The organism is Mesorhizobium sp. M1227 (assembly GCF_040318315.1).
In the GTDB taxonomy this organism is placed as follows: Bacteria; Pseudomonadota; Alphaproteobacteria; order Rhizobiales; family Rhizobiaceae; genus Mesorhizobium.
Genome location: NZ_JAMYLZ010000039.1, coordinates 1 through 53,562, shown reverse-complemented (window position 1 = coordinate 53,562; position 53,562 = coordinate 1). Strand labels below are relative to the sequence as shown.

Sequence of the window (53,562 nt, the reverse complement as noted above, 5' to 3'; positions counted from 1 at the left end):
GCCGGCACGTAATGCGAGGCGCTGAAGATCTGCGCCTGCTGCAGGGGACCGCCTTGCGGCATCCGCTCCGCCGGGAAATCGCCGGCATGGACCAGGAAATCCCAGTCGGGCCGCACGCGCCAGGCGTTGTTGATGGCGACGATCTTGCCGAAGGCCTGCTTGGGCCAGGCGGCGCAACGCACGACATCGGGGGCGCTGCCGATCAGCAAGATCACGTTTGGCGTTCCGTCGATCACCACAACCCTCTCGACCGGCCGAAATGCATCTCGATGCCGCCCGGGTGAACGGCTTTATAGCCTCAACCGCCCATCGAAAACACCAGCCGGATTTAGGCTGCATCAACGAAAGGGAGCTTGCCAGCCGGTTGTAAAATGTGGCCTTAGGCACAGTCGTACAAGCAGCAGGCAGGTTTTCCCGCTAGCCCAAAAACGACGATATGAGTTGGGCGATATATATTAGTTGGCTAAACTAGCGGAACGTCCAACGCACATTCCCAGAACCGAACATGTCCTGTCTAGACCATGATATCTATATGGGACATTACTGCATAAGCTGAATGCGACCTCGACGGTTCGGCGGCACAGCCCTCAGACGCCGCGGCTTTGCCGCCGCGCCTTTCGCCCCGGATCCGTAGATCAACCGGACGACGAACAGGAAATATCCAACCTGCATGACGATCAAGGTCAAGATCGTCCAGGCCAGCGTCTTCCAGATTGAACCCGTCGCAAAGTAAGTCGAGATCGCCACGATGGACGATGTGGTGGTCAGCCCCACCAGGAACTGTGGAAAGTTCATGACTTTTCTGCGCCGCCCCGAAACTCGCAACAGCCGGGACGAACTCCCCTAACCCATTACCCCGGGCCAACGTTTTCACTATTTTAGCAATTGCGCAAGCACCAAATAGAACAGCAGTTAACGCATGCTTCCGTGATGAAGGGCTGCATGTCAGGTCACCAAGGTGGGCTGGCTTGGACAGCGGCTGCGCGTCCCCTACTCCCCAGCAACCTCCCTATACGCCCTCACCGCCCCATCAAGCCCACGTATTCGCCACGTCTCCCCTTCGCGCGCCTCGAGATAGGACGGGCCGAGCGGGACTTTCCCTCCGCCGTCCGGCAGGTCCAGCACGTAGACGGGATTGCAGATGCCCGACAGGCGCGCACGCAAGGCGCTGACCAGCGCCTGGCCCGCGGCGATCGTGGTGCGCCGGTGCGCCATGCCGCGCACGAGATCGCCGTGGTGCAGGTAATAGGGTTTGACGCCAAGGCGATACATCAGCTCGCGGCACAGCTCTTCCAGCACCTCGACCGTATCGTTCACGCCTTTCAGCAGAACGCTCTGGTTCAGCAGCACGAAGCCGCCCTGCCGCAACGTGCGGCAGGCCCGCTCGGTCGCCTCCGTGATTTCGCGTGGATGGTTGAAATGGGTGACGACAGTGACTATCAGCCGGCCCTGCAAGGCTTGAATCAACCCGCCGGTGACGCGCGACGGCAGCGCGACGGGTACGCGAGTGTGGATGCGCAACAGCCGCACATGCTGGATCGCCTCGACACGGGCGCGGATTTCCGCCAGCGCCCTGTCCGGCAGCGACAGCGGGTCGCCGCCGGTCAGGATCACCTCGCGGATTTCCGGATGGGCCGCGATATAGGCGAAGGCCGGCTCCAGCGCCTCGCGCGAAAAACCCCGGCCGATCGAGGTCAACTGCTCCTTGCGAAAGCAGAACCGGCAATAGACCGCGCATTGATAGGTCGGGAACAACAGAACCCGGTCGGCATGTCGATGCGTCAATCTAGGCACGGGACTGAAGGCGTGGTCGGCGATCGGATCGTCGAGTTCGCCCTCCTGCTCTGCCAGTTCGTCGGGCGACGGGATGACCTGAAGCCGTATCGGATCGGCGGGGTCGTTCCAGTCGATCAGGTCGAGATAGGCCTTGGGAATGCGAACCTTGTGGCGCGTGGCCGCGGCTTTGGCCGCCGCCCGCTCGGCTGGCGACAGCGGCAGCGAATCCAGATCGCCTACCTGCCGCACGCCCTCGCGAACATCGTCCCGCCATGCGGCATCCGCCTCGCGAGCGCGCCGGTCATCGGCTGCCACGCCGGCCGCATCGACCGCCATGCTGGCGTCGGGGATGTCGGGATGTGAGGTCATCGCAGGCTCCTTGAATTTCGGGCCGGGGTACAGCATTGAAGCCAGGACTTGAAGGCAATAAGCGGTGTTTGGCCGGATTGGAGGGCGCGGCAGGAAGCCACAACCGGCCATGATCAGAACAATCGTCCAACATCGCTGACGCAAAACATTAGCTTGCTCTTATATTAGCTTGAGCGTATACACATAAACGGCCGGTGATCTACCCCCCAACCGGTTAGGCTCGGCGCCAGTTCCCTCCCTACCCCTCAGGTCAACGACGCCGGGCCGCTCGGGCCCGCCCGGCCGCTCGGGCCCGCCCGGTCGCCCGCGGTCGAGACCGGATCGTCGGCCTCTTCGATGTCGATCATGCCCCCTGCTCAAGCAGCACCCAGCTGAACATGCCAGCTGAACACATCGGCGATGCCCGCGTCTCTCGGCCTTCCCGTCGCCGGCCGCGGTCGCTAATCTCGGATTGTGAAAAAGCTGGAGAACAGCGTATGGCGAACGACTTGTCGCCAAGGCTTTTGGAGATCGTCAATGCGCTGCCTTTGCGGCAGGGCATGCGAGTGCTGGAGATCGGCTGCGGACCGGGTGCTGCAGCGCGCGAGATCGCGCGCCGGATCGGCGGCGGGCACGTGCTGGCGATCGACCGCTCGGCCAAGGCCATCGCGCAGGCCGGGGCCGCCTCGCGCGCCGAGATTGCAGCAGGCCGGCTGAGCCTTCGCCAGATCGCCATCGAGGACTTCGAGTTGGAGGCCGATGAGAAGCACTTCGACATTGCCGTTGCCGTGCGCGTCGGCGCGCTGGACGGGCGTCATCCCGAAGCAGGAAAAATTGCCCTGCGACGGCTCAAGGCGGCGTTGACCGCGCAAGGCCGGCTGTTCATCGACGGCGGCGATCCGCTGCGCGAAATTGCGATACATGGCTGAGCACCTCGTGCTTGGCCCCCGGAATCGAGCGTCTACGTGACCGTGCGCGGCAGAGCCGGCCTCAGCTCCGCAACCCCGGCGCCTCCTGCCCGGTGCGCTCGACATATTCGGTATAGCCGCCGCCATAGGTGTGGATGCCCTCGGGCGTCAGTTCCAGCACCCGGTTCGACAGCGCCGCCAGGAAATGGCGGTCGTGCGAGACGAACAGCATGGTTCCCTCGTACTGCGACAGTGCCGTGATCAGCATCTCCTTGGTGGCGATGTCGAGGTGGTTGGTCGGCTCGTCCAGCACCAGCAAATTGGGCGGATCGAACAGCATCAGCGCCATCACCAGCCGCGCCTTCTCGCCGCCCGACAGCACGCGGCATTTCTTCTCGATCTCGTCGCCGGAAAAGCCGAAGCAGCCGGCCAGCGCCCTGAGCGGTGCTTGGCCGGCCTGCGGAAACGCATCTTCCAGCGTCTGGAACACGGTGCGCTCGCCCTCCAGCACTTCCATGGCGTGCTGGGCGAAATAGCCCATCTTGACGCTGGGCCCGCGCGCCACCGTGCCATTGTCCGGCTCGGAAGCGCCAGCGACCAGCTTCAGCAGCGTCGACTTGCCGGCGCCGTTGACGCCCATGATGCACCAGCGCTCGCGGCGGCGCACCTGAAAATCCAATCCCTCGTAGATCGAGCGGCTGCCATAGCCCTTGTGCACGTTCTTCAGCGTCACCACGTCCTCGCCGCAGCGCGGCGCCGGCTGGAAGTCGAACGATACCTTCTGGCGGCGCTTGGGCGGCTCGACCCGGTCGATCTTGTCCAGCTTCTTCACCCGGCTCTGTACCTGGGCGGCATGCGAGGCACGCGCCTTGAAGCGCTCGATGAAGGCGATCTCCTTGGCCAGCATCGCCTGCTGGCGCTCGAACTGCGCCTGCTGCTGCCTGTCGGCAATCGCCCGCTGCTGCTGGTAGAATTCGTAGTTGCCGGAGTAAGCGGTCAGCGAACCGCCGTCGATCTCGACCACCTTGTTGACGATGCGGTTCATGAACTCGCGGTCGTGCGAGGTCATCAGCAGCGCGCCGTCATAGTTCTTCAGGAACTGCTCCAGCCAGATCAGGCTTTCCAGGTCGAGATGGTTGCTCGGCTCGTCGAGCAGCATGGCGTCGGGCCGCATCAAAAGGATCCTGGCCAGTGCCACGCGCATTTTCCAGCCGCCGGACAGCTTGCCGACGTCGCCGTCCATCATCTCCTGGCTGAAGCCGAGGCCGTCCAGCACCTCGCGCGCCCGGCCATCCAGCGCGTAGCCGTCGAGCTCCTCGAAGCGGTGCTGCGCCTCGCCGTAGCGGGCGATGATCTCGTCCATCTGGTCGGCCTGGTCAGGGTCGCCCATGGCGTGCTCGAGCTCGCGCATCTCGGCCGCCACTTCGCTGACCGGTCCGGCGCCGTCCATCACTTCGGCCACCGCACTGCGGCCTTCCATGTCGCCGACATCCTGGCTGAAATAGCCGATGGTGACGCCGCGATCGACCGAGACCTGGCCTTCGTCGGGCTGCTCCTCGCCGTTGATCATGCGAAACAGCGTCGTCTTGCCGGCGCCGTTAGGCCCGACCAGCCCGACCTTCTCGCCCTTCTGCAACGCGGCGGAGGCTTCGATGAAGACGATCTGCCTGCCGTTCTGCTTGCTGATGCTTTCGAGACGAATCATGGTTTTCCGGGGAAGGCCAAAGGAGAGTTCCTGCGCCAATACGCGATAGACCGCGCCGGCGGAAGCCCGCAGTAGTGAGGCGCCCCGCGCCAAATTGTCTGAACCCGCCAGTTGCTTCCCGGCTGGATCAGGCTTTGACGGCGTAGGGATGAGCCGGCGGATCAGCTATCGGTCAGGGCTTTTGTCGTCGCCAGCTTGACCCCGGCGGCGGCAAATGCCGCATTGTGCCGGGCGATGATCTCCGCGGCGGTCTCGCTGGCCGCGTCGAGCGTGCTGTGGGCGTCGGAAACCACGGTGACGCCCAGGCCCGCTGCAAAGGCGCCCTTCACCGTGGCCGCCACGCAGAAATCGGTCTGCGCGCCGATCAGAACGACCTCGCCGGCGCCCTGCCCGGCCACCCATTCTGCAAGGGCGGCATTGCTGAACGCATCGCCGACACACTTGGCGAAAGTCGGCTCGTCCTCGGCCTGGCCGAGCGCCGGCCACACCGGCCAGCCCGGCTCACCCGGCGCCAGAGGATCGCCCTGCGGCCCGTCATGCCTGATGAAGGCGACTTTGCGCCCGCTGCGCCGCGCCCATTCGATCAGCGCGCGGGTGCGGGCAACGATGCCGTCGGCATCATGGATCGGCGGTTCGGCAACACCGTCGAACATGCCGGTCTGAAGATCGATCACGATGAGCGGCACGGTGGCCGCGGGGCTGGTCTCTGACATGGCCGCGAACATAGCGCTGGTGGTAGGCGGGTCAAGTATACGCGCCGAAGCCGACGCTGGAGCTGCCGATCTCCCCCCACCAGCGCAGGGCTATGGCAGATGGAAAGCCGAGACTTTCGCTCTACGATGGACCCCCACCCCTAACCCCTCCCCACAAGGGGGAGGGAGACTTCCGTTGGCGCTGACCTCGGCAAATTGCCTGCCTTTCGGCGCCAAAGGGGAAGTAAGGGCGCGCGGAAGCATTCCCTCCCCCTTGTGGGGAGGGTTAGGGTGGGGGTCCATCTTCGCAAGAATCCAAATGCGGTTGCCCAGCGCAACAGTGGGGGTGTCCAAGCCCCGGCGACGAAATTGGATATCCCGCAATCAATCCGGCGCCCCGGCGAAAAGCACCATCCTATCGGCGCCGCCAGCCGGCCAGTCCCTGATGCTGCGGTCGTAGCCGCCGGTCAGCACCGTGCCGCCCGCGGCAAAGGCAACCGCATAGATCGGGCCGGACTGGCTGTCGAACATGGCGAGCTGGTTGCCGGTCTGCCGGCGGTGAAACTGAGGCCGTTCGGCACCTCGCGAGCACGCCTCGCCCAGCGCCAGATACGCCTCGATGAAGCAAGCCGTGCCGATCACGATCATGAGGGCTGCAAGCAGCCTGTCAGCAAACCTGTTCATCTATCCGCTCTGCAATGATGGCGCTCGGCGCCTGGCTGTCGGTGATGGCTCAAGTCCACCCCAGCCCTTCGGCAGCAGCCGCAGGCATCGCCGCGTTTGCCGGGAGGCCGGTCGTGCGCTAGATCGCTGGCAGAGGCTAACGCGAGGCCAGCAATGGACGATTGGAAGCTACCTTGGGGCGGCGGTTGCCTGTGCGCCGGAATACGCTTTCGCATCAGCGCCCCGCCCTTGCTGACGATGGCGTGTCACTGCACCGGCTGCCAGAAGCTGAGCGCCAGCGCATATTCCCTGACCATCGCCGTGCCGAGCGACGGTTTTGCCATAACGCAAGGCGAGCCGGTGGTCGGCGGCCTGCACGGCCCGCACCGGCAGCTCTATTGCCCGCATTGCAAGAACTGGATGTTCACGCGCCCGCATGGCCTGGACTTTTTCGTCAACATTCGTGCGACCATGCTGGACGAGCACCAATGGTACGTGCCTTTCGTCGAAGTCTTCACGTCGGAAAAGCTGCCCTGGGCTTCGACCGCCGCTAGCCACAGTTTCGCTACGCAGCCCGACCTTGAGGGATACGCACCTCTGATCGAGGCGTTCGCCCGCGAAGCGGCGCGGCCAACTTGACTGGTTGCCGCCCGGAAAGGCGGCGCCAGCCTCCGTGCCTCACTTCAACTCCACCCAGACCGGCGCATGATCGCTGGCGCCGGTCTCGCCGCGCACGTCGCGGTCGATGCCCGCCGCTACCAGCCGGCGCGACAGCTTCTTGCTGAGCAAGATATGGTCGAGGCGCAGGCCGGCATCGCGCGGCCAGCGGTTGCGGCGATAGTCCCAGAATGTGTAGAGCGTCTCATTCGGGTGCTTCTTGCGCAGCGCGTCAAGCCAGCCCTGGTCGAGCAGCCGCTGGAACGATGCGCGGCTTTCCGGCTGGACCAGCGCGTTGTCGTCATAGGAGCGGGTCGGGTAGATGTCGCGCGGCTCGGGCACGATGTTGTAGTCGCCGGCCAGTACCACCGACAGGCCGGTGTCGAGCAACTGCGCCGCATGCGCCTCCAGCCTTTCGTGCCAGTTGAGCTTGTACTGGAATTTCGGGCCGGGCTGCGGATTGCCGTTCGGCGCGTAGAGGCAGGCGACGACGATGCCGTTGACCGCCGCTTCGATGTAGCGCGCCTGCTGGTCGCTATCGTCGCCGGGCAGCGCCTCGCGGGTCAGAACGGGTTCTGCGCCACGCGAAAGGATGGCGACGCCGTTCCAGGTCGGCTGCCCGACCCAAACCGCGCCGTAGCCGGCCGCCGCCAGCGCAGTGCGCGGAAACTGCGTCTGTCTCGCCTTGAGCTCCTGCAGGCAGGCGATGTCGGGTTTGGCGGCAGCCAGCCATGCGAGCAGGTTCGGCAGCCGGCTGTTGATGTTGTTGACGTTGAAGGTGGCGATCTTCATCGGCCTGCTTCAGCGCACGATGCGTTCGGTCCACGCCTTCACCGCATCAGCGAGCGTCTTCAGATGATCGGCGGTGGAGAAGCCGGAGATGTTTTTGCGCGGCTTCAGATCATGGTCGCCGTCTTCCAGCCAGAAGATCTCGATTGCATCGGACAAAGCATAGGTCGCGACCTCGTCTTTGGTCCCGAACTCGTCGCGCGTGCCCTGGAAGATCAATGTCGGCGTCTTGAGATCGGCCAGGTGTTTTGTCCGAAGCTGCGTCGGTTTGTCAGGCGGATGGAAGGGATAGCCGAGACAAAGCAGCCCTGAAATCTCGCCCTTCGAAAACATCTCGTCGGCGATCATCGAAGCGACGCGTCCGCCCATCGACTTGCCGCCGATGATCAGCGGACCCTTCACGCCCTTCGCCCGGAGGTCGGCGATCGCCTTGACGTATTCCGGGTTAACCGTCTCGGCGCGCGGCGGCGGCTTGCGGTGGCCGTAGCGGCGAGCCGCCATGTAGTGGAATTCAAAGCGCGCAACGCGGAAGCCGGCCTCGGCCAGCGCCTTTGCCGTGGCTGTCAGCGAAGGGGAGTCCATAGGAGCGCCTGCGCCATGGGCGAGCAGGATGGTGATTGGGGCGGTGTCGGGGCCATCGAAGAGGAAGGTGGTCATGGGGACTCCAACGCTGGTGACCCCTTCTCCCCTTGTGGGAGAAGGTGGCCGAGCGAAGCTCGGTCGGATGAGGGGTGTTCCAGGGAACGCCGACGCCTCATTTCTTCCAACACCCCTCAACCGTCTCGGCGCTGCGCGCCGAGCCACCTTCTCCCACAAGGGGAGAAGGAGGCGCTACTACCTCACCCTGCCGACATCCGCGCCAGCTGCAAATCGACAAACTGGATTCCCCGCGCGGCCGTGCGCGCCCATTCGGAATTGGCGTCGAGCTCGAGGTAGCGCACCCAGCGACGCCGCGCCTCGGCGAGATTGCCGGCGTCGAACTCCAGCCTGGCAAGGTTGAACACCGCGTCGGCATAATTGGGATCGAGTGCGATCGCCTTCAGCAAATGGCGGCGCGCCGAGGCTACCCGCCCCTCTTCGCTCATCAGCCCGGCGAGATTGAACCAGGCCTCGACGAAGCCGGGATCGAGCTTTATGGCGCGGGCATAGTCGTGCGCCGCCTCGGCCGCCTGGCCGGCGGCGCGCAGGCAGTTGGCGCGGTTGAAGGCGGCGATGGCATCGCTTGGGTCGATGGCCAGGCAGCGCTGGTAGAGCGCCGCCGCCTGCTCGTGCTCTTCAGCCCCTTCCGCCGCCTCGGCATCGGCGAACAGCTCTTCCAGCGTGTCGTCATCCTGCGTTCCCAGATCGAACAGCAGCTGGCCGTCGAGTTCGCTCTGGCCGCCTTCGAGATAGATCGCATCGGCCCGCCCGTGCTGCGAGCCGACGGCGAGCGACTTGGCGGTGAGCGAGGCGACCGGGCCCGAGCGGTGCACCGAGCGCGCAATCGCCCCCCACGAGGCGCCGCCGGCAACCAGCCCGGCATATTTGCGGGCGAGGATCAGGTCGCGAAAGGAATACGGTTCGCAATCATGCTCGAAGGCATCGAACAGCGACAAAAGGTCGAGATCCTCGCCGGTCAGCCGCGACTGGTCGATCAGCGACTGCCGCGACAGCGCCGAAGCCTCCGGCGCTTTCATCAGGCCGAGCAGGCGCAGGAAGCCGTTCTCGCTGACCAGCTTGCGCCCGGCCGCGCGCTCCGCAGCAGCGCGACGCTCGATCTCGCCATCGCCGGCTTTGGCGAGCAACTTGCGGCCCAACACGACATGTGTGGTGCGCCGAGTGACGCCGCGCCGCAACTGGCCGTGCTGGCGCTCGACCTCGCGCGCCGCCAGCCTGAGCGGAAAGGCCGCCAGCGCGCCGACGATGCCGAAGACCGTGCCGGCGAGAGCCGTCACGCCTTGCTCTTGCCGACGGCTTTGAGAAGGTTCGCCTTGAGCGGGTTTTCCTTGGCCGCGCCAGCGCCGGCCTTGGCGGATTTCGCCGCGGGCTTGGCCGTTTCATCGGCCTTGCTCTTCGACTTGGCCGGCGGCTTGGCCGATTGCGACAGGCTCGCCTTCAGCGCGTCCATGAGATTGATGACATTGCCGCGCTCCGGGGCCGCCGCGATGATCGGCTTATGGCCCTTCAGCTTCTCGCGGATCATCGCCATCAGCGCGATCTCGTAGCGGTCCTCGTAATTCTTCGGATCGAAGGTGGTTTCCTTCTGCTTGATCAGCGCCTCGGCCAATTGCAGCATTTCGGGATCGGGGTTTCCGGCCGGGATATTGCCGAAATACTCAGCCGTGCCACGCACTTCGTTCGGATTCCTCAAGGTGCAGACGAACATGCCGTTCTCGCGCGCGCCGATCGTCACCACGCGCTCGCGGCTGGACAGCACCAGGCGGGCGATCGCCAGCTTGCCGGATTTGCGCATCGCTTCGCGCAACACGGCAAAGGTCTCCTCGGCCATTGCGCCGTCCGGCGCCAGGTAATAGGGCGCGTCCTGATAGATGACGTCGACCGAATGCTCGTCGACAAAAGCCTCGATGTTCATCGTATGGCTGGATTCGATGCGCACCGCATCGAGATCGGAGTCCTCGATGATGATGTACTGCTTGTCCTCGTATTCGTAGCCCTTGACCAGGTCCGAACGCTCGACCAGCCCGAGCTCGGGGTCGACCGGCTTCATGTTGATGCGGTTGTGCGTCTTCTTGTGCAGCTGGTTGAAGCTGATGCGTTCACTCGCGCTCGTCGCCGGATAGAGCCGGACCGGACAGCTGACCAGACTGAGCTTGAGGTAACCTTTCCAACTTGCCCTGGGCGCCATGAAATACTCCTACGCGGCCTTGTGCTGTCGAACTGTTCGCAGCGTTCATTCGTCCCGAGGACGAATGCGGCTGCCGAAATCCTACATTGCCCTTACAATACCGGCAAATCCCTAGCGAAATCTTCCATCTCGGCTGAGGGGTCGGCGGTGGGACCCGGCGGGAAGATTAATTCAAATTTTCCGGAGCGTCGATGGAGTCTGGAGCCGCGCTCGCAGAACTTGGTTCCTCGCCCCACGAAAGTGGGGAGAGGTGGCTCGGCGAAGCCGAGACGGAGAGGGGAATGGCGCCCCTTCGCCCACAAGAGAATCTCTTCCTCCGCCGGCGAAGACCCCTCTCCGTCCGCTATGCGGCCACCTCTCCCGGCTTTCGCGGGGCGAGGAACCCTAGTTCTGCAAAGCCCGCTTACTTGACCACCGGCAAATCCCGGGCGAAATTTTCCATGTCGGCCCAAGGGTCGCCTGACGTCGCCAGCAGGCCCGGCAGTGACGAATAATTCAGATCCTGCGGGGCGTCGATGGTCGCCAGGTCGCTCCAGCTCACCGGTGTCGAGGCTGGCAAATTGGTGCGGGCGCGCAGCGAATAGGGAGCCGCCGAGGTGTGGCCGCGCGCATTGCGGTGATAATCGATGAAGATGCGCCGCTTGCGGTTATCCTTGCCCATGGTGGTGGTGAAAGTGTCGGGCGCGGTGGCGGCAAGATGCGTCGAGATGGCGCTGGTCGCCTGGTGCAATTTCTTCCAGTTCTGCTTTTGCGTCACCGGCACTGATATGTGGATGCCGTGGCCGCCGGACGTCTTGGCGAACGGCACCAGCCCTAGCTCTTCCAGCTCGCCCTTAATGTGCACCGCCGCCTCAACCACCTCGCGCCAGGCGATCCCCTCGCCTGGGTCGAGGTCGAAAACGATCAGGTCCGGCTTGTCGAGCCGCGTGCGATGGGTGCCCCAGGTGTGGAACTCGACGACACCGAACTGCGCCAGCGCCAGATAGCCCTTGGCGTCTTCCACCGAGAGATAGGATTTGGTCTCGCCCTCCGAATTGGTCGCTTCGAAAGTCGCCACAGAGGACGGCATGCCGGTGAAGGCGTGGCGCTGGAAGAAACAGTCCTGCGGCCTGCCGGTCGGGCAGCGCACCAGCGACACCGGCCGGCCGAGAATGTGCGGCAGCATGAAATCGCCGACCAGCGCGTAGTAGACGGCAATGTCGAGCTTGGTCGGGCCGGTCTTGCCGAACAGCCGTCGCGTCGGGTTGGTCACCCAGATGGTGGCGAGATCGGCCTCGGCGATCAGCCGCTTGCGCTTGGCCGAAACCGGCGTCGACAGGCCGACGTCGCGCAGGCCGCGGAACACCGCATGGCGCAGCGCATTGTCGGTGGTCCGGTTGGCGTAGTGGATGTGCGCCGAAAGCAGCGGCCGCACCCAGTTCATCTCGCGCATGATCTCGCGCGGAACGCCTTCCGGCGCGGACGCCCCGGCGCGCAAAGGCTCCAGCCGGGCCAGCAATTCGCCGGCGGTTCCCGCATCGAAGCCGGTGCCGACCTTGCCGCGATAGTGCAATTCGCCATCCTCGAATTCGCCGAGGCCGAGTGCGGCCAGCCCCTCGGCCGCGTCGGAGACAGTGTAACCGGCGATAACGAAATCGCCGGTCTGAAGCGCCTTGGTCTTGGTCCAGGTCTTGGTACGGCCGCTCTGGTAGATTGCCGTGGCGCGCTTGGAGACGACACCCTCGAGCCCCATCTCGGATGCCTGGTCATAAAGTGCCTGGCCGTCTCCTTCGACATGATCGCTGAGCTGGATGGCCGAATTGGCGCCGAGACCGGACAGCAATTGCGAAAGCAGCGCCTTGCGCCGGCGGAGCGGCGCTTGTCTCAGGTCCCAGCCGTCGAGATACAGAAGATCGAAGGCGTAGAAGTGGAGCCTGTTGCCGGCGCCTTCGGCCAGCGCATTCTGCAAAAGGGCAAAGCGGCTGATGCCCTTGGCGTCGAGCGCGACGACCTCGCCGTCGATGATCGCCTCGCGGCACGGCAGCCTGGCGAAGGCAAGCGGCAGGTCGCCATAGCGCTTCGTCCAGTCGAGGCCGGCGCGGGTGATCAGCCTGACTGCGCCGTTAGCGAGATGCGCCATGGTGCGGTAGCCATCGAATTTGATCTCGTGCAGCCAGACTTCGCCCGTTCGGGCCGCTGGGTCATCGCCGCCCGGCGGTTTCGAAACCTGCGTCGCCAGTTGCGGCTCGATGCGGGTGGGCAGCGGCGCCTTGACGGCGCCCGGCAAAGCACCAGGCTTCAGCACCACCGGCCTGGCAGGCTTGGCGGCCGGCTTCGGCGTTGCCGCCAGTTCCTCGATGCGGCGTCCGGATTTGACGCTTTCCGGCCGGGCTTCCAATATGTCGAGCTTGGCGTCGGCGGCGAGATCGCGCTCCTTGAACAGCAGCCAGTTCTTCTTGCCCGCATCCTCGCCGGGCTTCGGTTTCAGCCGCGTCAGCATCCAGCCGCCATTCAGCTTTTCGCCGGCGAGGCGGAACTTGAAGGAACCGGTGCGCAGGCTCTTCTCGACATCGTCCATCGGCGCCCAGACGCCGGTGTCCCAGACGATCATCGGCCCGCCGCCATATTCGCCTTCGGGAATGACACCTTCGAAGTCGATATACTCGAGCGGATGGTCCTCGGTCTCGACCGCCAGCCGTTTGTCGGCGGGGTTGAGCGACGGGCCGCGCGGCACCGCCCAGCTCTTCAGCACGTCGCCGACCTGCAGGCGAAGGTCGTAGTGGTCGGCGGTGGCGTGGTGCTTGTGAACGACGAAGCGGTTGCCTTCCCCGGCAACCAGCCCGCCGGCGGGTTCCGACGTCCTCGTGAACTCGCGCTTGGCGCGATAAGCCTTGAGCTTTGGCGGGGCGGTCACGGCCACATGCTCTTGCGCAAAAACAACGGCTTGATGCGCATGTCTTGAATCATTTTGTCAGCATGCGGCAGGTCGGCGTCATGCCGCTCAATCGTCGGTGGCCGGCGTCAATTCGAGCTCGGCCGGCGACAGGCCCTGCTGCAGCTGGCTGAGCCGGAATTCGTCGACCCAATAGGCCTCGCCGTTGACCAGCACCCGCGCGCTGTAGCTGCCGGCCGAAAAACGCTGCGCGGTGATGTACACCTTGTGGCGGTCGAGCGCGTTCCGCACCGCGGCGCGCTTGGATTTCTGACTGGCGACGGAACTGGCCATGCTGGTTACTCACGCACAAGCCGCAAGGCGGCGTGCCTTAAGGATGGCCGAGAGCGTGTCGGCTGTCAATTTGGCGGTCGCTGCGAGCCGCGCGCGGTAGCGTGTTCTTGCGCAAAGCTCCGGCCTTGGCTAGCATCCGCCGGCAGGCACCGAGCGGAGGAGAACGTCGCGGTGGACCGGCTGGAGCGCCGTTGCGTCCCTTCAAACACGAGTTGGGCGCTCGAAGGACACTCCATTTTTGAATCGACGCAAGGAACCTTCCGGAAAACCCATTCCGGTTTCGGGTCGTGCGCTCATCTGGGAGGAGACTAAATTGATCAACAGACGTGAATTCCTGCTGTCGACCGCGGCGATGGGCGCTTTAGCGCTGGCCGCCCCGCAACTGGCTTTTGCCCAGGACAAGCTGACCATCCTGGGTTCGGTGCCGAGCCTCGGCTTTCCGTTCTTCGTGCACATGCTGAACCAGATCAAGGCGGAAGCCCAGGCGCAGGGCGTCAACCTGGTCGAAAGCGACGGCCAGAACTCGGCGCCCAAGCAGACCGCCGATATCGAAGCGGCGCTCGTGCAGAAGGTCAACGCCATCGTCATCTCGCCGCTCGACGTCAATGCGCTGGCCCCAGCCATCGAGGAAGCGGTCAAGGCCGGCGTTCCCGTCGTCACCATCGACCGCCGTGTCGAAGGCGTCGAGGGCATCCTTGCCCATGTCGGCGCCGACAACGTCAAGGGCGGCGAGGCCGAAGCGAAGGCCATGGTGGCGGCATTCCCGAACGGCGCCAAGATCTTCCATCTGCAGGGCCAGCCCGGTGCCGGCCCGGCGATCGACCGCAACAAGGGTGTGCACAACGTCCTCGATCCGATGAAGGACAAGTACCAGATCATCTTCGAGCAGACCGCCAACTTCGCCCGCGCCGAGGCGCTGTCCGTCACCGAGGCCGGCCTTGCCGCCAACGGCAAGCCCGACGCGATCATCTGCGCCAATGACGACATGGCGCTTGGCGCGGTTGAAGCCTGCGCGGCGCGCAACTTCACCGACGTCAAGATCTACGGCTTCGACGCGCTTCCCGAAGCGCTGGTCGCCGTGCGCGACGGCAAGCTGGCCGGAACGGTCGAGCAATTCCCCGGCGAACAATCGCGCACTGCGGTGCAGATCGCGGTCGCCTACGCCAGGGACAAGACCGAGCCGAAGGAAAAGCTGGTGCTTTTGACGCCGATCGTCATCGGCAAGGACAATCTCGACAAGGCGGAGAGGCTGGGCGAGACGAAGTGAGGTTGCACAAAGGGCGCGCAGCGGCAAAAGTAGCATTCTGTCGCGCCCCCCTCTGCCCTGCCGGGCATCTCCCCCACTTGGGGGGAGATCGGAAGCTTCGCCGATGGCGCCTTTTCTGCAACGCAGGAAGATTGGCGAAAGACATCCAATCTCCCCCCTCGTGGGGGAGATGTCCGGTAGGACAGAGGGGGGCGCTGACCCGCCGACAATCGCAATCCAGGAGCAAACTTTGCCCAAGGCAGCCGCCATCGCGCCCTCTCCCGCCCTGCTCACCGTCGAGGGCGTGACCAAGCGCTTTGCCGGCGTCACCGCGCTGAACGACGTTTCGCTCGAAGTCCGCCCCGGCGAGATTCTCGGCCTGCTCGGCGAGAACGGAGCCGGCAAATCGACGCTGCTCAAGATCCTGTCCGGCGTGATGCCGCCGTCCAGCGGCCGCATCGTCTTCGATGGGGTCGAATTCAGCCCGCACAATCCGCAGGATGCCAAGCGCCACGGCATCGTAACAATCTACCAGGAACTGAGCCTGATCCCGACGCTGACGGTAGCGGAGAACATCTTCATCGGTCGCGCGCCGCTCGGCCGGTTCGGGCTGGTCAGCTGGCGAAAGATGGTGGAAGACTCACGCGCGATCATCGCTCGCGTCGGCCTCGACCTCGACCCGGCGACGCCGGTGTCGGCGCTGTCGGTGGCCGAGCAGCAGCTGGTCGAGATCGCCCGCGCGCTGTCGCTGAAGAGCCGCTTGATTATCATGGACGAGCCGACCTCTGCGCTGACCGAAACCGAAGTGCACAGGCTGATGTCGATCATGGACCGGCTGCGCAAGGATGGCGTCGCCATCATGTTCGTCACCCACCGGCTGGAGGAGGCCTCGGCGATCTGCGATCGCATGACGGTGCTGCGCGACGGCAGGCTGGCCGGCCATCTCGACCGCGAAGGCGGGCCGATCAAACTGCCGAAGATCATCGAGAAGATGGTCGGCCGCGCCGCTTCCGAGCTCTATGCCAGGCCGACGCAGCGCGACGTCGCCGGCGACGTCCGGCTCTCGGTGCGCGGCCTGCGCACGGTGCGCGATCCGCAGGCGCCGCACGCCATCGTGCTCGAAGGCGTCGATCTCGACCTCAAGGCGGGCGAAATCCTCGGCGTCGCCGGCCTCGTCGGCTCCGGCCGCACCGAGCTCGCCCGCGCCATCTTCGGCGCCGACCGCATTGCAGCCGGCACCATCAGGCTCGACGGCAAGCCGATCGCGCCCGCCTCACCCGCCGACGCCATCGAACTCGGCATCGGGCTGGTTCCGGAAGACCGCAAGCACCAGGCAATCTTCGCAGCACTCGCCATCCTCACCAATTTCTCGATCGCCGCGCTCGACCGCTACTCCAGTGTCGGCTTCATGGCCGAGCGGCGCGAACGCGAGGCGCTGGCGAACTACAGGAAGATGCTGTCGATCCGCATGGCTTCGCCCGAGCAGGCGATCGAGGGCCTGTCCGGCGGCAACCAGCAGAAGGTGATCCTCGCCCGCTGGCTGGCGCGCGATCCCAAGGTGCTGATCGTCGATGAACCGACGCGCGGCGTCGATGTCGGCGCCAAGGCGGAAGTGCACCAGATCCTGGTGGAGCTCGCCGCGCGCGGCATCGCCATCATGATGATCTCGTCCGAGCTGCCCGAAGTGCTTGCGGTGTCGGACAGGATCGTCACCATGCGGCGCGGGCGCATTACCGGCGAGATGCCCGGCGTCGAGGCGACCGAGGAGAAACTGATGGAACTGATGGCGCTCGACCAGAAGCAGGAAGCAACGCAATGACCAGCACGACCGAACGGAGCCAGCGCGGCGGCGTCAATATTGCGCGCCTGCTGATGAGCTTCGGCCCGCTGATGTTCCTGGGGTTGCTGATCGTCGTCTTCACCGTGCTGAAGCCGAGCTTCATCGACCCGATCAACCTGTTCAACATCATGCGCCAGATCTCGATCACCGGCTTGATCGCGCTCGGCATGACCTTCGTCATCCTCACCGCCGGCATCGACCTGTCGGTCGGCTCGCTGCTCGCCTTCTGCGGCATGGTCGCGGCGGTGGTGGCCAAGGGCGGCACCGCCAACACGCTGTCGCTGTCGACGTCGGGCACGCAGGGCTATGGCTGGTTCGCCGCCCTTCTCGCCGCCGTCGTCGTCGGCGCCGTGGCCGGCGGCGTCCAGGGCTTTGCCATCACCAGGCTGAAAGTGCCGCCCTTCGTCGTCACGCTTGGCGGCCTCACCGTGTTTCGCGGCCTGACCTTGACGATTTCCAATGGCGGCCCGATCTCCGGTTTCGACGCCTCGATGCGCTGGTTCGGTACCGGCCTGATCGGCCCGGTTCCGGTGCCGGCGATCATCTTCGCGATTGCCGCGATCCTTTGCCATATCGTGCTGCGCTACACACGTTACGGCCGCGCGGTCTATGCCGTCGGCGGCAATGCCGAGGCGGCACGACTCTCCGGCCTGCGTGTCGACCGCATCCTGATCTCGGTCTACATCATCGTCGGCTTCTTCGCCGGCCTTGCCGCCTTCGTTTTGTCGGCGCGGCTCAACTCCTCCGAAGCCGTCGCCGGCATCGGCTACGAGCTGACAGTGATCTCGGCTGTCGTCATCGGCGGCACCTCGCTGTTCGGCGGCATCGGCAGCGTCGGCGGCACGGTGGTCGGTGCAGGGCTGATCGGCGTGCTGCAGAACGGGCTGCAGTTCAACAACGTCTCGTCCTACACGCAAAGCATTGTCATCGGCCTGATCCTCATCCTCGCCGTGGCCTTCGACCGCTGGCTGAAATCGCGGGTAAGGCGGTGATACAGGTGCCATGCCTATCCAGGTCGGCGGGCCAGCACCCCCTCTGTCCTGCCGGACATCTCCCCCTCAAGGGGGGAGATTGGACGTCGCTCCAGCTTTCGCCAATCTCTAAAGAAGGGAGAATTTTCGGCGAAGCTGCCAATCTCCCCCCTTGAGGGGGAGATGTCCGGCAGGACAGAGGGGGGTGTTCAAGCGCAGCACAGAGAAGATGGGCAAGATTCGCGCTGAGGAATAGAAGTAGTGAATCACTATCCCGTACCTCCCCGTAACCGCGGCAATGCGCGCAAGATGCGCAAGGCCATGACGGATGCCGAGCTGAAGCTCTGGAATGAGGTCAGGGCGCATCGACTCATGGGGCTGGCATTTCGGCGGCAGATGCCAATTGCAGGCCATATTGTCGATTTTGCCTGCCCGGACAAAAAGCTGATTGTCGAACTGGATGGCTCCCAGCATGCCCGGGCCGATGCCTCAATATCGGACGCTACCAGAAGCGCACGGCTTGAAGCGCTGGGCTGGACTATCCTGCGGTTCTGGAACGACGACGTCATTCGCGATATCGACAATGTCTGCCAGCACATAGTCATGGTGGCCGGCGCGGATGTGCGCTGAACTCAGCCGTGCAGGGCCGGCGGGACAGCACCTCTCTGTCTTGCCGGACATCTCCGCTCAAAAGGGGCAGGTTTCTGGGGCGAGGTGCCAATGACCCAAATAAGAACCATGACCGAACAGGACGTTCCGGCGGTGTCGCGGCTGCTTGGAGGGTCCTGGCGACACACCTATTCGCCGATCCTGTGTGCCGAGACGACGGCACGGCTGTCGGATGAGAAGCACGCGCCGGAGCGGCTGGCGGCCGAGCTCGGGGATGACAACAAGATGTCCTTCGTCGCCGAGCGGGCTGACGGCTCGCTCGCCGGTTATGCGATGGCAGCGATGGACGACAAGGGCGAGGTCATGCTCGAGCGGCTCCATATAGACAAAACAGAGTACGGCACCGGCCTTGCCGCCGACCTGCTGCATGCCGTTCTTGCCGCGCATGCGGGTATTCCCAGCATCGCCCTGGAAGTGATCGAGGGCAACGACCGCGCAATCGCCTTCTATCGCAAGCACGGCTTCGAGGTCGTCGAGCGCCGGCCGGCTGCACACGGGGTGGGCGGCCATGCCTCGCTGATCATGCGCCGGCTGCTACCGATGGCTTAGTAGGCGAAAGCGGCTGAGCGCGTAATCTCCCCCCTCGAGGGGGAGATGGCCGGCAGGCCAGAGGGGGTAGCCGCGCGTGAGGCGCCAACTTTCTCTTTCGTCCAACATGGCGTCGCGCCAGGACGTACCGACCCCCTCTGTCGCCTTCGGCGACATCTCCCCCTCAAGGGGGGAGATTGGCGACTTCTCCAACCGCTCAGGCTGGGGCGTTGACGCGCTGTGCGCGCGTTGCCCAATCGGCAACCGTCGCGCCAGCAACGCTCTCGCCGGCAACCATCCCGTTCGTCTGCGGCGCAAGCAGGTCGTTGCGGCGGGCGAAGGCAACGAAGGTGGCGCGCGCCGTCTCGGCGTCGATCTCTCCTTCCAGTGCTGCACGGCACGCTTTTGCGGCGATGTCATGCGCGGCCGTCCGGCTCGTTGCCGGCCACTCAGCCAAAAGTGCATAAGCCTCAGCCGCGCTTTCTATCTTCGTCGGCGTACCGAGGCCGGCGAGGATGGTAACCGGCTTGTCGAACGAAGCACGATCCATGAAACTCTCCTTTCCTGGCTCAATCGGCTCCTTTCGGAACTCAACCGCGCGGGCGCTTCGATCCGCCTGCAGGACGGCGTCGATCGGCGAATGCAATACGGCTTGCATGCCCGGCCGCGGCAGCAGCCGATGCACCTTGACCAGCGCCTCGAGCCAGGCCGCCACGCCCAGCGGCGGATGTTCGCGCCCGTAGAGCCACGCCTTTGCCTTGGCGAGCGGGTATCCCGCCTCTTCGGCGAAATCGGTTTCCGACCAACGCAGCAGGCGCAGGCATTCGCGCATCCGCGCCGCGATCATTTGCGCTCCTCCGTGCCGGCCCCCACGCGTTGAGCCGACAGAAACATCAGCGTGTAGGCCGCCTTGCGGCGGTCCCAGCCGGCCGACTCGGCCATATCCAGCAAGCCGTCGACCAAAGGCGCCAGCGCCGCCCTGCAGTCGGCTTCATAGTTGAAATCGTTTTTCGGGCGGGTCGGCGCCGCGATCTTTCCAAAACTGTCCATCATATCCATGGCAACACCTGCTCAGCATTAGTCCCGGACCGGCAAGACCGTGCCCGCTTTTGGCGGACACGGTCCATCTGCCGTTTCGAAGTCGCGCTTTGGAAGCCTGGCCTTAGAAGTCCATGCCGCCACCGCCGGGCATGGCCGGCGCGGCAGCTTCCTTCTTCGGCTTCTCGGCCACCATCGCCTCGGTCGTCACCAGCAGGCCGGCAACAGAGGCGGCACCCTGGAGAGCAGTGCGCACGACCTTGGCCGGGTCGATGACGCCTTGACTGTAGAGGTCGCCGAACTCGTTGGTCTGCGCGTTCCAGCCATAGCCGAACTCGCCCGTCTCGCGCAGCTTGCCGACGATGATCGAACCTTCGGCGCCGGCATTCTCGGCGATCTGGCGCACCGGCGCTTCGATGGCGCGACGCACGATGTCGACACCGGTCTTCTGATCGGGATTGTCGACGACGACGTTATCGAGCGCCTTCGCCGCTCTCAGCAGCGCCACGCCGCCGCCGGGCAGGATGCCCTCCTCAACCGCCGCGCGTGTGGCGTGCATGGCGTCGTCGACGCGATCCTTGCGCTCCTTGACCTCGATCTCGGTCGAGCCGCCGACACGGATGACGGCGACGCCGCCGGCGAGCTTGGCCAACCGCTCCTGCAGCTTTTCGCGGTCGTAGTCGGAGGTGGTTTCCTCGATCTGCGCCTTGATCTGGCTGATGCGCGCATGGATTTCATCCTTGCGGCCGGCGCCGTCGACGATGGTGGTGTTCTCCTTCTCGATCAGCACCTTCTTGGCGCGGCCGAGCATCTCCAGTGTGACGTTCTCGAGCTTGATGCCGAGGTCCTCCGAGATCGCCGTGCCGCCGGTCAGGATGGCAATATCCTCCAGCATGGCCTTGCGGCGATCGCCGAAGCCCGGTGCCTTGACGGCCGCGACCTTCAGGCCGCCGCGCAGCTTGTTGACGACCAGCGTCGCCAGCGCCTCGCCCTCGACGTCCTCGGCGATGATCAACAGCGGCTTGCCGGATTGCACGGCGGCTTCGAGCACAGGAAGCATGGCCTGCAGGTTGGACAGCTTCTTCTCGTGGATCAGCACATAGGGTTCTTCGAGTTCGACGCGCATCTTATCCTGATTGGTGATGAAATAGGGCGAGAGGTAGCCACGGTCGAACTGCATGCCTTCGACCACTTCCAACTCGGTCTCAGCGGTCTTCGCTTCCTCGACAGTGATGACACCCTCATTGCCAACCTTTTCCATCGCCTCTGCGAGGAAGCGGCCGATCTCGGCATCGCCATTGGCAGAGATGGCGCCGACCTGAGCGATTTCGTCGTTCCTGGTCACCTTGCGGGCATTGGATTTCAGGTCGGCGACCACGGCGTCGACCGCCTTGTCGATGCCGCGCTTCAAATCCATCGGGTTCATGCCGGCAGCGACCGCCTTGGCCCCTTCCCTGACAATGGCCTGAGCAAGAATCGTCGCGGTCGTGGTGCCATCGCCTGCGGTGTCGCTGGTCTTCGAAGCAACTTCGCGGACCATCTGAGCGCCCATGTTCTCGAACTTGTCCTCGAGCTCGATCTCTTTTGCCACCGTCACGCCGTCCTTGGTGATGCGCGGCGCGCCGAACGATTTGTCGAAGACAACGTTGCGGCCCTTGGGACCGAGCGTCACCTTCACCGCATTGGCAAGCATATCGACACCGCGTAACATCTTCTCGCGGGCTTCGGTATGAAATTTCACATCTTTGGCAGCCATTGGAACACTCCTCGATAGGCAGCTTTTCGTTGACTGGAATGCTTGTTCAGGCCCCGCTCAGGCAGCCCTCTTCATCTCGCCCGTGGCTTCGATCACGCCCAGCACGTCGCTCTCTTTCATGATGAGCAGATCCTCGCCATTGAGCTTGATCTCGGTGCCGGACCATTTGCCGAACAAAATGCGGTCGCCGACCTTGACGTCGAGCGGCTGCAATTGGCCGCTGTCGTCGCGCGCGCCCGGACCGGCGGCAATGACCTCGCCCTCCTGCGGCTTCTCCTTGGCGGTGTCGGGGATGATGATGCCGCCCGCGGTCTTTTCGTCGACCTCGATGCGGCGGACCAGGATGCGGTCATGCAATGGACGGAACGCCATGTCGTTCTCCTCTCGGGACAAACAGATCTTCGAACATCCTCCTGACCGGACCGGCAATATCGGCCCGGCACGGGGTGCGCGATCTCTTCTTCAGGCATCGCGCGCATACGAACTAGTCGCGCTTTTTTCAGCTTTCAAGAGGATCATGCAAAAATTTTAGCACTCGACACCTGAGAGTGCCAATACGCTGTAATTGTTCGCACATTCGCCGTTTCCGGCGCGATGACCCGGCCGGATTTCCAAATCTGTCCGTCTCCTGAGCCGCTTGCCGGCGGCTGGAACCTATGTGGAAGGCGAGGCGTTTTGCAGACCGAGGTTCATTGGGAAAGGAAGGATTGCATGACCAGCAGGGACTTTCAGCTCCAGATGCAAGGGTTTGGCCTCACCACGGCGGAGATCCACTACCGTCTGCCCGATCATCGAAGCCTGCTTCAGCTCTATATCTGGCAGGAATACGATATCGCCCCTGATTTCCCGACGCTGAAGCATTTCCTCGATTTCTGGGAGCGCGAGATCGAAGGCCCGCTACATTCGGTGCGCGTGGCTCATCACCGTCTGATCCAACCGTCCGAATGGCGGGCCGTAAACGGCATTATCACCGTCCACTGAGGAGCAAGCCGATCTGCCGCCAGACAGCAAACAAAGTGCCTCCGAAGCGGGAGAGAGGGGTAGCTGACTCTCCCCCACTTTGTTTTGGATCTCACAATATCGGCGGGCGTCCGGACTAGCCGGCGTGGTCGACAGGCTTACGGGCCGATGCGAGCAATCCAGCCTTGCGCGCCGCCCTGACGAAGGCCTTGCGCGCATCACGCGCGGTGCGCCAGCCGTCGAGCGCGTCGCGGCAGGTCCGATAGGCGGTGCGCCAGCTCCGGCCGCGTGCACGGTCCGGCCACTGCTGGCGCATGCATTCGATGGCTTCCCAACTGCTGGCGACCTTGCGCTCGCTGGATTGGAATTTCAACGTGATCGGCTCGGCGAAGCGGACGTCGTCCATCACTTCCTCCTTGTTTTCTGATCGTCTTCTTGTTTGAGCAAGCAACGTTGTGCTGGCGGCACCGGCGGCCGGCCGGCGCCGCTGAAGGACATGGTTCGTCCCTTTGCGCGGTTCAAGAGCATCGCGGCAACAGCCGGTTATTCCTCCTCGTCCGGCCCTTGCAGCAGTTCGATCAGCGTCGCTACCCTTGCCGTCGGCAGCGGTCGGCCCTCGTTCACCAGCGCCTCGTCGGCGGCGATCCAGGCCAGGGCCTCGCGCAATTCCTGGACCGTCCCGTCCGTCGCCGCAATGTCGGCGATCACGGCTTCGTCGACCGGGCCCAGCACAGAAATGATCTCGTCGCGTGTCATGGTCAGCTCCATCTGCGAGTGCCGGGAACGGGCCCGGCAACACAAGAAATCTGGGTCTTGACCTGCTGCAGACAATAACCGGCCGGGGAAGTCAGCGTTGGCAATTGAAACCAACAGGCAATCTCCTGCCGGACATCTCCCCACTTGTGGCTAGATTGGCAGCCTCGCCGAACCGACCGAAAACCGGCCCGAAAAACCGGCAACGCGAGAGCCACCGGGTCTTGACTTGCGGCGGACAATAACCAGATCGAAGGCACCGGTCGCCGAAATGGGGCCGGCGGAACCAGGGAGCGCCAGCTCTTTGGCGCCCCTCGTATCTATGTTGCTCGATGGAGGATGTAGCTATGAGAACCGCATTCGACTTTTCCCCGCTCTATCGGTCGAGCATCGGCTTCGACCGCGTCTTCAACCTGCTGGAAAATGCTCCGCAGGCCTTCGACGCCTGGCCGCCCTATGACATCGCGCGCAGCGGCGAGAACAACTACCGCGTCACCATCGCCGTAGCCGGGTTTTCCGAGGACGACCTCGAAATCACTCATGAACCCAACCTCCTCATTGTCTCCGGCCAGCACAAGGAGCCGGACAACACGGAGTATCTGCATCATGGCCTCGCCACACGGCCCTTTACCCGCCGTTTCGAGCTTGCCGATCACGTCAAGGTCGCAGGCGCCTCGCTCGACAACGGCCTGCTCAGCATCGATCTGGTACGTGAGGTGCCAGAGGAGATGAAGCCTCGGCGCATCGCCATCGCGACCGATGTCGCCTCGCCGAAGACCGGGCCGAAGGTCGCGCAGGGCGAAGCAAACAAGCAGGCTGCCTGAATGCACCAGTCGAGAAAGGAGACTATGCAATGGCTATTCGTGATCTCATTCCGTGGGGCCGGGAGAACAATCAGCCCCCCAGCCTGTTCCGCAACGGCGACGGCGATCCCTTCCTGACGCTGCATCGCGAAATGAACCGCCTGTTCGACGAGGCGTTCCGCGGCTTCGACGCGAGGCTGCCGTCGCTCGGCGGCTTCTCCGCTGCCCGCGCCAGCTGGCCGAGTGTCGAAATCTCCGATAGCGAAAAGGAGATCCGCGTCACCGCCGAGATCCCCGGCATGGACGAGAAAGACGTCGAGTTGCTGCTCGATGACGGCGTGCTGACGCTGCGCGGCGAGAAGCGCGAAGAGACCGAGGACAAGGACAGGCAGTTCTCCGAACGCTTCTATGGCCGTTTCGAGCGGCGTATCCCGCTCGGCTACGAAGTCGACGAAGACAAGGTGAACGCCGCGTTCCGGAACGGTGTGCTCAGCGTGACGCTGCCCAAGACGGAGCGCGCCCAGGCAAAGGCCAAGCGTATCGCCATCACCGGCGGCGACGGCAAGTCCTGACGGCTCGTAGGACGACGTCCCTTCTGCCTGTCGGTTCCGGCGGGCAGAAGCGGGCAAATGTCGATGACCCGTTCTCCCGACGCTCCGGTTCCGCCTGACCAGGCGCAGCACGCCCTGCAGTGCCTGACGACCGAGCATTTCGTGCTGCAAAACGCTCGCGCCGCGACCATTCAGGAAGCGAACCAGAGAGCCGATCTGTTCCTGACCTCGGTCTCAAGCGCAACGATTGCCTTGTCCTTCGTCGCGCAGGTCACGGAGATGGGCAGGCCGTTCGTGTTGTTCAGCCTGATCTTGCTGCCTTGCCTTTTCTTCATCGGACTGGTCACCTTTGTGCGCGCGGTGCAGGTTGCCATCGAGGACATGGTGCATGCCCGCGGCATGGCCAGGATCCGCCACTATTTCGTCGAACTGGCGCCCGTCCTGCAAAGATACCTCGTCAATTCCAGGCATGACGACCCCTCGGCGGTGCTGGTCGACAAGGGCCTCAGACCCTCGCCGCTGCAATATTTCATGACCACCGCGGGGATGGTGGGCACGATCAACGGCGCCATTGCCGGCGTCTTCACCGGCATCGTTGTTAAGTCCGCTTTCGGCGGGGGCATGTCGCCCGGCGTGATTTGCGGGCTGGCGGTCTTCGCGACATGCATTCTCATCCTGCGGCGCTATCATAGTCGCGCCTGGGCGGCGGCCGAAGAAAGCTTGCCCGCACGGTTCCCGGGCGACAATGGCAGGGAAAGCTAGCGCCGACATATCCGGATGTCGAAAAGTGGCAGGGCGCCGCCCTTGCGTCTTGCGCGCCAATTGACCATCCTCGCCAACATCATTTGCACCGCGGCCGGGGGGTTCGCATATGCCGACGCTTTATGCGCTGAAACCGGCCTTCCAGGCCAGGCTGCGGCCGCTTGCCGATGGCCTGGCCAGGGCCGGCGTCACCGCCAACCAGATCACACTGCTGGCCGCTGCCCTCTCGCTCGCCGCCGGCCTTGCGGTGGCAGTCCTTGCAGGCCATCGCGCGGTCTTTCTGCTGATGCCGCTCGTGCTGTTTACGCGAATGGCGCTGAATGCCATCGACGGCATGCTCGCAAGGGAACATGGCCAGGCCTCGAAGCTCGGCATGTATCTCAACGAGCTCTGCGATATGATCTCCGACCTCGCTTTGATCCTGGCATTTGCCGTCATTTTTCCCGCCTGGGGTGTCGTTGCATTTGCGATCGCGGCTATGATCACTGAGTTCGCCGGCGTGCTCGGCATCGCCGCCGGAACCGGGCGCAACTATGCCGGCCCGTTCGGCAAAAGCGACCGGGCGCTGGCGCTCGGCATCCTCGCCGTGCTTATCGCGTCCGGCCTGTGGGTCCCGGCGCTCACGCCGCTCGTGTTTCCGGCCATGGCTACACTCTCGCTGGCGACCGCCATCAACCGGATACGCAGCGGCCTTAACGGGAGCGGCAGCTGAATTCCGGTCTCGCCAGGGAGAACAACATGCTTCACCAACAGACGGTTGCCGCGGTGGCTCCAGCCAATATCGAGCGGGTGGCGCAGGAGCGCAGCTTCAAGAGCCATGACGGCACCGAGATCTTCTACCGCTATTGGCCGGCGCTGTCGGAAAACCGCAAGGGCGCCATCCTGCTGTTCCATCGCGGCCACGAGCATGGCGGCCGCATGGCGCATCTGGTCGACGAGCTCCAGATGCCCGATCACGCCTTCTATGCCTGGGACGCGCGCGGCAATGGCCGCTCCGCCGGCGAACGCGGCTATGCGCCGTCGTTTGCGGCGCTGGTGCGCGACATCGATTGCTTCGTGCGCGAGATCGGCAGCGACGGCTTTGCCCGGCGCGACATCGCGCTGATCGCGCAATCCTTCGGCGCCGTGCTTGCCGCCGCCTGGGTGCATGACTATGCGCCTGACATTCGCGCCCTGGTGCTGGCCTCGCCGGCCTTCTCGGTCAAGCTCTACGTGCCCTTCGCCAAGCAGGGCATTGCGTTGTGGCAGAAGCTGAAGGGCCGCTTCTTCGTCAATTCCTACGTCAAGGCGAAATTCCTGACGCATGACCCCGAGCGCATCGCCTCCTTCGACGCCGACCCGCTGATCACCCGGCCGATCGCCTCCAACATCCTGGTCGAGCTCTACGATCATGCCGCGCGCATCGTCGCCGACGCCCGCGCCATCACCGTGCCGACACAGCTTCTGATCTCCGGCAGCGACTGGGTGGTGCGGCATGGACCGCAGCACGAATTCTTCGTCAATCTGGCGAGCCCGGCCAAGGAGCGGCACGTGCTGCCCGGCTTCTTACACGACACGCTGGGCGAGCGCGACCGCCACAAGGCACTCGACCTGATCAGGCCCTTCCTCGAAAGCCAGTTCGCGGCGCCGGAAGAGCCGGTCGACCTGACCTGGGCCGACCGCGCCGGCTACACACGCGACGAGGCCGACCGGCTGGCCTCGCCGCTGCCGCTGCTGTCTCCCAGGGGGCTCTACTGGGCAATGAGCCGCGCCTCGATCCGCATGGGCGCCTGGCTGTCGTCCGGCATGAAGACGGGGATTGCCACCGGCTTCGATTCCGGCTCGACGCTCGACTATGTCTATGAGAACGAGGCGCGCGGCATCAGCCCCATTGGCCGCATGATCGACCGCACCTTTCTCGATGCCATCGGCTGGCGCGGCATCCGCCAGCGCAAGCTGCATCTGGAGGAGCTGATAGGCAGCGCCGTTGAGACGCTGAAGGCCGCCGGTCGGCCGGTCCATATCGTCGATATCGCCGCCGGCCATGGCCGCTATGTGCTCGATGCCGTGCAGAAAGGCGCCGCGCCGCCGGCAAGCGTGCGGCTGCAGGATTTCTCCGAGCTCAACGTCTCGCTCGGCCGCAAGCTGATCGCCGAGCGCAAGCTGCCGGCGACCGTCTCGTTCCATCGAGGTGACGCCTTCGACGCCACGCTGCTGGCCGGGCTCGACCCGGCGCCGGATCTCGCCATCGTCTCGGGGCTCTACGAATTGTTTTCCGATAATGCCATGATCGCCCGCTCGCTCGGTGGACTGGCCAGCGCCATGCAGCCCGGAAGCCTGCTGGTCTACACCAACCAGCCTTGGCATCCGCAGCTCGAGATGATCGCGCGCAGCCTGACCTCGCACCGCGGCGGCCAGGCATGGGTGATGCGCCGCCGCACGCAGGCCGAGATGGACCAGCTGGTGGCGGCCGCCGGCTTCGAGAAGCTCGACCAGCGCATCGACCAGTGGGGCATCTTCACCGTTTCGGTCGCGCGGCGCGTCTGAGCATGGACCTGCCTGCCTGTGCCTCACCTCGCGGTGCCGCTGCCCTTCCGGCCTTGCCACGCGAGCCGTATCCCGGGATCGTCCTGCGCGCCGCATTGTGGCTGGCATTTCTGGCGCCGTTCTTCTACGCCACCTACGGCTTCGCCAACTGGCTGGCGTCGCGGCGCGACGACGTCGGCAGCATCGTCTTTGGCTGGGAGCGCGGCATCCCGTTCCTTGCTTGGACGATCGTGCCCTACTGGTCGATCAACCTGTTCTACGGCTTGTCGCTGCTGTTGAACAATTCGAAGAGCGGCGTCGACCGCCTCGCCGGCCGCTATCTGACGGCACAGATCGTTGCCGTCGCCTGCTTCATCCTGTTCCCGCTGACTGCCACGTTCGTGCGCCCGCAGACGAGCGGCCTGCCCGGCTTCATGTTCGCCGTGCTCGGCGGCTTCGACAAATCCTTCAACCAGGCGCCGTCGCTGCATATCGCGCTGCTGGTCATCATCTGGGACCATTGGCGTCACAGATTGGCCGGCATCGCCGGCGTCGCCTGGCATGTCTGGTGTTTCCTGATCGGCGCCTCGGTGCTGACGACGTGGCAGCACCATTTCATCGACATACCGACCGGCGCGCTGCTCGGCCTTTTCGCGCTGTGGCTGTTTCCGCGCGACGGCGCCTTGCCTTTCGTCGGCTTCCGCCTGACCGCGGACCCGAAAGCGCGGCTTCTGGCGCTGTTCTATGCGCTTGGCGCAGCCTTTGCGCTGGCCGGCGCTGCCGCCGGCGCATTGGTCTCGGCGCTGTGGCTCATCCTGTTGTGGCCGGCACTGGCGCTGGCCATAATCGCTTTCGCCTATGCCGGCGCCGGCGCCAAGGTGTTCCAGAAAACAGCCGATGGCCGCGTGTCGCTGGCCAGCCGTCTTCTGCTGTGGCCCTACCGGGTTGCCGCCAAGGTCAATGTGTGGGCATGGACGCGAAAGCTTCCGGCGCAGATCGTCATCGCCGACGGTGTTTCCCTTGGCCGTTTTCCGACCGCCGCCGAGGCCGACGCCTTCGGCACGGTGATCGACCTTGCCGGCGAACTGGAACGGCCGCGTGGCGCCTCGATCCACTGGATGAGCCTGCCCATGGTCGACCTTTTGCCGCCGTCTCGCGAGGCGCGTGCGCAAGCGGTGGCGGCGATCGAGACGGCGCGGGGCCAGGGCACGGTGCTGGTCTGCTGTGCGCTCGGCTTCCAGCGCAGCGCCGCCGTCGTCGCCGAATGGCTGGTCGCCAGCGGCCGGGCCGCCACGCCGGATCAGGCGCGAGGCAAGCTCGCTGCCGCCGGCCGGCCTGTGCATCTTGGCATGGACGCGGCGACATGACCGCTTTTCGAGATAAGGCCGAGACGTTCGCCGCCGGACTGATGGTGCAGGTGGCGTGGCCGCTGCTGTTGATTGCTGCTGCCTTGCTGGCGGCACCGGTCATCGGCCTGGCGACTGCGCCGCAAACATCGTCGCTGTCCGCGGCGGCCTGGCTGATCGCCGCCGCGGGTGCCATAGCCACAATCATTCTCTCGGCCCTGCTTTTGTTCGACGCGCTGCTGTTCCGGCTGATGGCCAGCCACGCCAGCGAGGCAGGCGGCGGTGCGGCGATCGACGACCTGCTGGCGCGCATGCGGCTGAAACCCACGGCGGCCGGTGGCCGCTCGCTCGACCAGCGGATGGCCGGCACGCGCCGTCTGCTCGCCAAGCAGCGTATCGCCTTCAGCCTGTTCGCGGCGGCCTCGGTCGTCGCGGCATTCTTTTGAGCCGTCCATGACAAAGCTTCGCGTCAGCACCTATACCCTGCTGCAGACGGTGACCTCGGTCGGCCTGTCGGCACTGGCCTGGGTGGTCACCGGCGTGCGGCCGATCTGGAACGGCAGCCAGCCATCGGACCGGCAACGCATCTACTTCGCCAACCATGCCAGCCACGGCGATTTCATCCTGCTGTCGGCCTGCCTCAGCGAGAAGGAACGCGCCCGTACCCATGCGGTGGCGGCCGCCGATTATTGGAGCAAGTCGCGGCTGCGCCGTTTCATTGCCGAGGACATGCTGTCTTCCGTGCTGATCCACCGGCAGTGGACGGATGAAACGCAGCACCCGATCTCGATCATGCTGTCGGTGCTCGACCAGGGCCACTCGCTGATCCTGTTTCCCGAAGGCACGCGCAACATGACCGACGAACCGCTGCTGCCGTTCCGCTCCGGCCTCTACAATCTGTCGATGGCGCGGCCCGATGTCGAGCTCATCCCGTGCTGGATCGAGAACATGTCGCGGGTGCTGCCCAAGGGCCAATTCGTGCCGGTGCCGCTGCTTTGCCGCGTCGTCTTCGGCGCGCCGATCGCCATTCAACCGGGTGAGGAACGCCGCGCCTTTCTCGACCGCGCCCGCGAAACGCTGCTGGCGCTGAACCCCCGGCCGCAGCGAGACGATTGAGGACCAAGGCAAAATGCTGCCGATGATGCACGAAACCCTCATTCTGATTGTCGGCCTGCTGGCGGTGCTGATCAGTGCCAGCGTCGTCGCCGGCGTCTTGTCATGGCGCGCGCCAAAGCCGTTGTCGCCGACGCTGGTCAACCTCACCCAGCGCATCAATGCCTGGTGGGTGATGGTGGTGGCGATCACCGTCGCCTTCTTCTTCGGCCGCCCCGGCATGACCATCCTGTTCGCGCTGATTTCGTTCGCCGCGCTGCGCGAATTCGTGACGCTGACGCACAGCCGCCGCAGCGACCACTGGGTGCTGCTCGGCATGTTCGGCATCGTCATCCCGTTCCAGTACTGGTTGGTGTGGACCGCCTGGTATGGCCTGTTCACCATCTTCATCCCGGTCTACTGCTTCCTGCTGATGCCGGCGATCACCGCGCTGCACGGCGACACCGAACGCTTTCTCGAGCGCGTCTCGGCGCAGCAATGGGCGGTGATGATTTCGGTCTACTGCGTCAGCCACGTGCCGGCGCTGCTGACGCTCGAGGTGCCAGGCTTCGAAGGCCGCAACCTGTTGCTGATCGCTTTCCTGATCATCACCGTGCAAGGCAGCGACGTGCTGCAATATATTTTCGGCAAGCTGTTCGGCCGGCATCTCCTGGCGCCGACGGTCTCGCCGTCGAAGACCTGGGAGGGGCTGGTCGGCGGGCTGGCGGCATCGAGCCTGCTCGGCGCGCTGCTGTCGTTCCTGACGCCGTTCTCGCCGCTGCAGGCAGCCGGCGTCGCCTTCATCGCCTGCCTGATGGGCTTCCTTGGCGGGCTGGTCGCCTCGGCCATCAAGCGCGATCAGGGCGTCAAGGACTGGGGCCATCTGATCGAAGGCCATGGCGGCATGATGGACCGCGCCGACAGCCTGGTCTTCGCCGCCCCGGTCTTCTTCCATACGGTGCGCTATTTCTGGACTGTATGAAGGTTGGCGCCGTTTGCCGTGGCGGACGGTTCAGGGCGACCTTGCGAAGATAACCTGATCCGTTTTGTTATTACCACTTTCGCGAAAGCGGTAATAACCCGACCTGCCGCGGTCTTCGCCGCACTCATTTTGCCGCGGCGAGCGGCTCTTTCTTGCGCGCCGGCGTCAGGCGGCGCATGCGGCGTTTGGCGGTGGTCTTCAGCGCCACCGGCGGAGCGCTGGACAACGCACCGAGCACCGCGCCGACCATGCCATGTGCGACGAAATCGGCGTTGATCTCGTTGGCCAATCTGGCATCTGCCTCCTGGTTGTCGCTGTCGGCTTCCGACCACAACACGATGCCCACTCGCAACCTTGGTTTGGCGCGTTTCAGCCGACGGACCAGGAACCGCCCGTGCTTGACGGAATCCCGGTTCAAAAATCCGATGACGACACTATCGACGGCATCGAGCTCAAGGCGGCGAATGCTCCCCGGTTCCATCTCGGCGAAGCTCGCTCTCAACACCGTGGCGCCCTGGACCTCGAGCACCTGGGCCAGCATGGCGGCCGCCGCGTCGTCGAGTTCGCCGCGCCCGCCGGCGCACAGCACCGACATGCCCGTGCCATCCGGCAGTTCGGTATACTCCTCGCCCTGAACCTCCCCCTGAACGTGCCTGTCCTCGCGTGAGCCGTTGTCCTCGGCCGCGGCCGTGTCGTCCGCTTCCGCCTCCTCCTGCGCGCTGTCGTCGAGGTTCGCCACCATCGTCAGCGCGCTGCCCGCGACCTGCTGTCTTTGCTCATCGCTCAACACGCCACGCACCCGGTCCTGCTCACCGAGCAGAAGTGCGGGAATCGCGACCTTGTCGTAGAACTCGACCAGATATTCTTCGTCCAGCATCTCCTCGGCATGGTCCGTCGCTTCCTCGGGATCGCCGGCCAACAGCCGCTGGTAAAGCCGGGCGTGCGGTTCGAGCACGGGTTCGTTGCCGAACAGAACGTCGAGGAATTCGAACTGCGGCACATGGCGGCCAAGCACGACGAGACAGACCGTGAGCGGCGTCGACAGAACCAGGCCCAATGGCCCCCAGAGCCAGGTCCAGAAGATCGCCGCAACGATGATGGCCAATGGCGACAGCCCGGTGCGCGAGCCGTAGAGCCAGGGTTCGATCACGTTGCCGGTGATCAGTTCGACCACGACGAAAAGCCCTGCGGTCCAGAGCACGAGCGACCAGCCGGGCGCCACGGCAAGCGCCAGGAACAGAGGCAACAGCGTCGCGATGACCGGGCCGATATAGGGAACGAAGCGCAGCGCCAGCGCCAGCAAGCCCCACAGCAATGGATTGGGTACGCCCAGCAGCCAAAGTCCGATTGCAATTGGGACGGCATAGACGATGTTGACGACCAGTTGCATGAGCAGATAGCGGCCGACGCGCTTGCCGGCATCCTGCAGCGCCTCGGTAGTTCGGTGCAGATCGCCATAGCCGACGAGGCGTATGAAGCGATCGCGCAGGTCCTCCCGCTCGAGCAGCATGAATATGACGACCACGACGATCAGTCCGGCCGATGCCAGCGGGCTCAGCAGCGGGCCGATCAGATTCTGGAGAACCTCGAGCGGTCGTTCGCGCGCGACGATTTCGACCGGGATCGGTTCCCGCGGAGGCTGATCGGCGGCGGGTTGTGCGGGCTCGGGTCTGTCGAGCTCCTGGCCGACGCGTTCGATCACCCGGCTCAATCTGGAAACGATGCCGCCGCCGACGCCGGTTTCCTTGAGCGACCGGACCTTGGTCAGGATATTCGCCTGGTAAAGCGGAATGTTCTGCGCCAGTTCACTGACCTGCGTGGCGACGATGAAGGAGAACAGAGCCAGGACCGTGAATGCGCCGAGCACACTGGCGATCACGGCAGGAAGACGCGGAATGCCGGCTCGCTTGAGTGCCGACACCATGGGCACGAGCGCAAAGGTAAGCAGCAGCGCGATTGCGATCGGCAGAAAGACCTCGCGCCCGAAATAGAGCGCCGCGACGGCCGTCACGACCGACGCTACGCTGGGCAACGATGTGCGCGGAAGCGCCCTGGCCGCGGAAACAATGCCCGCCCGCCGGGGCTCCGACAGGTGCGCGTCGTTTCGACGATTTGCCGCCACTTGATACCTCCGCCCCGCCGTCGCCATGATCGGGCATATTGAGCCGGCGTGCAACTTCGCAGCGTCTCACCCAGCTGGACGCCGATTGCCCTGGTCGGCAGCGCGGCAAATTCAGTCATGGTAGAATTTTTTGCATTAATGACGTCACGGGCAATCCTGTTCCATGTCTGCGCCAGAACGTGGAACTTTTGGGTCAAAACACCGTTCCTTCGTAGATCGCTGATGGACAACCTCAAAGCAGCAGCTCAGGAGGAATGATCATGAACTTCAAGACGCTTTGCATAGGCGCGATGGCGCTTTCGATGATGACCGGCGCAGCGTTTGCCGCCGGTGCCACTGGCACTTCGGCGCTCGACGATCCGCAGAAAATGACGCCCTTCTTCACCGACGCCGGCATGAAGACCATGAAGTCGGAAGCCGAATTCAAGGCGGCATGGATGGCCATGTCCACGAGCGACCGGGCCATGATGTTGAAGGAATGCAGCGACGCAGGCATTGCCAAGATGCATGCCGACTTCTGCAAGATGGCCAAGCAGCTCAACAAGTAACCGTCGGCTTCTTGCCAAGCGAAATGGGGGCCAAGCGAAAGGGCGGGCGGCCCTTTCGCGACCTTCCAGTCCGCACTCATACCGGCGGGTGCCTAGCCATTTGAAATCGCGACGCCGGCCGGAGCGGCAATGACATTATGGTCCAGGGGCACCGTCTGCTTGCAACCTGGGTTTTCCGGTCGGCCGTTCCCGCATAGTATTGGCGGACGGCCCGCTTGACGCTTGACCCCGCTTGACGCTTGACCCCGCTTGACGCTTGACCTTGTCGCCGAGCGTGGGATAGGCCGGGGACTGGCCCGACCACCTCCCACCGGAGTCCCACGAAAGACCTGCCATGACCGACGCGATCATAAGAGACAGCAATGGCACGGCGCTGCACGAGGGCGACTCCGTGACCCTGATCAAGGATCTCAAGGTCAAAGGCACGTCGGAGACGATCAAGCGCGGCACGCTGGTGAAGAATATTCGCCTCACCGGCAATCCCGGCGAGATCGAATGCAGCACCAGGCAGGTGAAGGGCCTGGTGCTGAAGACCGAGTTTTTGAAAAAGGCGTGATCGCCTCGGCACCCTTCGCTTCGCTGCCATATCAGTGGCTCTCGAATCGCTCGTGTGAGTGAACCGCCCACGCGAGGAACTGGAGGAGCCGCGCCCTCCCCCTATGTTGCACTGCGTTAGATTTGTTGCATTGCAATATCGTCGCATCGGGTCGAGCCTCTGCGAGGTGGGCATTCCTTGCATGAGGTGATTGTGTCGGCATCATTTCGGCCTGACATCGAAGGGCTGCGCGCGCTGGCGGTGGCGGGTGTCATCGCCTTCCATTTTGGTCTGTCCGGCCTGCCCGGCGGCTTTGCCGGCGTCGACATCTTCTTCGTCATCTCCGGCTATCTGATCACCCGCCACCTGGTTACGGAAATTACCGAGACCGGGCGGCTGAACCTCTGGCGCTTCTACGCCCGGCGCGCCCGGCGCCTGTTGCCGGCGGCACTGTTCGTCATCCTCGCCACGCTGTTCGCGGGTTACTTCATCCTGTCGCCGGAGGAACAGGCGCTTTATTCGAAAGGCGCCATGTTCGCCTCCGCCTACATGATCAACCTTTGGCTGATCCGCTGGTCGTTCGACTATTTCGCCGCCGACGCCACCAACAACCCGTTCATCCACTTCTGGTCGCTCTCGGTCGAGGAACAGTTCTATTTGGCATGGCCGGCGCTGCTTCTTGCCGCCGCCTGGCTGCGTCCCGGCAAGCGCGCCGCTATAATCGTCATCGGCGTCGCCGGCGCGGCCTCCTTCGCCGCCTGCGCCTGGCTGACGGAAGTGTCGCAGCCCTGGGCCTTCTATTTCTCGCCGCTCAGGGCCTGGGAATTCGCCGCCGGCGGCCTCGCGACCATGGCGCCGGCAAAGATCTGGCGCGACCGGCCGCTGCTGGCCACGCTCCAGGCATGCCTCGGTCTGGCGCTGATCGCCTGGGCCTATCTGATGCTGGACGAAGACTCGCCGTTTCCCGGGGTGAATGCGCTGGCGCCTGTTGCCGGCACCGTGCTGCTGCTGCTCAGCGGCAGCGGCGGCCGCAATCTGCCGAGCGCCGTGCTGGCGCTGCCGCCCATGCAATGGTTGGGCCGGCTGTCCTATTCGCTCTATCTCTGGCACTGGCCGGTCATCGTCTATGCGGCGATGGTGGTTCCCGGTCTGTCCATCCTGGACCGCCTTGCCTGCGCGGCGCTGACGCTGTTTCTGTCGATGTTCACCTATCATTTCATCGAGAACCCGATCCGCCGCAACGGCTGGCTGATGGCCGGAGCAGCGCGGGCGCTGGTGCCCGCCGTCGCGCTGACCGGCGCCGGCGTGGTCGCGGCCTATGGCAATGCGCGCTTTGCCGAGCACAATCTCAGCCCCGAACAGCACGTCATCGCCGACAGCGCCGCGCAGCTCTCTACTGTGCGCGCGAGCAATGGCGGCTGCGTGCTCGATTTCGAGACCGTCAAGCCAAAACCCTGCATGTTCGGCCGCAAGGATGCCCAGCGCTCGGTCGTGCTGTTCGGCGACTCGCATGCCGACCATTGGTCGACGCCGCTGATCAAGGCGGCCGAGAAGAACAATTTTCGCGTCGTCACCTTTCTCAAATCCTCCTGCCGGGCTTCGCGGGTGACGACCTGGAACTGGCGGCTGAAGCGCGACTACACCGAATGCGACCAATGGCGCGAGCAGTCGGTCAAGGACATCATCGCGCTCCACCCGCAACTGGTGGTGATCTCGGAATTCTCGATCGGCAATGTGATGAAGGAATCGCCCGAGGAGTTGAAGCACGCCGACTGGCAAGCGCAGTGGCGGACGGGCCTCACCTGGACGCTTCAGGCCTTCAGCCAGGCCGGCATCAAGGTCGCGGTCATCAGGGACGTTCCCTACAATGCAAGCTACGCCGACAAATGCGTGGCGCGGGCGCTGTGGCGGGGCCAGACGCCCGCGACATGCGACACGCCGAGGATCATGGCGGCAAACGACGACATCGCCACCATCGAGCGCGATATCGTGCGCTCGACACCGAACGCTGCTTACATCGACATGACCGACCGCTTTTGCGACCAGACCACCTGCCATGTCTTCATCGACGGCAAATTAGCCTTCCGCGACCGCCACCACCTGGCGACGCCCTTCGCCGAAACGCTGGAACCGGCGGTGGAGCGGGCGCTGTTTTCGGATGTGATGGCGGCGGCTGTAAAGTAACGGTTTCCGGATCTTGTCGGATCACGACTCAGCCCCTCGGCAAGCAACCATGCGGGGGTCAGCTAAGGATGAGACCCGCCAGGAAAACGGTAAGGAGAAGCGACAGCGGAACTGCAAGAAGGCAGCACAACTCGAAAGTATTGGCTCGCCAAGAAGTCATTGGGCGCTTTTCCATGTTGGCCTTCTCCCTCAACGGCCAGACCGAAACGGCAGTTCCGCTTAAATGTCAGGGTGCTCGTCCGCACCGCTCTTTATGCTACTGGCGCAACTCGTTCCGCTTCCTGGTCATCCATCGTGCACGCGCCAGATGTGTCGCCCACGCCCGGAAAGCCCTCTCCGGCTCCCGCTCCGGATCAAGATGCAGGACGATGCGGGCGACCTGGCGCCAGTCCGTTCCTTCCGCCGAAGCGTCGAGCAGCCGGATATAAGTAAGCATGCGATCTTCGTCATAACCGGTCGGCACCGAAGACGTCGGCGCTGCGTTCGCGATATGAGAGTTTGGCTGCTTTGGCATTGCGACCTACCAGCAATGGCGCACCGTAGCAGCCTATAAAGAAGCCCGCGCCGTTTGATCGGAGGATGCGCCGATCGAGATTCGCCTCGACGGTCGGCAAATGGGGGCCTCAGGCGGAGTTCCCCGCCCAGCTGGGCTCACGCCTCACCACGTCGTGATCGGGTCGAGGCAATCTATCTATTTTAGTGGAACCTAATTTAGTCGACGCAATTATGCGTGCGTGAGAAAGCGTGAAATCCAGACCGTCACTGAAAGCCGGCTATCGCGGGATCAGTTGGCCGATGATCCAGTGATTGCAGTCGATTTGACGGAACGGATATTACAGGCGGCCGACAACGACAGAATTGTTTGCCTCGTCGTGGCAACGGAGGAGCTGGAAACCGACCGCATCGAGAAAACGGAGCCTAAGGAGACCAGGATTGCCGCAAGCTTCGTCCGGGACTTTGAGGTAATGCTGCTTGTTCTTTATGCGGCCTACGCCCTCGCTGTGCTGGGTGCGACCGCGTTCGTTTTGCTTGAATTGGGCCATGTTCTGTAGGCAGACGTCGGCAAAAGACGGGACTGACGCGCGATTGCCGCTGTTTGATGAGAGGAGCGGCCACGCTGCGTCGACGATCCGACCCCGGCGCAGCCAGCGGCGTTTTCGCGCCAGCAGGCGCTAAACTTCGGGCTCGTCCGTTCGTTACATCTTGCCAATCTATGGAACGAGGCTGCCCCTCGGGGGTTTTTCTATTAGAGGGACGTTAAAGAAGGAGGTAGCTATGAAGAAGCTCCTGCTTGCCTCGGTGATCGCCATCGCATCGGCGGCTTCCGTGATCGGCCCGGCGAATGCCGGCGGCAGCGTCACGATCGGCATCGGCAACGGCTATGACGACGACTATTATTATCGCCACCATCGGTATTCCGATTACGACGATGAGTACGTCCCCCGTTACCGCTATGATGTCTATAACGAGGACTACGCGCCGCGCTACCGGTACCGGTACCACCGGCGCTGCCACACCGAAGTCATCAGGCACTGGCGTCATCACCACCGGATTATCGAAAGAATCCGTGTCTGCCGTCGTTGACGGATCGATCCGGCCGGTAGTGCCGGCCGGATCGGCGGGGCTTCTCACCTCGGCTTGCGCATCAGCATCATGCCGTAATGCACGGCCAATATGTCGAGCCCGATCTTGAGTAGTTTCACCACCACGTCGCGCGGCTCGCCGGCCTGTTCGGCCAGGCTCTTGACCGTTGCGTCGGCACAGCAGACCTTTTGCACGATGCCGGCGATCTCCCAGTGGGCAAGCGCCCTGGTGGCCTCGGCATGGTCGCGGCCGGCGGACAGGATGTGTTCGGCGACGCCGCTGCCGGTGCGGCCGCCGTCGACGCGCTCGGCCCAGGCCATCGGCTTGGCGGTTGCCTCGGACGAGTTGCGGAAATCCTGGCGGTAGCGCATGCCCGCCTCGCGCTGCTGGCGCGACAGCGAGGTGAGGCCGCTCAGCGGGTCGACGTTGCGCACCCGCACGATGCCGCCGGTCGCTGTGTGGCCGTCATTGGAGACCTCATAGAGGCGCGCTCCTTCCTGCGTCCCCTTCGCCAGCCGCTTGCGGCCGAACCGGTCGTCCTTCAGTGCGAAATCATGGCCGATCTCCTTGCGGATGCGCACCTGCTCGGCCTCGCCTTTCGGCAATCTCGGTGGCCTGGCTTTGACCTTTTGGGCGGTTTTGGTGCTCATCGGCTCGGTCCTCCTGGGTTTTGGTCGTCGGGCTCTGGCTAACTTCCAGCCTCATTGCAACGGGCTCAAATCGCTTCGGCCGGCAGCGTGCGCAGGAAGCGCGCCGCGTGATAGGCGCAGTAGCTTTTCGATGGGTTCGTGCGCATTCCGCAGCACAGCATGTCCAAACCTGGCCGGCTGCCGGGAGCGTCGTTTTCCGCATCCTCCTGCGGCGTCGTGTCGAGCGGCGCGCGGCAGCGCTCGAACAGGCAATCGATGAAGCGCATGGCGGCGAAATGCGGCTGGCGGCCGCCGGCGGCGATCGGGCGCGGCGCCGGCATTTCGAGCGGTGCGCCATCGGTCCCGGTGATCCGAGCCGGACCCGGCTGCCAGGCCGGCGGCGCCAGCCTGGCCGACAGCCTTGCCGGGCGGCAGCGTGGCTCGGCCTTCGGAGCCGACTCCGCTTGATCAGCAGTGCTTGATGGCTCAGGCGCCGAATTTCCGAGCCGGCCGCCAGAGCGTCCGCCACACCAGCCCTTGGATCTGGCAAGGCCGATGGTGCGCAAACGGGCGGTGCGGTGGACGATGCCGATGATGGCCGCGCGTGAGACCGGGCTATGACGCTGCGCACCGAGCTGGGCAGCGATCTTCGCGGCCGACAGTCCGCTCGTCAGCCAGTTCTCGATTTGTTCCAGTTCCGAGGCGGAATAGCGGGCGGCCATGATGTTTCATTCCCTGCAAAAATGGTTGTGTGCGGCGCCGGCTTCGCCGGTCTCAGGCTCGAAAGCCGGTCAGCCTTCGCGTGGTCTGCTGCGATCGCGCTTCATCTCGGCCGCCTGCCTTGTTGCGCCGGACACTGCCTTGCCCGTCCGCTCGTCGAAGGCGATGACCGTGCCGTCTTCGGTGCGGATGCAGGAAACCGCGGCTTCCGCATTGCCGGCCGGCAGGCAATTCGTGGCCGGAGTCGTGAGGGGAACGGCTCCGGCCGTTCCGGCCGCTTGCGCTGCCGGATCCGAGGCGCGAGCCTCGGGCATCGTCCCGGCCGGGGAGGAGGACAGCCGCGACGAAGGGGAAAGGGTTGGCACATGCATGGCCCCGGCGATCGGTTGCGCTACCGCCTCCAGGCGAGCGCTGCCGGCGCGCTGAACGGCGGATTCAAGGACCGAGAGCTGGCGAAGCGACTTGTGCATGCCTACATAAGAGCATAACTCAAATCATAATGCAAGCGATTCTTGCATAGACTAAACCGAATCTTATGCCTCAGATGGAGCCATGGCGAAAACTGCACTGTCGATCAAGGTCGGAGCGGCGATCCGCCGGGCGCGCAAGCAGCGCGGCCTGGTGATGCGGCACATTGCCGAGCACAACGACACCGACGTTGCTGCCGTCGGCAATTGGGAGACCGGGCGCAACCTGCCCAAGACCGAGAACCTTTTGAAGACCGCCGCTTTCCTGCGCGTCGACCCGGTGGCGCTCGGCAAGGGCGAAGTCGTTTTCCTCGAAGATGCCGGACCGGTCGCCGATGCCGAGATCGTCACCGATCCCGGCCCCCTGCCCGCCGGGCCGATGGACATCCAGCTTCTCGGTACCGCCGTCGGCGGCGACGATGGCGACTTCACCTTCAACGGCCAGCCGGCCGGCTATGTCCAGCGGCCGCCGGGGATCCGGCATCTGCGCAATGTGTTTGCGCTGCACGTGCTGAGCGATTCGATGGTGCCGCGCTACGAGCCCGGCGAGATGATCTATTGCGGCGGCCGCGAAGCGTTGCCCGGCGACCATGTGGTGATCGAGACCCTGCCCGAGGAGAACGAGCAAAACGGCAAGGCCTTCATCAAGAAGCTGGTCAAGCGCACCGCCGCCGAGCTGATCGTCGAACAGTACAACCCGCCCAAGACGCTGTCCTTCAACCGCTACGCCATCAAGAACGTCTTCCGCGTCATCCCGCTCAAGGAACTGCTGGGGTATTGAGGCGGGAGCTTTCCCTTCTCCCCTTGTGGGAGAAGGTGGATCGGCGCACAGCGCCGAGCCGGATGAGGGGTGCTGGAAGGAACGCGGCGGAGGAAATGTAGAAGCGTTTTTTAAGCATTTACGCCATCAAGGTAGCGATCCGTCCAACACCCCTCATCCGACCGAGCTTCGCTCGGCCACCTTCTCCCACAGGGGAGAAGGAAGAACACCGTCCCCGCCCCCTCAAGCCCGCCTCGACTGCAGCTCTCGACCGTTGAGCAGGCGCGCCTCGGCGCGGGTCCGTTGCCGGTCGTCGATGAAGGCGGCCTGGATCGAGACGGCGGCGCCCGGCAGGCCGTCGGCCCGGCAGGCCTTGCAGATCAGGCGCCCCGAAAGTGCGGCCAGCGGTGTCTCCGGCATAACCCCATGCCGCTTGAGCTCGGCCGGCTTCCACCACCTGTTGCGGCCGCAGTCGATGCATTCGACGGCAATCGAGACAACATCGGCGATCGTCGCTTCCTTGCCTGCCAATGCCATGGTTATCCCCATCATTGTTCCTGCTTTGTTCGCAACATTATCGGATTTTGGAGCGGAGTCGAGTCGGTTCCGCTTACATCAACGTGAAAGTTTCACTTGTTCGCCTATTTGAGTTATGCTTATACGTGTGAGCAACAGAACCGCAGCCGGCCGGCAGCAAGGGAATGACGATGGACCCAGCCCAGTTCGCCCATGCCTGCGGCTATAGCGGCGACAGCCCGGCCATGCTTGCCGCTTTCGCGGCCATCCGCCAGGACGGCATCCGCAAGGCACGCCAGGGTCATCGCCAGCGCAAGGCGGCGATTGACCGGATGAAGCCGAGCCGCGCTCTGTTCCTGGCGGCGATCCGCCCGGCACAGTCGGCCGAGGAGGCACTCGAGGATACCGCACGCTTCCTGTCGATGTTCCGCAACATGCCGCACTGGCGACAGGAAAGGCGCGCCGCCGACCTCACCCGCGCCAGGCAGCAGCGCCTCTTCGCCCGCTTCTTCCGCCGCCACGGCCACCGCCTCTGGGCGCTCGAGGCGACCTGAAGGCGCGCGGGCCTCCCTTGCAAGTCAAAACGGATATTGCGATCGCCGACACCGCGCCGTATGTCTCCGCGCGATGAGCGAGATCGAATTCCGTCGCGCGCAGGCGCCCGACCTGCCGGCGATCGTTGCAATGCTTGCCGACGATGTGCTCGGCGCAGACCGGGAAGACCCGTCCACGCCGCTTGCGCCATCCTATCTCGATGCCTTCAGCGCAATCGATACCGATCCCAACCAGTTGCTGGCCGTCGCGGTCAACGCCGGGCAAGTGGTTGGAACGCTGCAGCTCAGCTTCCTTCCAGGCATTTCGAGAAAAGGCGCCTGGCGCGGCCAGATCGAAGGCGTTCGCGTCGCCCGGCAATGGCGCTCGCGCGGCGTCGGCAAGCTGTTGATCGAATGGGCGATTGAAACATGCCGTTCGCGCAATTGCAGCTTCGTCCAGCTCACCACGGACAAAGGTCGACGGGAGGCGCACGCTTTTTACGAGCGCCTCGGCTTCACCGCCAGTCATCTCGGCTACAAGATGGCGCTGTAGATCAGCATTTCATCGCATTCAGCGCCGACCGCTCATCTTCGCTACCCACTCTGGATGGAGCATTGACAAGCCGGCCTTTCGCCCTGCTCCATCCGCCCATGATTTACGACCGAACCTGGCTTGAGAAAACCTTTCGCGCAAAGCCCCGGCAGAAGTTCCTGTTCTTCTGGGGCCATCAGCCGTCTAAGGACGGCCGAATAAGCACGTCGTGCTTCAGCCAGTGGTGGCATGCGCCTTTTACCGTCGATGGCCTGAGCTATCCGACTGCCGAACACTGGATGATGGCCGAGAAGGCACGACTGTTCGGTGATGCTCCGACGGCAACACAAATCCTCAGGGCGGCGAGCCCCAAGCAGGCAAAGCAGCTTGGCCGCCAGGTGAGCGGCTTCGATGGCACCAAATGGGATGCAGACAAATATCGCATCGTGACTGAAGGGAGCTTTCAGAAGTTCCGTCAGAACGCGGCGCTGCGCGAATATCTGTTGTCGACGCATGACCGGGTGCTGGTCGAGGCGAGCCCTGTCGACCGGGTGTGGGGTATCGGCCTTGCGGCGGATGACGAGAGGGCGGTGAACCCGCTGCTGTGGCGCGGCGAGAACCTGTTGGGATTCGCGCTGATGCAGGCCCGCGATCGGCTGTGCGGCTGAACATTGCCGTGCGCTCGTCAGCTGCGGCGGCCTCCGCGCTGCTTGACAAACCACCCACAATGTTCTCTTTATGTTCTCACCACAACTCGAGACAATGCGGCGTTCGAACCGCCGCGGGCGAACGGGCCGGATGGAAGCCAACATCCTCCACGCGGATCTGGATGCCTTCTATGCCTCGGTCGAACAGTTGCTCGACCCGGCCTTGCGCGGCAAGCCGATTGCCGTCGGCGGCGGGGTAGTGCTTGCCGCATCCTATGAAGCCAAGGCGTTCGGCGTGCGCGGCGGTATGCCGGGACGGCGGGCGCGGGAACTCTGCCCGCAACTCATCTTCGTCGGCGGCCATTTCAAGGACTATCAGCGGCTGGGCGATGCGGCAATCAAGGTGCTCGGCGATTTCACGCCGGTGGTCGAGCGGATTTCGATCGACGAGGCCTTTGCCGACGTCGCCGGCTGCACCCATTTGTTCGGCTCGCCGGCCGAGATCGCCGGCAAGATCCGCCGCCGCGTGCGGGCCGAGCTCGGCCTGCCGATCTCGGTCGGCGTAGCCCGCACCAAGCATCTGGCCAAGATCGCCTCACAGGTCGCAAAACCGGACGGGCTGGTGGTGGTCGATCCGCGCCACGAGCTGGAGTTCCTGCACCACCTGCCGGTCGAGCTGATGTGGGGCGTCGGCCCGGTCACCAGGCAGCGGCTGGCCGGCATCGGCGTCAACACCATCGGCGAGCTGGCGAAGACCAATGGTGGGGCGCTTGAGCGCCTGCTCGGGCCGGCGGCGGGAGAGAAACTCAACGCGCTGGCGTGGAACCGCGATCCGCGCAAGCTCGAGACGCAGCGCCGGGCGCGCTCGGCGGGTGCGCAATCGGCGCTTGGCCGAAAACCGGCCGAGGAGCAGGTCTTCGTGCCCGCTTTGCTGCATCTGGCCGACAGGGTCGCCACCAGATTGCGGGCGAAATCGCGGCCCGGTCGCACGGTGACGGTTCGCGTCCGCTTTGCCGATTTGCGCTCGGTGACGCGCTCGATCACGCTCGACCAGCCGATTTCGGCAACCGCCATGCTGGCCGAGATCGCCGAGGGGCTGGTGCGCAAGGTGCTCATCGACCATCCGCACGAAAAGACAATCTCGCTGCTGGCGATCGCCGTCTCGCATCTGGAGCAGCATGCCGGCCTGCAACTGGAACTGCCGCTCGGGCTCGACGACGACCGCCGCCGCCCCGGCACCAGCAAGGGCGCGGCGCGCTGGACCGCGGACCGCGCCGTCGACAAGATCCGCGACCGCTTCGGCTGGGAGGCGGTGGGCTACGCCTCGGTCGCGCTCGGGCTACAGCGGTCGGTTCCCGACGCGTTTCGCGAGCTGGCCGAAAAGGAACTGTGAGCCTCGATTACACTTTGGTTGCCAAGTCGCCGGAATGACGTTGAAGGCTGCGGACTTGTGAATTTATCTTGGACCAGTTCGTCGTGCACCGGTTTGGGTATCAACCAGACAGGGTAGCACCCGCTCGCAAATCCTTCCGCCCTCACTTCGAACGACAGGAGATCGGCATGGGACAGAACGCCGGATATTTCGCACTCATCGTTGCCGGACTGGTGACCAATGCAACGACGCTGGCCAAGCCGCTCAACCCGGACCGGGCGATTCCATCCCTGGGCGATATCAACTCGTCGGTGGCCAGCCCGCTGTTCAAGCAGGTCAAGGCCGGGCCGCTGGAGATAAAGCTTGAGGAAACCACGCTTGCCGATGTCGAAAAAGCCTTCGGCGGAGCGATGCACGATGAAGGCGACGCCGGAGATTCACGCCACTGGCTTTGCTATGCCGGCCCCGACGCCGGCGGATCGCCGTCGATCTTCTGGTTCGTCTCCGGCGAGATGGGCGGCTCCGACCACGGTGTCCTGTCCGTCGCCCTGCAGCCGAACCCGGAAGGCAAGGTGCCGGAAGGATGCGCCGGCGCGCCTGCCAGCCTGACAGCTATTGAACTCGATACGCCCGGCGTCGGAGCGCCGCTGAGCGACGTGGCCGCGAAATTTGGCGCCGCCAAGCCCGATCGTTACGGCCATTTCGGCTTCGCCGCCTCTTATCGTCCTTCGTCTCCCGACCAGAAGGACGCCACGGTCACGCAGACGCTCACCTACACAGCCGGGAACGGCAGGATAACCGGCGTGGCGGTGACGCAAGTCACCACCAATTAGGGTGTCCCCGCTCGGTTGGCGAATGGTTCACGTGTGAATGATCTGCCGCGCCCGAGCCAGGCGGCCTGGTTGCTGGCCACCTCGTTATGCAGATTGGTTCTGATGTGCCGCCCGGGCCCGCCCTCCTCCTGCAAATGCGACATTCGAGGCGGCCCTGGTCGTCAGACCAAAAGCGTTGCGGTGCCCCAGGCAATCAGGGCGATGCCGGCCGCCCGGCCAACCCACGGGCCGGCAGGAAACACCGGTTCGACGAGAACCGCGAAGGTCCGGAAATGACCCAGAAGCGGGCGGTCGGCAGCGATCCGAGCAGCAACGATTTTGGCAGGACCGGAAATCGGCATGGAATGCTGCAATCATCATCATGTCCCGTCCAAGTTGTGGACAGTTCCTTCTCAAAGGCGCACTCTTAGCATGCGAAACGCGAGCTAGCGTTTCGTGCAACGCTTCACATGCTTGACTTGCGTCGGTGATTATCTGACCTACCCGGATACTTCCGGGTGGGCAGACCTCACATTGTGTCGCCTATCCGTGATCAGGCTACGGCCTAAGGCACGTTGCAGCCCGTTCCGGATCAACTGGGAGGTAAACAACATGCCTGATTTTCAGCGCAGAGAACTTCTTGTTCAAGGAAGCGCGGCTCTTGCCGCAATTGCTGCTCTCTATACCTCGCGCCGGGCTTACGCTTTTCCAACACGGCCGAACGAGGAAGTTATTCGATGGCTGGATCAGCCGACCGAAAATCCCGATCCGGTGGGTATCCAGAAGCAGCTTGTCTGGGAGGATTTGGATAGCTGGATAACGCCAAACGACAAGTTCTTCAGCATCTCGCATTTCAACCGACCAACGATCGACGAGAAGACATGGTCGATGGAGATCGGAGGCCTGGTCAAGAAGCCCCTCGAGTTAACGCTCGCCGACATCAGGGCGCGACCGCGGCAGGAGGTCGTTTTCACAGTGGAATGCTCGGGCAACCACGGGTTTCCCTTTTTCACCGGCGGCATCGGCAATGCCCGCTGGGCAGGGACGCCGCTCGCCCCGATCCTCGAGGAAGCCGGCGTTCTGGAGAAGGGCATCGAGGTCGTCTTTTTCGGTACCGACACAGGCGAGATCCCGATACGCGACGTCAAGATGCGGCAGAACTTCGCTCGCAGCATGTCGCTCGCCGACGCGATGAACCCCGACAATCTCCTCTGCTATGAAATGAACGGGGCCGCCTTGCCGGCGCCCAATGGCTTCCCGGTACGGCTCATTGCGCCAGGCTGGTACGGGATCGCCAACGTCAAGTGGCTAAAGCGCATCGAGGTTCGCGATACGCGGTTCATGAGCCTTCTGATGGCCCGTGACTATGTCACCATCCGGGAGGAGGACCACAACGGCGAGACCGTATGGGCCGAGACGTCAGTCGGGCGAGCGCTGATAAAGTCCGCGCCTGCGAAGGTTACCCGGAAAGATTCAGATTACCGCATCGTTGGGGCAGCCTGGGGGGCGCCGATCGACCGGGTCGAAGTGCAAATCGATCAAGGGCCTTGGACACCAGCGACCATTGACCACAGTGAGGAGGCCGAACACGCCTGGAAAATTTGGTCCCTGGCTTGGGCAAATCCCTCTCCTGGAGAACACACGGTAACCTCGCGCGCGGTCAGCACCACGGGACAGATTCAACCGGCGATGGACGATCCCTTGATAGCCAAGAAACACACATACTGGGAAAGCAATGGCCAGGTGACGCGCCGCGTGCGTATCGGCTAGAGGATTCTGCCGCCAAATGGAGTCATTTGGCGTCCGCATAAATGCGGCAAAACAGACAGTTAGAGCGAGTTACCGGTTTCAAGAGAACCGGAACCGCTCTAAGAACGTGCTGCCATGTGGCAATTGCGTTTGGGTCACCCAGGAGGAGGCTGCCTGATCGCCATTTCGCACCATTTCCAGCGCTCTCCTCACCCGTCCACCGTTTCAATCTCCGCGTCGACCAGGCACCAGGGCGCGTAGCGGAAGTCGCGGATCTGGATGACCTGATCGTCCCTCCATTCGACCAGCATGAAGCCGCGCACAGCGCCGTCGGCCGCCTGCGGGTCGCGGATGAGGATCGCCGGCCGGCCGTCGACCACGCCGAGCGACAATGTCCAGTCGCTGATACGGTCGTAATTGCCGAAATAGGTCGAAACCTCGGCCTTGCCGCGCAGGCGGACGCGGTTGACGACGTCGAGCCGCACGTCCTCGGCGATCAGTGCCCGCACAGCGTCGAAGTCGCGCGCGTTGAACAGGTCGACATAGCGCCGCAGCCGGCGCTCGTCATCGGCGTCGAGCCTCGGCGCCAGCGCCTGTTCGGGCTGCAGCGCCAGCAGCTTGAGCTGCGCCCGCCCGCGATGCAGCGCGGCCTTGGTGGCGGCGAGCGTCGCGCCGGTGACTTCGCAGGTCTCATGCAGGCTGAGCCCGAGCACGTCGACCAGGATCACGGCGCTGCGCTGCGGCACCGAAAGCTGCATGAAGGAGCGCAGGCCGGTCTGGGCGGCGAGCCGGCTGTCGGCGCTGCCGGAGGGATCCTCGATCACGCTCATGTCGGCCTCGGTCATGCGCGACCTTTCCCGATTGCGCCGCCGCAGATGATCCTGCGCGGCATTGTGGGCTATGCGAAACAGCCATTGCTCGGGACGTTCGACGATCGCACCCCCGTCGATCGCCTGCAGCGCCTTGATCAGGACCTCCTGGACGATGTCCTCGCCGTCGATCACCGAGCCGGCCATACGCGCGCAGTAGCGATGCAGCCTTGGCCGCAACCCGACGAGCAGCACCTCCAAAGTCGCCCTGTTCATTTTCGGCGTAGCTTCCCATTTCTGCGCGAGCGGCTGGCGGGCGCTACCCGGCTTTCTGATCCGCCAGCATACGATAGTTGCCGATGACTTTGACAGGCGATCGCATTGCCGGGGTCGAACGGCGCTGGGCGTGGTTTTCCGCAAATGCCTTGAAGGCGGCAAGCCCGGTCAGCGCCGACGAATCGCCGTCCTGGCCGACGATGTGGACGAACGAGCCGTCGTCCAGCTCGAGCACAAGATAACGCACCGTCGGCGGTGCCGCCTCGCCCAGCGCTTCAAATACTTTTTCGACCAGCACGCGGTTATCTGCCAGGTCGGCTTGGCTCACACTGTATCGAATGAGCGCGTAGTCCATCGTCGTCTCCTGACTGGTTGGTATGAACGAAGGACGACCGGCTGCGCTGAAAAGATTCTCATTGCCGAAGAATCTTTTCGGTTGCCCGCATCGTCTTTCCCGCGTGGGCGGCTGCGCGGCAGCCATCAAGCAGGAGAGACGATCATGCATATCCAGTTTGCCGAGCTTCCGGTGTTCGAGCAGGACCGCGCCAAGGCGTTCTACACCAGGCATCTCGCCTGCCAGGTCATGGCTGACCAGAAGATGGGCGATGGCGGCTGGCGCTGGATCGAGCTGGCGTTTCCGCATGCCGTGACGAACCTGCATTTTGTCAGGCGCGCCGACGACGCACCCGGCGCGGAGCCGGTATTGGTGCTGGTCCACGAAAATGTCGGGGCAATGATCGCGGCCATGAAAGCGGGCGGCGTCGAGATCATCACCGAAGCGCATGAGGCGCCGTGGCAGCCGGGGCGCACAGTGGCGGAGTTTCGCGACAGCGAAGGCAACCGCATGGTCCTCGCCAGCCGATAAGGCACCGGAGCCCTCTGTCCGGCGGGGCGTCGTACCTAAGTCCTACCTCCGGCCGGACCATCGGCCGTACGTCCTTCGTATTATTATTTCGTGACCTCTGCGCGCCGGAACCTTCCCTTGCATCGGGCGTTCGGGCGCTGTATCGCGATGCCTCATATTTAGGCAGGCGGAGGAAATACGAATAAGGGCGGGTGGCAAAACAAACATGGGCCGGGGAGGAGCATCTTACCATGTCGAACCGTAAAATCGGAATGTCCCACAGTTTGGGGCTGCGCGTCGCTGACCTCAAATCCAGAATGCAAAGTGCCCAGATTACCGAGCATGAGATCAAGACGTTTCAAAAGGTTGCCGCCATTATGGGCGGCGCCAAAGGCTCACTGCGCCTCGATGCGGACGATCTGATCGCCGCGTCCTTCCTTGTCGAGCCACCGGACGATCTCCCAATGTCCAATTGAAGACGGATCGAGCCGAAAGGCAGGCTGGCTGAAGCTGGCCAAATCCTATCGGGTTTGAACCTGCGATTGCCGCCGGCGGAGCATCCGCCAGCCCAAGCCGCATGCGAGGATGACGTTGGCCAGCGCCAGGCCGGAAAGCGCGGCCAACGTCCCGTGCGGGCCGAAGCGCTCCAGCAGCAATGCTCCGGCCGAGGGTGCCGCCGCCTGGGCGATCAGGCTCGGCATGGCGAGGCGGCCCATCAGCTTCGCATAGCCGTTCGAGCCGAACAGCGCGAGCGGCAACGTCCCCCGGGCGATGGATTCCAGGCCGATCCCTGCGCCGTAGAAGCCCAGCGCCAGCGGGATGATTGGCATGCCGGCCCAGAGCGTCGAAACGCCGATCGCCACAAACGTAACCGAGGCAAACTTGGTGAAAATCGGATGGTGGTAGCGCGCGATCATCATCTCGATCGCGCGCGCCGCCACCTGTGATGGACCAACCAGCACGCCGAGCCCGACGGCTGCGGCAAGCGCCATGCCGCTGCCTTGCAGGATTGTGAGCAGATGCACCGACAGCGTCGAGGAGATCACCGCGGCAAGCGTAAGTGTCGCGGCCAGAACGATCATGATCGACAGATCGGGATTGCCTTCGCGGGCCGGTGTGGCCTCTTTCAATCCTGGCGCGACTGGCAATCCTGGCCCGACTGGCAATCCTGGCCCGACTGGCGGTTTCGGCGCCTCGCGGGGCAGGATCACCAGATAGAGCGGCAGCGCAATCACCAACTGAACAGCCGCGTAAACCAGGCAGGTGCCGCGCCAGCCGACCTCCCCCAGCAGCAAGGCTGAGATCGGCCAGCAGATGGTGCTCGCAAGGCCGCCGAACAGCGTCAGCATGGTGATGGCGGAGCCCGCGCCCTGGCCGTAGTGGCGGCCAAGCGTCGCGAAAGCGGCATCGTAGAGCCCTGCCCCCATGCCCAGGCCGATGACCAGCCAGGCCGCGATATAGGCCGCAAGATTAGGGGCAAGAGCCAGCCCGATCTGGCCGAGCCCGATGCATCCGGCGCTGAACGCCAGAACGTTGCGGCCGCCATGCCGCTCGATCGACGAGCCGACGCGCGGAGAGATCAATCCTGCCGTGAGCAAGCCGAGAGACAGGCCGCCGACAACCCATGCCAGCGGCCAGCCGGTATCGGAGGAGACTGCCGGCGCGATGACCGCGGGAAGATAGTAGGAAGACCCCACGCCATGATCTGCGTCAGGCCAAGCGCGGTGATGATCGCGCCGCGGCTGCGCACGATGGCCGGCGAAGGCGGCGAAAGACTCATGCCGCGACGCTGCAGCCACAGCCGCCTTTGCCGACCGCCTTCGCCTTGGCGTCGGCGACACAGCAGGCGCTCGAAGCCGCCGGCGCCGGACCGCCGCAGCACCCCTTGTCGGCAATGCCGATCCGCGGCACGGTGCAGACGCCGGTCTCGGGCAGCACGAGCTGGACATTGTCGGCCGCCACCATGTCTCCGGCGATCGCCGCCGCGACCGAGCGGACCTGCTCATACCCGGTCAGCAGCAGGAAGGTCGGTGCGCGGCCATAGCTCTTGATGCCGACTGTGTAGAACCCTTGCTCTGGATGGCTGAGCTCACGGTGGCCGTGCGGCGGCACGTCGCCGCAGGAGTGCTCGTTGGGATCGATCAACGGTCCCAGTGCCTTGACGCTTTCCAGCCATGGATCGAGCTCGAGCCGAAGCTCACGGGTCAGCGACAGATCCGGGCGTTGCCCGGTCGCGGCGATGATGCGGTCGACCGGGCCAAGCGCCTGCAAACCGTCCCTGGTCTGGCCTTCGACGACCAGCCGGCCGTTGGCATCGCGGATCGAAACAGCCGCAAAGCCCGTCACCAGCCTGACGCCGCCGCTCTCGGCGAGTTCGCGCACTTCGGCGCCGAGTTCGCCGCGTGCCGGCAATTGGTCGGCATCACCGCCACCGTAGATGCGCACCAGGTCGGTGCCGCGCGTTGTCCAGATGAAAGCGGTGCCGGCCTCCACATTTGCCAGCCTGGCGAGATCCAGCACCGCATTGGCGGCCGAATGGCCGGAGCCGGCGACCAGCGTCGTCTTCCCCGCATAAAGGCTGCGGTCGCGGCCGAGAATATCGGGGATGCCGTAGGCGATGCGGTCGGCAAATTCGGCCTCGCCTTCTGCAGGAATTCCGCCGGCGCCGAGCGGGTTCGGCATCTGCCAGGTTCCCGAAGCATCGATGACGGCACGTGCGCCGTCGCGCCTTGTACCATCGGCAGTCTCGACCGCCAGCATGAACGGCCGGTTCTCGCGTCCCTTGCTCAGCACCTTGTCGGCGCCCCAGCGCGAAATGCCGACGACCCGGGCGCCGGTTTCGATCGACGGCGACAATTGCGGAAGCTTTGCAAGCGGCTCGAGATAATCCGCGACGAGGTCGTCCGCGGTTGGGAATGCCTCGGGCTCAGGCATCCGCCAGCCATGCGCCTCGAGCAGGTTTCTGGCCGCCTGATCGACGCAATAGCGCCAGGGCGTGAACACACGGACATGGCGCCAATCCCTGAGATTGGATGCAACCGCATTGCCGGCTTCGTAGACTTTGACAGGAATGCCCCGCGCGATCAGGTGGACCGCTGCCGCCAGACCGACCGGCCCGGCGCCGATCACCGCAACGGGGAGTTTTTCGATCATCTCCATGTCTTCCATCCTTCCGGTAATTTCGAATTATAATGGCAAAAAAATCATGCCGCCGTTTTGGCGGCCGCTTCCGCCGATGCCGGCGCACAGGTGGCATCGGCGCAGCATTCGTCCGCGAGGTATCCGATGAGCCCGTTCATGGCGGGATAGTTGGCCCGGCAGATCAGCGTGGTCGCCTGGCGCTCCTGTGTCACCAGGCCGGTGTCGACCAGCCGCTTGAGGTGATGCGACAGCGTCGAGGCAGCGATGCCCAATCTGTCCTGGATACGCCCGACCGGCAGCCCCTCATCGCCCGCCCGCACCAGCGTCCGATAGAGCTGCAACCGCGTCGGGCTGCCGAGGGCTTCAAGTTGCGAGGCTGCTTTTTCGAGTTTCATGGAAATAAGCTATTTCCAGAATCGCTGCACGTCAAGAGAATTTCGACAAAGATCGAAATAAGACGATATCTAGCCGACGCGCTTGCCGCTGGCGTCGATGACCACCTCGCCGTCCTCCTTGGTGAACGGGCCGATATCCGGATTGGGCAGGATATCGAGCACGGCTTCGGAGGGTCGGGCGAGCATGGTGCCGAGCGGCGTCACCACGATCGGCCGGTTGATCAGGATCGGATGCGCCAGCATGAAATCGAGGATCTCGTCGTCGCTCCACTTCGGGTCGCCCAGGCCAAGTTCGGCATAGGGCGTGCCCTTTTCGCGCAGCAATTGGCGCGGCGTCATGCCCATCGCTGCGATCAGCTCGACGAGCTTTTCGCGCGACGGCGGATTTTTTAGATATTCGACCACCTCAGGCTCCTCGCCGGACTGCCTGATGATGGCCAGCGTGTTGCGCGAGGTGCCGCAATCGGGGTTGTGGTAGATGGTGACGGTCATTGCGCGGCCTTCATCTGTCCGATCTGTTTTGGTTCGGCGAGCAGCCACCCTGCAAAGGCCATGGCGAGCAATCGCTTTAGACCTAAATTTGAATCAGCCCCTTACTTCACGGGTTTGCGCCGCCCCATGCCTGCTTGCTGGCGTCGTTGTAGACGGAGCGAGGGACCCTGCCTTCGACAATTTCGCAAAGCGCCAACGTTGCAAGCATAGCGCCAGCGTTGCGGCCGGGTCTATCTCTCCGTTTATGGCAGGGCTATCGCAGATGGAAAGCGGAGGCTTTCGCTCTACGAAGGACCCCCACCCCTAACCCTCCCCACAAGGGGGAGGGAGACTTCCGTCGGCGCCGACCTCGGCAAATTGCCTGCTTTTCGGCGCACGCGGCAGCGTTCCCTCCCCCCTTGTGGCAGGGCTATCGCATATGAGTGATGGCATTGATGAGATAGTCGTCGTTCCAGGCGCATTTCTTGATGCGATGGCTGATGGGAACTTTGGCAGCATCGGCGGC

General features: G+C 64.1%; 61 protein-coding genes and 1 pseudogene (1 of these 62 only partly in view). 31 read left to right on the top strand and 31 right to left on the bottom strand.

Translation table 11 applies throughout. The annotated features are described in order from the left end of the window. From NKH28_RS29235 to NKH28_RS29225, 3 genes are all read right to left on the bottom strand, one after another. A protein-coding gene (locus tag NKH28_RS29235) for a hypothetical protein (RefSeq protein ID WP_352981003.1) crosses the window boundary here: on the bottom strand, positions 1 to 215 show its 5' portion. It extends 610 nt beyond the left edge of the window; 215 of the gene's 825 nt are visible here — the first part of the coding sequence; it begins with the start codon at positions 213 to 215; the stop codon falls past the left edge of the window. Between the two features lie 325 nt (positions 216 to 540). Next, positions 541 to 795: an exopolysaccharide production repressor protein gene (locus NKH28_RS29230; protein WP_352472098.1), complete on the bottom strand. Its 255-nt coding sequence runs from the start codon at positions 793 to 795 to the stop codon at positions 541 to 543. 195 nt (positions 796 to 990) lie between these two features. Continuing rightward, entirely contained in the window at positions 991 to 2,112 is a 1,122-nt protein-coding gene (locus NKH28_RS29225; RefSeq protein WP_502898643.1) for a KamA family radical SAM protein, read from the bottom strand. A 509-nt stretch (positions 2,113 to 2,621) separates the two neighbouring features. Here NKH28_RS29225 and NKH28_RS29220 point away from each other — a divergent pair. After that, positions 2,622 to 3,053: an SAM-dependent methyltransferase gene (locus NKH28_RS29220; protein WP_023675692.1), complete on the top strand. Its 432-nt coding sequence runs from the start codon at positions 2,622 to 2,624 to the stop codon at positions 3,051 to 3,053. Positions 3,054 to 3,114: 61 nt separating this feature from the next. Here NKH28_RS29220 and NKH28_RS29215 read toward each other — a convergent pair whose 3' ends face one another. From NKH28_RS29215 to NKH28_RS29205, 3 genes are all read right to left on the bottom strand, one after another. Beyond that, complete coding sequence (locus NKH28_RS29215) at positions 3,115 to 4,737, bottom strand: ABC-F family ATP-binding cassette domain-containing protein (RefSeq protein ID WP_352472101.1); 1,623 nt, start codon at positions 4,735 to 4,737, stop codon at positions 3,115 to 3,117. 161 nt (positions 4,738 to 4,898) lie between these two features. Continuing rightward, complete coding sequence (locus tag NKH28_RS29210) at positions 4,899 to 5,450, bottom strand: isochorismatase family protein (RefSeq protein ID WP_352920177.1); 552 nt, start codon at positions 5,448 to 5,450, stop codon at positions 4,899 to 4,901. Positions 5,451 to 5,813: 363 nt separating this feature from the next. After that, positions 5,814 to 6,113 carry a WD40 repeat domain-containing protein gene (locus NKH28_RS29205; RefSeq protein ID WP_352501204.1) on the bottom strand — a complete coding sequence of 100 codons (300 nt, stop codon included), beginning with the start codon at positions 6,111 to 6,113 and terminating at the stop codon, positions 5,814 to 5,816. 153 nt (positions 6,114 to 6,266) lie between these two features. Between NKH28_RS29205 and NKH28_RS29200 the strand changes: the two genes are divergently transcribed. Beyond that, a complete protein-coding gene (locus NKH28_RS29200) occupies positions 6,267 to 6,731 on the top strand; it encodes a GFA family protein (protein WP_352927675.1) in 465 nt (154 codons plus the stop codon). Positions 6,732 to 6,770: 39 nt separating this feature from the next. Here the strand turns inward: NKH28_RS29200 and NKH28_RS29195 are convergent, their stop codons facing one another. The 6 genes from NKH28_RS29195 to NKH28_RS29170 form a co-directional block, all read right to left on the bottom strand. After that, the gene (locus tag NKH28_RS29195; RefSeq protein WP_352490951.1) at positions 6,771 to 7,541 is read right to left on the bottom strand and encodes an exodeoxyribonuclease III; all 771 of its coding nucleotides are present in this window, start codon (positions 7,539 to 7,541) and stop codon (positions 6,771 to 6,773) included. A 9-nt stretch (positions 7,542 to 7,550) separates the two neighbouring features. Next, positions 7,551 to 8,195: an alpha/beta hydrolase family protein gene (locus NKH28_RS29190; protein ID WP_352981002.1), complete on the bottom strand. Its 645-nt coding sequence runs from the start codon at positions 8,193 to 8,195 to the stop codon at positions 7,551 to 7,553. 182 nt (positions 8,196 to 8,377) lie between these two features. Continuing rightward, a complete protein-coding gene (locus NKH28_RS29185; RefSeq protein WP_352981001.1) occupies positions 8,378 to 9,472 on the bottom strand; it encodes a tetratricopeptide repeat protein in 1,095 nt (364 codons plus the stop codon). Next, positions 9,469 to 10,383 (bottom strand): non-homologous end joining protein Ku, encoded by a 915-nt coding sequence (gene ku / locus NKH28_RS29180; protein WP_352981000.1) that lies wholly within the window; start codon positions 10,381 to 10,383, stop codon positions 9,469 to 9,471. Before ku ends, NKH28_RS29185 begins: the two co-directional genes overlap by 4 nt. A gap of 403 nt (positions 10,384 to 10,786) precedes the next feature. After that, positions 10,787 to 13,276 carry a DNA ligase D gene (gene ligD, locus NKH28_RS29175; protein ID WP_352980999.1) on the bottom strand — a complete coding sequence of 830 codons (2,490 nt, stop codon included), beginning with the start codon at positions 13,274 to 13,276 and terminating at the stop codon, positions 10,787 to 10,789. Positions 13,277 to 13,363: 87 nt separating this feature from the next. Further along, complete coding sequence (locus NKH28_RS29170) at positions 13,364 to 13,588, bottom strand: hypothetical protein (RefSeq protein WP_352472112.1); 225 nt, start codon at positions 13,586 to 13,588, stop codon at positions 13,364 to 13,366. Positions 13,589 to 13,904: 316 nt separating this feature from the next. Here NKH28_RS29170 and NKH28_RS29165 point away from each other — a divergent pair, with 316 nt between their 5' ends. The 5 genes from NKH28_RS29165 to NKH28_RS29145 all read left to right on the top strand — a co-directional run bounded on the left by NKH28_RS29165 (position 13,905) and on the right by NKH28_RS29145 (position 18,863). Next, positions 13,905 to 14,855: a substrate-binding domain-containing protein gene (locus NKH28_RS29165; RefSeq protein WP_352472200.1), complete on the top strand. Its 951-nt coding sequence runs from the start codon at positions 13,905 to 13,907 to the stop codon at positions 14,853 to 14,855. A 229-nt stretch (positions 14,856 to 15,084) separates the two neighbouring features. Next, a complete protein-coding gene (locus NKH28_RS29160) occupies positions 15,085 to 16,653 on the top strand; it encodes a sugar ABC transporter ATP-binding protein (protein ID WP_352920190.1) in 1,569 nt (522 codons plus the stop codon). After that, positions 16,650 to 17,666, top strand: coding sequence for an ABC transporter permease (locus NKH28_RS29155; protein ID WP_352685164.1), 1,017 nt, complete (start codon positions 16,650 to 16,652; stop codon positions 17,664 to 17,666). Before NKH28_RS29160 ends, NKH28_RS29155 begins: the two co-directional genes overlap by 4 nt. A 240-nt stretch (positions 17,667 to 17,906) precedes the next feature. Then, the gene (locus NKH28_RS29150) at positions 17,907 to 18,275 is read left to right on the top strand and encodes an endonuclease domain-containing protein (RefSeq protein WP_352472114.1); all 369 of its coding nucleotides are present in this window, start codon (positions 17,907 to 17,909) and stop codon (positions 18,273 to 18,275) included. A gap of 108 nt (positions 18,276 to 18,383) precedes the next feature. Then, positions 18,384 to 18,863, top strand: coding sequence for a GNAT family N-acetyltransferase (locus NKH28_RS29145; protein ID WP_352980998.1), 480 nt, complete (start codon positions 18,384 to 18,386; stop codon positions 18,861 to 18,863). A 196-nt stretch (positions 18,864 to 19,059) separates the two neighbouring features. On the opposite strand, the gene NKH28_RS34555 is transcribed toward NKH28_RS29145, so the two are convergent. The 4 genes from NKH28_RS34555 to NKH28_RS29125 all read right to left on the bottom strand — a co-directional run bounded on the left by NKH28_RS34555 (position 19,060) and on the right by NKH28_RS29125 (position 22,008). Beyond that, positions 19,060 to 19,689 (bottom strand): DUF982 domain-containing protein, encoded by a 630-nt coding sequence (locus NKH28_RS34555; protein ID WP_502906678.1) that lies wholly within the window; start codon positions 19,687 to 19,689, stop codon positions 19,060 to 19,062. Further along, on the bottom strand, positions 19,686 to 19,901 hold the full coding sequence (locus tag NKH28_RS29135) for a hypothetical protein (RefSeq protein ID WP_254819654.1): 216 nt from the start codon (positions 19,899 to 19,901) through the stop codon (positions 19,686 to 19,688). Before NKH28_RS29135 ends, NKH28_RS34555 begins: the two co-directional genes overlap by 4 nt. Positions 19,902 to 20,004: 103 nt before the next feature. Next, positions 20,005 to 21,636 carry a chaperonin GroEL gene (gene groL / locus NKH28_RS29130; RefSeq protein WP_352472117.1) on the bottom strand — a complete coding sequence of 544 codons (1,632 nt, stop codon included), beginning with the start codon at positions 21,634 to 21,636 and terminating at the stop codon, positions 20,005 to 20,007. Between the two features lie 57 nt (positions 21,637 to 21,693). Beyond that, positions 21,694 to 22,008, bottom strand: coding sequence for a co-chaperone GroES (locus NKH28_RS29125; RefSeq protein WP_352472118.1), 315 nt, complete (start codon positions 22,006 to 22,008; stop codon positions 21,694 to 21,696). 339 nt (positions 22,009 to 22,347) lie between these two features. Here NKH28_RS29125 and NKH28_RS29120 point away from each other — a divergent pair, with 339 nt between their 5' ends. Beyond that, positions 22,348 to 22,617 carry an usg protein gene (locus NKH28_RS29120; RefSeq protein WP_352457304.1) on the top strand — a complete coding sequence of 90 codons (270 nt, stop codon included), beginning with the start codon at positions 22,348 to 22,350 and terminating at the stop codon, positions 22,615 to 22,617. Between the two features lie 115 nt (positions 22,618 to 22,732). Here NKH28_RS29120 and NKH28_RS29115 read toward each other — a convergent pair whose 3' ends face one another. After that, positions 22,733 to 23,002, bottom strand: coding sequence for a DUF982 domain-containing protein (locus NKH28_RS29115; RefSeq protein WP_352472120.1), 270 nt, complete (start codon positions 23,000 to 23,002; stop codon positions 22,733 to 22,735). Positions 23,003 to 23,139: 137 nt separating this feature from the next. Further along, positions 23,140 to 23,352, bottom strand: a complete 213-nt coding sequence (locus NKH28_RS29110; RefSeq protein ID WP_245274651.1) for a hypothetical protein — start codon at positions 23,350 to 23,352, stop codon at positions 23,140 to 23,142. A 344-nt stretch (positions 23,353 to 23,696) separates the two neighbouring features. Here NKH28_RS29110 and NKH28_RS29105 point away from each other — a divergent pair, with 344 nt between their 5' ends. The 9 genes from NKH28_RS29105 to NKH28_RS29065 all read left to right on the top strand — a co-directional run bounded on the left by NKH28_RS29105 (position 23,697) and on the right by NKH28_RS29065 (position 31,390). Beyond that, complete coding sequence (locus NKH28_RS29105; protein WP_352472122.1) at positions 23,697 to 24,173, top strand: Hsp20 family protein; 477 nt, start codon at positions 23,697 to 23,699, stop codon at positions 24,171 to 24,173. Positions 24,174 to 24,202: 29 nt separating this feature from the next. Continuing rightward, a complete protein-coding gene (locus NKH28_RS29100; RefSeq protein WP_352472123.1) occupies positions 24,203 to 24,724 on the top strand; it encodes an Hsp20/alpha crystallin family protein in 522 nt (173 codons plus the stop codon). A gap of 57 nt (positions 24,725 to 24,781) precedes the next feature. Beyond that, a complete protein-coding gene (locus NKH28_RS29095; RefSeq protein WP_352980997.1) occupies positions 24,782 to 25,465 on the top strand; it encodes a hypothetical protein in 684 nt (227 codons plus the stop codon). Between the two features lie 109 nt (positions 25,466 to 25,574). After that, positions 25,575 to 26,177, top strand: a complete 603-nt coding sequence (locus NKH28_RS29090; protein ID WP_352501216.1) for a CDP-alcohol phosphatidyltransferase family protein — start codon at positions 25,575 to 25,577, stop codon at positions 26,175 to 26,177. Between the two features lie 26 nt (positions 26,178 to 26,203). Continuing rightward, positions 26,204 to 27,991 carry a bifunctional alpha/beta hydrolase/class I SAM-dependent methyltransferase gene (locus NKH28_RS29085; RefSeq protein WP_352980996.1) on the top strand — a complete coding sequence of 596 codons (1,788 nt, stop codon included), beginning with the start codon at positions 26,204 to 26,206 and terminating at the stop codon, positions 27,989 to 27,991. Positions 27,992 to 27,993: 2 nt separating this feature from the next. After that, a complete protein-coding gene (locus NKH28_RS29080) occupies positions 27,994 to 29,337 on the top strand; it encodes a phosphatase PAP2/dual specificity phosphatase family protein (RefSeq protein ID WP_352980995.1) in 1,344 nt (447 codons plus the stop codon). Further along, positions 29,334 to 29,762: a hypothetical protein gene (locus tag NKH28_RS29075; RefSeq protein ID WP_352472129.1), complete on the top strand. Its 429-nt coding sequence runs from the start codon at positions 29,334 to 29,336 to the stop codon at positions 29,760 to 29,762. The genes NKH28_RS29080 and NKH28_RS29075 overlap by 4 nt, the downstream gene beginning before the upstream one ends. A gap of 7 nt (positions 29,763 to 29,769) precedes the next feature. Further along, entirely contained in the window at positions 29,770 to 30,432 is a 663-nt protein-coding gene (locus NKH28_RS29070) for a lysophospholipid acyltransferase family protein (protein ID WP_352775642.1), read from the top strand. 22 nt (positions 30,433 to 30,454) lie between these two features. Next, positions 30,455 to 31,390: a phosphatidate cytidylyltransferase gene (locus NKH28_RS29065; RefSeq protein ID WP_023675663.1), complete on the top strand. Its 936-nt coding sequence runs from the start codon at positions 30,455 to 30,457 to the stop codon at positions 31,388 to 31,390. A 124-nt stretch (positions 31,391 to 31,514) separates the two neighbouring features. Here NKH28_RS29065 and NKH28_RS29060 read toward each other — a convergent pair whose 3' ends face one another. Next, positions 31,515 to 33,512 (bottom strand): AI-2E family transporter, encoded by a 1,998-nt coding sequence (locus NKH28_RS29060; RefSeq protein WP_352980994.1) that lies wholly within the window; start codon positions 33,510 to 33,512, stop codon positions 31,515 to 31,517. A 260-nt stretch (positions 33,513 to 33,772) separates the two neighbouring features. Here NKH28_RS29060 and NKH28_RS29055 point away from each other — a divergent pair, with 260 nt between their 5' ends. The 3 genes from NKH28_RS29055 (at position 33,773) to NKH28_RS29045 (ending at position 36,779) form a co-directional block, all read left to right on the top strand. After that, a complete protein-coding gene (locus tag NKH28_RS29055; RefSeq protein WP_352980993.1) occupies positions 33,773 to 34,060 on the top strand; it encodes a hypothetical protein in 288 nt (95 codons plus the stop codon). A gap of 334 nt (positions 34,061 to 34,394) precedes the next feature. Next, complete coding sequence (locus NKH28_RS29050) at positions 34,395 to 34,616, top strand: alkylphosphonate utilization protein (RefSeq protein ID WP_023675660.1); 222 nt, start codon at positions 34,395 to 34,397, stop codon at positions 34,614 to 34,616. A 192-nt stretch (positions 34,617 to 34,808) separates the two neighbouring features. After that, positions 34,809 to 36,779, top strand: coding sequence for an acyltransferase family protein (locus NKH28_RS29045; protein ID WP_352980992.1), 1,971 nt, complete (start codon positions 34,809 to 34,811; stop codon positions 36,777 to 36,779). 256 nt (positions 36,780 to 37,035) lie between these two features. Here NKH28_RS29045 and NKH28_RS29040 read toward each other — a convergent pair whose 3' ends face one another. Next, a complete protein-coding gene (locus NKH28_RS29040; protein WP_502906677.1) occupies positions 37,036 to 37,215 on the bottom strand; it encodes a hypothetical protein in 180 nt (59 codons plus the stop codon). A 298-nt stretch (positions 37,216 to 37,513) separates the two neighbouring features. Between NKH28_RS29040 and NKH28_RS29035 the strand changes: the two genes are divergently transcribed. Then, complete coding sequence (locus tag NKH28_RS29035; RefSeq protein WP_352501222.1) at positions 37,514 to 37,831, top strand: hypothetical protein; 318 nt, start codon at positions 37,514 to 37,516, stop codon at positions 37,829 to 37,831. A 223-nt stretch (positions 37,832 to 38,054) separates the two neighbouring features. Beyond that, positions 38,055 to 38,363 carry a hypothetical protein gene (locus NKH28_RS29030; protein WP_292664589.1) on the top strand — a complete coding sequence of 103 codons (309 nt, stop codon included), beginning with the start codon at positions 38,055 to 38,057 and terminating at the stop codon, positions 38,361 to 38,363. Positions 38,364 to 38,407: 44 nt separating this feature from the next. On the opposite strand, the gene NKH28_RS29025 is transcribed toward NKH28_RS29030, so the two are convergent. The 3 genes from NKH28_RS29025 to NKH28_RS29015 all read right to left on the bottom strand — a co-directional run bounded on the left by NKH28_RS29025 (position 38,408) and on the right by NKH28_RS29015 (position 40,182). Then, entirely contained in the window at positions 38,408 to 39,013 is a 606-nt protein-coding gene (locus NKH28_RS29025) for a DUF6456 domain-containing protein (RefSeq protein WP_352472136.1), read from the bottom strand. A gap of 65 nt (positions 39,014 to 39,078) precedes the next feature. After that, positions 39,079 to 39,714: a GcrA cell cycle regulator gene (locus tag NKH28_RS29020; protein ID WP_352980990.1), complete on the bottom strand. Its 636-nt coding sequence runs from the start codon at positions 39,712 to 39,714 to the stop codon at positions 39,079 to 39,081. 69 nt (positions 39,715 to 39,783) lie between these two features. Then, a complete protein-coding gene (locus NKH28_RS29015) occupies positions 39,784 to 40,182 on the bottom strand; it encodes a hypothetical protein (protein ID WP_352980989.1) in 399 nt (132 codons plus the stop codon). An 82-nt stretch (positions 40,183 to 40,264) separates the two neighbouring features. On the opposite strand from NKH28_RS29015, the gene NKH28_RS29010 reads away from it, so the two are divergent. Then, positions 40,265 to 40,960: an XRE family transcriptional regulator gene (locus tag NKH28_RS29010; protein ID WP_352457320.1), complete on the top strand. Its 696-nt coding sequence runs from the start codon at positions 40,265 to 40,267 to the stop codon at positions 40,958 to 40,960. Positions 40,961 to 41,182: 222 nt separating this feature from the next. Here NKH28_RS29010 and NKH28_RS29005 read toward each other — a convergent pair whose 3' ends face one another. Then, complete coding sequence (locus NKH28_RS29005) at positions 41,183 to 41,491, bottom strand: hypothetical protein (protein ID WP_352774426.1); 309 nt, start codon at positions 41,489 to 41,491, stop codon at positions 41,183 to 41,185. A 149-nt stretch (positions 41,492 to 41,640) separates the two neighbouring features. Between NKH28_RS29005 and NKH28_RS29000 the strand changes: the two genes are divergently transcribed. From NKH28_RS29000 to NKH28_RS28980, 5 genes are all read left to right on the top strand, one after another. After that, entirely contained in the window at positions 41,641 to 42,009 is a 369-nt protein-coding gene (locus tag NKH28_RS29000; protein WP_352774424.1) for a hypothetical protein, read from the top strand. Between the two features lie 73 nt (positions 42,010 to 42,082). Next, a complete protein-coding gene (locus NKH28_RS28995; RefSeq protein ID WP_352774422.1) occupies positions 42,083 to 42,541 on the top strand; it encodes a GNAT family N-acetyltransferase in 459 nt (152 codons plus the stop codon). Positions 42,542 to 42,639: 98 nt separating this feature from the next. Then, positions 42,640 to 43,188, top strand: coding sequence for a riboflavin biosynthesis intermediates N-glycosidase (ybiA, locus tag NKH28_RS28990; protein ID WP_352774420.1), 549 nt, complete (start codon positions 42,640 to 42,642; stop codon positions 43,186 to 43,188). A gap of 130 nt (positions 43,189 to 43,318) precedes the next feature. Then, on the top strand, positions 43,319 to 44,560 hold the full coding sequence (gene dinB / locus NKH28_RS28985) for a DNA polymerase IV (protein ID WP_352980988.1): 1,242 nt from the start codon (positions 43,319 to 43,321) through the stop codon (positions 44,558 to 44,560). Between the two features lie 167 nt (positions 44,561 to 44,727). Beyond that, positions 44,728 to 45,372 carry a hypothetical protein gene (locus tag NKH28_RS28980; RefSeq protein WP_352980987.1) on the top strand — a complete coding sequence of 215 codons (645 nt, stop codon included), beginning with the start codon at positions 44,728 to 44,730 and terminating at the stop codon, positions 45,370 to 45,372. Between the two features lie 161 nt (positions 45,373 to 45,533). On the opposite strand, the gene NKH28_RS28975 is transcribed toward NKH28_RS28980, so the two are convergent. Then, a complete protein-coding gene (locus NKH28_RS28975) occupies positions 45,534 to 45,713 on the bottom strand; it encodes a hypothetical protein (protein WP_352744173.1) in 180 nt (59 codons plus the stop codon). 250 nt (positions 45,714 to 45,963) lie between these two features. On the opposite strand from NKH28_RS28975, the gene NKH28_RS28970 reads away from it, so the two are divergent. Then, a complete protein-coding gene (locus NKH28_RS28970) occupies positions 45,964 to 47,121 on the top strand; it encodes a sulfite oxidase (RefSeq protein WP_352980986.1) in 1,158 nt (385 codons plus the stop codon). A gap of 188 nt (positions 47,122 to 47,309) precedes the next feature. On the opposite strand, the gene NKH28_RS28965 is transcribed toward NKH28_RS28970, so the two are convergent. Beyond that, positions 47,310 to 48,185 (bottom strand): sigma-70 family RNA polymerase sigma factor, encoded by an 876-nt coding sequence (locus NKH28_RS28965; protein WP_352980985.1) that lies wholly within the window; start codon positions 48,183 to 48,185, stop codon positions 47,310 to 47,312. Between the two features lie 43 nt (positions 48,186 to 48,228). Beyond that, a complete protein-coding gene (locus tag NKH28_RS28960) occupies positions 48,229 to 48,540 on the bottom strand; it encodes a hypothetical protein (protein WP_352980984.1) in 312 nt (103 codons plus the stop codon). 144 nt (positions 48,541 to 48,684) lie between these two features. On the opposite strand from NKH28_RS28960, the gene NKH28_RS28955 reads away from it, so the two are divergent. Together NKH28_RS28955 and NKH28_RS28950 are read left to right on the top strand one after the other, a co-directional pair. Then, entirely contained in the window at positions 48,685 to 49,050 is a 366-nt protein-coding gene (locus NKH28_RS28955; RefSeq protein WP_352770559.1) for a VOC family protein, read from the top strand. 230 nt (positions 49,051 to 49,280) lie between these two features. Further along, the gene (locus NKH28_RS28950; RefSeq protein WP_352981004.1) at positions 49,281 to 49,505 is read left to right on the top strand and encodes a hypothetical protein; all 225 of its coding nucleotides are present in this window, start codon (positions 49,281 to 49,283) and stop codon (positions 49,503 to 49,505) included. A 45-nt stretch (positions 49,506 to 49,550) separates the two neighbouring features. On the opposite strand, the pseudogene NKH28_RS28945 reads toward NKH28_RS28950, so the two are convergent. The 4 genes and pseudogenes from NKH28_RS28945 to arsC all read right to left on the bottom strand — a co-directional run bounded on the left by NKH28_RS28945 (position 49,551) and on the right by arsC (position 53,057). Further along, positions 49,551 to 50,809 (bottom strand): annotated as a pseudogene (locus NKH28_RS28945) (MFS transporter). Continuing rightward, complete coding sequence (locus NKH28_RS28940; protein WP_502906679.1) at positions 50,806 to 52,182, bottom strand: NAD(P)-binding domain-containing protein; 1,377 nt, start codon at positions 52,180 to 52,182, stop codon at positions 50,806 to 50,808. Before NKH28_RS28940 ends, NKH28_RS28945 begins: the two are co-directional and overlap by 4 nt. A gap of 50 nt (positions 52,183 to 52,232) precedes the next feature. Then, entirely contained in the window at positions 52,233 to 52,565 is a 333-nt protein-coding gene (locus NKH28_RS28935; RefSeq protein ID WP_352490030.1) for an ArsR/SmtB family transcription factor, read from the bottom strand. 69 nt (positions 52,566 to 52,634) lie between these two features. Then, positions 52,635 to 53,057, bottom strand: a complete 423-nt coding sequence (gene arsC / locus NKH28_RS28930; protein ID WP_352834119.1) for an arsenate reductase (glutaredoxin) — start codon at positions 53,055 to 53,057, stop codon at positions 52,635 to 52,637. Positions 53,058 to 53,562: the final 505 nt, after the last annotated feature.

What these genes read in the sequence shown, in the direction of transcription:
- NKH28_RS29080 (WP_352980995.1), top strand. Translation starts at nt 27,994, where the DNA reads ATGGACCTGCCTGCCTGTGCCTCACCTCGCGGTGCCGCTGCCCTTCCG.
- NKH28_RS29075 (WP_352472129.1), top strand. Translation starts at nt 29,334, where the DNA reads ATGACCGCTTTTCGAGATAAGGCCGAGACGTTCGCCGCCGGACTGATG.
- NKH28_RS29065 (WP_023675663.1), top strand. Translation starts at nt 30,455, where the DNA reads ATGATGCACGAAACCCTCATTCTGATTGTCGGCCTGCTGGCGGTGCTG.
- NKH28_RS29215 (WP_352472101.1), bottom strand. Translation starts at nt 4,737, where the DNA reads ATGATTCGTCTCGAAAGCATCAGCAAGCAGAACGGCAGGCAGATCGTC.
- ybiA (WP_352774420.1), top strand. Translation starts at nt 42,640, where the DNA reads ATGATTTACGACCGAACCTGGCTTGAGAAAACCTTTCGCGCAAAGCCC.
- NKH28_RS29050 (WP_023675660.1), top strand. Translation starts at nt 34,395, where the DNA reads ATGACCGACGCGATCATAAGAGACAGCAATGGCACGGCGCTGCACGAG.
- NKH28_RS29135 (WP_254819654.1), bottom strand. Translation starts at nt 19,901, where the DNA reads ATGGATATGATGGACAGTTTTGGAAAGATCGCGGCGCCGACCCGCCCG.
- groL (WP_352472117.1), bottom strand. Translation starts at nt 21,636, where the DNA reads ATGGCTGCCAAAGATGTGAAATTTCATACCGAAGCCCGCGAGAAGATG.
- NKH28_RS29125 (WP_352472118.1), bottom strand. Translation starts at nt 22,008, where the DNA reads ATGGCGTTCCGTCCATTGCATGACCGCATCCTGGTCCGCCGCATCGAG.
- arsC (WP_352834119.1), bottom strand. Translation starts at nt 53,057, where the DNA reads ATGACCGTCACCATCTACCACAACCCCGATTGCGGCACCTCGCGCAAC.
- NKH28_RS29195 (WP_352490951.1), bottom strand. Translation starts at nt 7,541, where the DNA reads ATGAAGATCGCCACCTTCAACGTCAACAACATCAACAGCCGGCTGCCG.
- NKH28_RS28955 (WP_352770559.1), top strand. Translation starts at nt 48,685, where the DNA reads ATGCATATCCAGTTTGCCGAGCTTCCGGTGTTCGAGCAGGACCGCGCC.
- NKH28_RS29190 (WP_352981002.1), bottom strand. Translation starts at nt 8,195, where the DNA reads ATGACCACCTTCCTCTTCGATGGCCCCGACACCGCCCCAATCACCATC.
- NKH28_RS28970 (WP_352980986.1), top strand. Translation starts at nt 45,964, where the DNA reads ATGCCTGATTTTCAGCGCAGAGAACTTCTTGTTCAAGGAAGCGCGGCT.
- NKH28_RS28960 (WP_352980984.1), bottom strand. Translation starts at nt 48,540, where the DNA reads ATGGACTACGCGCTCATTCGATACAGTGTGAGCCAAGCCGACCTGGCA.
- NKH28_RS29225 (WP_502898643.1), bottom strand. Translation starts at nt 2,112, where the DNA reads ATGGCGGTCGATGCGGCCGGCGTGGCAGCCGATGACCGGCGCGCTCGC.
- NKH28_RS28950 (WP_352981004.1), top strand. Translation starts at nt 49,281, where the DNA reads ATGTCGAACCGTAAAATCGGAATGTCCCACAGTTTGGGGCTGCGCGTC.
- NKH28_RS29030 (WP_292664589.1), top strand. Translation starts at nt 38,055, where the DNA reads ATGAAGAAGCTCCTGCTTGCCTCGGTGATCGCCATCGCATCGGCGGCT.
- NKH28_RS29155 (WP_352685164.1), top strand. Translation starts at nt 16,650, where the DNA reads ATGACCAGCACGACCGAACGGAGCCAGCGCGGCGGCGTCAATATTGCG.
- NKH28_RS29010 (WP_352457320.1), top strand. Translation starts at nt 40,265, where the DNA reads ATGGCGAAAACTGCACTGTCGATCAAGGTCGGAGCGGCGATCCGCCGG.
- NKH28_RS28995 (WP_352774422.1), top strand. Translation starts at nt 42,083, where the DNA reads ATGAGCGAGATCGAATTCCGTCGCGCGCAGGCGCCCGACCTGCCGGCG.
- NKH28_RS28940 (WP_502906679.1), bottom strand. Translation starts at nt 52,182, where the DNA reads ATGATCGAAAAACTCCCCGTTGCGGTGATCGGCGCCGGGCCGGTCGGT.
- NKH28_RS29100 (WP_352472123.1), top strand. Translation starts at nt 24,203, where the DNA reads ATGGCTATTCGTGATCTCATTCCGTGGGGCCGGGAGAACAATCAGCCC.
- NKH28_RS29115 (WP_352472120.1), bottom strand. Translation starts at nt 23,002, where the DNA reads ATGGACGACGTCCGCTTCGCCGAGCCGATCACGTTGAAATTCCAATCC.
- NKH28_RS29210 (WP_352920177.1), bottom strand. Translation starts at nt 5,450, where the DNA reads ATGTCAGAGACCAGCCCCGCGGCCACCGTGCCGCTCATCGTGATCGAT.
- NKH28_RS29055 (WP_352980993.1), top strand. Translation starts at nt 33,773, where the DNA reads ATGAACTTCAAGACGCTTTGCATAGGCGCGATGGCGCTTTCGATGATG.
- NKH28_RS29170 (WP_352472112.1), bottom strand. Translation starts at nt 13,588, where the DNA reads ATGGCCAGTTCCGTCGCCAGTCAGAAATCCAAGCGCGCCGCGGTGCGG.
- NKH28_RS29205 (WP_352501204.1), bottom strand. Translation starts at nt 6,113, where the DNA reads ATGAACAGGTTTGCTGACAGGCTGCTTGCAGCCCTCATGATCGTGATC.
- NKH28_RS29005 (WP_352774426.1), bottom strand. Translation starts at nt 41,491, where the DNA reads ATGATGGGGATAACCATGGCATTGGCAGGCAAGGAAGCGACGATCGCC.
- NKH28_RS29085 (WP_352980996.1), top strand. Translation starts at nt 26,204, where the DNA reads ATGCTTCACCAACAGACGGTTGCCGCGGTGGCTCCAGCCAATATCGAG.
- NKH28_RS29110 (WP_245274651.1), bottom strand. Translation starts at nt 23,352, where the DNA reads ATGACACGCGACGAGATCATTTCTGTGCTGGGCCCGGTCGACGAAGCC.
- NKH28_RS28965 (WP_352980985.1), bottom strand. Translation starts at nt 48,185, where the DNA reads ATGAACAGGGCGACTTTGGAGGTGCTGCTCGTCGGGTTGCGGCCAAGG.
- NKH28_RS29120 (WP_352457304.1), top strand. Translation starts at nt 22,348, where the DNA reads ATGACCAGCAGGGACTTTCAGCTCCAGATGCAAGGGTTTGGCCTCACC.
- NKH28_RS28975 (WP_352744173.1), bottom strand. Translation starts at nt 45,713, where the DNA reads ATGCCGATTTCCGGTCCTGCCAAAATCGTTGCTGCTCGGATCGCTGCC.
- NKH28_RS29220 (WP_023675692.1), top strand. Translation starts at nt 2,622, where the DNA reads ATGGCGAACGACTTGTCGCCAAGGCTTTTGGAGATCGTCAATGCGCTG.
- NKH28_RS29095 (WP_352980997.1), top strand. Translation starts at nt 24,782, where the DNA reads ATGTCGATGACCCGTTCTCCCGACGCTCCGGTTCCGCCTGACCAGGCG.
- NKH28_RS29015 (WP_352980989.1), bottom strand. Translation starts at nt 40,182, where the DNA reads ATGCACAAGTCGCTTCGCCAGCTCTCGGTCCTTGAATCCGCCGTTCAG.
- dinB (WP_352980988.1), top strand. Translation starts at nt 43,319, where the DNA reads ATGGAAGCCAACATCCTCCACGCGGATCTGGATGCCTTCTATGCCTCG.
- NKH28_RS29105 (WP_352472122.1), top strand. Translation starts at nt 23,697, where the DNA reads ATGAGAACCGCATTCGACTTTTCCCCGCTCTATCGGTCGAGCATCGGC.
- NKH28_RS28980 (WP_352980987.1), top strand. Translation starts at nt 44,728, where the DNA reads ATGGGACAGAACGCCGGATATTTCGCACTCATCGTTGCCGGACTGGTG.
- NKH28_RS29090 (WP_352501216.1), top strand. Translation starts at nt 25,575, where the DNA reads ATGCCGACGCTTTATGCGCTGAAACCGGCCTTCCAGGCCAGGCTGCGG.
- NKH28_RS29000 (WP_352774424.1), top strand. Translation starts at nt 41,641, where the DNA reads ATGACGATGGACCCAGCCCAGTTCGCCCATGCCTGCGGCTATAGCGGC.
- NKH28_RS34555 (WP_502906678.1), bottom strand. Translation starts at nt 19,689, where the DNA reads ATGATCGCGGCGCGGATGCGCGAATGCCTGCGCCTGCTGCGTTGGTCG.
- NKH28_RS29020 (WP_352980990.1), bottom strand. Translation starts at nt 39,714, where the DNA reads ATGGCCGCCCGCTATTCCGCCTCGGAACTGGAACAAATCGAGAACTGG.
- NKH28_RS29040 (WP_502906677.1), bottom strand. Translation starts at nt 37,215, where the DNA reads ATGCTTACTTATATCCGGCTGCTCGACGCTTCGGCGGAAGGAACGGAC.
- NKH28_RS29070 (WP_352775642.1), top strand. Translation starts at nt 29,770, where the DNA reads ATGACAAAGCTTCGCGTCAGCACCTATACCCTGCTGCAGACGGTGACC.
- NKH28_RS29145 (WP_352980998.1), top strand. Translation starts at nt 18,384, where the DNA reads ATGACCGAACAGGACGTTCCGGCGGTGTCGCGGCTGCTTGGAGGGTCC.
- NKH28_RS29230 (WP_352472098.1), bottom strand. Translation starts at nt 795, where the DNA reads ATGAACTTTCCACAGTTCCTGGTGGGGCTGACCACCACATCGTCCATC.
- NKH28_RS29025 (WP_352472136.1), bottom strand. Translation starts at nt 39,013, where the DNA reads ATGAGCACCAAAACCGCCCAAAAGGTCAAAGCCAGGCCACCGAGATTG.
- NKH28_RS28935 (WP_352490030.1), bottom strand. Translation starts at nt 52,565, where the DNA reads ATGAAACTCGAAAAAGCAGCCTCGCAACTTGAAGCCCTCGGCAGCCCG.
- ku (WP_352981000.1), bottom strand. Translation starts at nt 10,383, where the DNA reads ATGGCGCCCAGGGCAAGTTGGAAAGGTTACCTCAAGCTCAGTCTGGTC.
- NKH28_RS29200 (WP_352927675.1), top strand. Translation starts at nt 6,267, where the DNA reads ATGGACGATTGGAAGCTACCTTGGGGCGGCGGTTGCCTGTGCGCCGGA.